Below are 55,981 nucleotides of genomic sequence, written 5' to 3' on the forward strand. Positions count from 1 at the left end.
CGCTGTTGTGGCTGACGCGGCTGCTGGAAGGCGTGTCGCAACTGGCGGTGGTGGTGGCCGCGCCCACGCTCATCATGCAGCACAGCGCGCCACAGCACCGCGCCATCGCCATGGGGCTGTGGAGCACCTTTGTGGGCGTGGCGTTTGCACTCACCGCGGCGGGCGGGGGCTGGGTGCTGGCGCATCTCCAACTGGGTGGTTTGATGGCCGTGCACGCCCTGGCCATGGCGCTGATGGGCTGCACGGTGCTGTGGCTGCTGCCCCGCGACAGCGCCTCCACCCAGCCTTGGCCCACGCTGGCCAGCCTGCCGCAGCTGCATGCGCGCATCTACAGCCAGTGGGCCACGGCGCTGCCGGGCTGCTGCTTCTTTTTCTACACCGCCACCGCCATTGCCCTGCTGACCTTTATTCCGCCCTACGCCGGGGCCGACCGCGCCTGGCTGCCGGTGCTGCTGCCGTTGCTCAGCATTGGTGGCAACTTTTTGGCGGGCTGGTTGGCCCAGTCGGTGCTGCGGCCCTCCACGCTGGTACCGCTGGCGTTTGCGGGTGTTGCCGCTGCCGGGCTGGCGCTGGGGCTGTGCCTGTGGCAGGGCTTGCCGATTGCGCCAGTGGCCTTGCTGTTGATGGCGCTGGTGGGCCTGGCGGGCGGTTCCGCGTTTGCACTGGTGCCATATTTGAGCGACGCGCAGCCGGTGCAGGCCCGCGCCACCGGGGCGGTCGCGCAAATGGGCAACCTGGGCTCCACCCTGGGCCCGCCGGTGTTTGCCTACGCCATCGCGGGGCTGGGTCCGCTGGGCCTGGTGCTGCCGCTGCTGGTGTGGGCGCTGGCTGGTTTAAGCTTGGCCACCTGGGGCCTGCGCCGCCACTTTGCACCTCAATAACCACCACCACACCATGCTGCAACTCCACTACGCCCCCAGCACCGCCGCCATGGCGCCGCACATCCTGCTGGAAGAAATCGGCCTGCCGTTTGAACTGCTGTTGGTCGACACCAGCGCAGGCGCACACAAGGCCCCGGCCTATCTGGCACTCAACCCCAACGGCCTGGTGCCGGTACTGACCGACGGCGACCTGGTGCTGTTCGAGTCCGCCGCCATCTGCCTGCACCTGTGCGACAGCCACCCCGCCGCGGGCCTGGCCCCGGCGGTGGGCACCGTGGAGCGCGCCCATTTCTACAAGTGGCTGGTGTGGATGACCAACACCTTGCAAAGCACGCTGATCGCCTACTTCTACCCGCACCGCTGGGTCAACCCCGGCAACACCGCCGCTGCCGCCGAAGTAAAGGCCCAGGCCGAGCACCGGGTCAGCGGCCTGCTGGCGCAACTCGATGCCGAGCTGGCCCGCCACGGCGGCCCCTGGCTGCTGGGCCCCACCTACTCCGCGCTGGACGCCTACGCGCTGATGCTCTGCCGCTGGACCCGCAACTTCGCCAGCGCCCCGGCGCGCACCTATCCGCACCTGGGGCCGTACCTGCAGACGGTGCTGGCGCGCCCGGCGGTGCAGCGGGTGTTTGCCACAGAGCAGTTGGCGCAGCCTTGGGTTTGATTTTGTAGATAAAAAGTGCCGCTGGCGCTTATGGAATGGGCGTGAGCCGCTACGAAAATGAGAGTATTGCGTGTGGCGCTCTTTTGAAGGAACCGTGCCGCCGTGTGGGTGGGGCGAAGCTTCACCGGGCTATAGTGGTTCGGCGTTTTGTCTGCGGGGTTTGTCGGGGTTTTAAACCCTGTATAAAAACCGGATCACCCTATGGGAAACACGTCGGCAAGCCACTTTCAGGAGATTTCGATGGATGATTCAAACCTCAGTCGCGGATGTAAACCTCAGGGTTTGCGGCGTACATCGCGTTAAAACCCTTCATGTCCTGCGCCTTCATCATCACAGTGGTTGCCGCGTCTGTCGGTCTGTTGTCTGGCTTGTGGCTTTGTTATCCAACGGCAGCACAGAACCCGCATAGCCTTGCGTGGGTTGCGAGTCCGCCGAACAAAGCTACTGAAGGGATGACCGCTCTAGCAATTGCTCAATCAGCACAGTACTCAGTTGGAGGGCTGCTTCTTGTCTTTGCGTTTTTTCTTCAAGTGCTGGCAGCTTTAGCGCCGCAAGCCACGATTCAAGCGTCGAATCCAATCCTTCAATCCAGTCTTTATGTTGTTGCCGCCATCGTTGCACTTGTGTCTCTTGTCGTCCTTGCGCCACTTTCTTTCGTCGCCTACCAATGGCGCGTAAAGGCAATGCACCGGAAAGTACGAGCAGCAGAAGAGCACTTAGCAAACTTTCCACGTCTTACCCCTCTTCCATGAGTGGAAGCCGTTTTAACTGGTCGCCTGAGTCGGATCGCTATGCGCCCGCTCGGCTTCAACGTTAGTCGCCTTGCCGCTTGCCACGCATCTGGTTCTTACGCGGCAGTGAGCGCAGCGTAGCAACCATCTTCAGATAAAAAGTACTGCTAGCGCTTATGGAATAAGCGCTAGCAGCTCCCAAAACAATAGCTACTGTGTTTTTACACAGCCTTCGGCTATAGTCGCTGCATGGCCAAAGACAAAACCATCTACACCTGCAATGAATGCGGCGGCACCTGCCCCAAGTGGCTGGGCAAGTGCCCGCACTGCCAGGCCTGGAACACGCTGATCGAATCCGTGGCCGAGCCGGTGGCGGCGAGCAAGAACAACCGCTTTGCGGCGCTGGCCAAAACCGCCGAGGTGATGGCCCTGGCCGATATCGAAGCTACCGACATGGACCGCACGCCCACCGGGCTGGACGAGCTGGACCGGGTGCTGGGCGGCGGCATTGTGGAGGGCGGCGTGGTGCTGATCGGCGGCGACCCCGGCATCGGCAAATCCACGCTGCTGCTGCAGGCGCTGGATGCGTTGCAACGCGCGGGCCAGAAGACGCTGTACGTGACCGGCGAGGAGAGCGGGGCGCAGGTGGCGTTGCGCTCGCGCCGCTTGGGCATTGTCAACAGCCAGGTGCAGGTGCTGGCCGAAATCCAGCTGGAAAAAATCCTCAGCACGCTGCAAACCCACCGCCCGCACATCGCGGTGATCGACTCGATCCAGACCGTCTATTCCGACCAGCTCACCTCGGCCCCCGGCTCGGTGGCGCAGGTGCGCGAATGTGCGGCGCACCTGACGCGCGCGGCCAAGGCCAGCGGCGTGGCCATTGTGCTGGTGGGCCACGTCACCAAAGAGGGCGCGCTGGCCGGCCCGCGCGTGCTGGAGCACATGGTGGACACGGTGCTGTACTTCGAGGGCGACACGCACAGCAGCTTTCGCCTGGTGCGCGCCATCAAGAACCGCTTTGGCGCGGTCAACGAAATCGGCGTGTTCGCCATGACCGAGCACGGCCTGAAGGGCGTGAGCAACCCCAGCGCCATCTTTTTGAGCCAGCACCCCGAGCCGGTGCCCGGCAGCTGCGTGATGGTGACGCTGGAAGGTACGCGCCCGCTGCTGGTGGAGATCCAGGCGCTGGTGGACAGCGGCGGGCCATCGCCCCGGCGGTTGAGCGTGGGCCTGGATAAAGACCGTCTGGCCATGCTGCTGGCCGTGCTGCACCGCCACGCGGGCATCGCCTGCATGGACCAGGACGTGTTTGTCAACGCCGTGGGCGGTGTACGCATCAGCGAGCCCGCCGCCGATTTGGCGGTGCTGCTGGCCATCACCTCCAGCCTGCGCGGCAAGCCGTTGCCCAAGGGCTTCATCGCTTTTGGCGAGGTGGGCCTGGCCGGTGAAGTGCGCCCCGCGCCGCGCGGCCAGGAGCGCCTGAAAGAAGCCGCCAAACTGGGCTTCAGCGTGGCCGTCGTGCCCAAGGCCAACGCCCCCAAAAAGCCCATCGAGGGCCTGACCATCCACGCCGTGGAGCGGGTCGAGCAGGCAATGGAAGTTGTGCGTTCTTTGACGTAGTATGGGGATATAGGTTTACCGCATCCTCCCATGGACTGGCTTCAAAAACTCCCCTCCACCTGCCGCTCTCCGGCGGGTTGGGAGTGGACTATCTGGCGCAAGCTGCCCATGGTGCTGCTGGTCGGTACCGTCGTTCCCCTCGCTGGCTGGTGCCTTTGGTATTGGCTCATGGCCTCCGATGCCGCTGCCGACCTGCGCGGGCTGCAGATTGTGGGCTACGCGGTGGTGGGGGTGGTGCTGTTCCACTGGTCGGCGGTGCTCACGGTGGCCATTGGCTGCGTGATCGTGATGCTGATGAAAGGCCCTGGCTACGTGGCCGACGGCTTTCCCGTGTCGCATAGCGACCAGCCCCGGGACCCGTCGCTCGATCGGCTCTAGACCTTAAGTTTTCGGTAATCTGTGTTTCCTACCATGGGCTGCATGGAGGAACCGATGCATAACCTGACTTCAATCGCCCGCGGGCTGCTCTGGGGCGCACTGGCCCTGGCCCCGTGGGCGCACGCCACCACCCCTGCCGAACAACTGGCGGGCTACACCGCCCAGGCAGGAGCGCCTGCCCAGGCCGCGCGTGGGCAGCAACTGTTCACTACCCGCCACGGCAAGGAATGGAGCTGCGCGTCGTGCCACACGGCATCGCCCACGGTGGAAGGCAAACATGCCAGTACCGGTAAAGCCATCCGTCCGCTGGCACCGGCGTTCAATCCCGAACGCTTCACCGATACCGCCAAAACCGAAAAATGGTTTCGCCGCAATTGCAACGACGTGTTCGCACGCGAATGCAGCGCCGCCGAAAAGGCTGACGTGCTGGCCTGGCTGGTGGCCCTCCAGCGCTGATGCGCATTTCTGGAAATTCCACCATGCACTTGCTTTTCGCCCGCCGCTGCGCCCTGGCGCTGGCCGCCACGCTGCTGTCCTGGGGTGCCGGGGCTGATTCCCGTGTACCCCTGCCCACGCCCTTGCCCAAGTTCCAGCAGGAGTGCGTGTCCTGCCACATCGCCTATCCGCCCGGCATGCTGCCTGCGGCTTCGTGGCGGCATTTGATGGGATCACTGAAGCAGCACTACGGCACCGACGCTTCGCTGGACGAAGCCAGCGTGCGCGAGATCAGCACCTGGCTGCAGGCCAATGCAGGCACCTACAAGCGGGTGAGCGCGCCGCCGCCGCAGGACCGCATCACCCAGTCGGAGTGGTTCATCCGCAAACACCGCGAGGTCGATCCGGCGGTCTGGAAGCAGTCGGCGGTAAAAAGCGCAGCCAACTGCGTCGCCTGCCACACCCGCGCCGACAGCGGCAGTTTCCGCGAATCGGAAATCACTTTCCCCCAAGGCCTGGATGCGCGCTTTCGCCGCCACTGGGATGACTGAAGGAGCCCCACATGAACGCAATGACCCCGTCGCCCGCCGCCGCATCCAGCGGCCCCGCCACCCGCCGCGTGGTGGATGCGCCCACCCGCGTTTTCCACTGGCTGTTTGCCTTGAGCTTTGTGGGCGCTTATTTAACGGCCGAGGGCGAGCGCTGGCGCATGCTGCACGTGACCCTGGGCTACACCCTGGCCGGTTTGCTGGTCTTTCGGGTGGTGTACGGGCTGGTGGGCCCCCGGCAGGCCCGGTTGTCCCTACTGTGGCGCAAGCTGGCGGGCCTGCCGCGGTGGCTGGCAGCAGCGGCGTCGCTGCAAGCGGTGGATGGGCGCCAGGCGCAGAACCTGGCCATGGCTTTGGCGGTAGTGGGCCTGCTGGTGCTGGCCTTGCCCTTGACCCTGTCGGGATACGCCAGCTATAGCGACTGGGGCGACGGGCTGGGCGAAGCGCATGAATTCCTGGGCAACGCCTTTCTGGCGCTGGTGCTCGGCCATTTGGCTTTGATGCTGATCCTGGGCCTGCTGCGCCGCAAGAATGTAGCCCGCAATATGTTGACGGGGCGGGTCGAAGGCCCTGGGCCCGACCTGGCCAAACGCAACCACGCTCTGTTGGCAGTATTGCTGCTGGTGGCGGTGCTGGCTTTTTGGGCCTGGCAATGGCAGCAGGCGCCGAACGGTCTGGTGGCGGGCCAGGATGGCAGCGTTATCCGCACAGAACATGATGCAGATTAAAGCGCCAACACCCGCAATGCCGGAAGATCAGCAGAAAAACAAAGGCAACTGACGATGCGCATTCTGTTGGCAGAAGATGACTCCCTGTTGGGCGACGGCCTGCGTGCCGGTTTGCGGCAATTGGGTTTTCAGGTGGATTGGGTGCGTGACGGCCTGGCGGCCGAGCGCGAACTGGCCACCGGCACCTACGCGGCAGCGGTGCTGGACCTGGGCCTGCCGCTGCAGGACGGCCTGGTGGCCCTGCAAAACCTGCGCCAAAGCGGTGTTTCCACCCCGGTGCTGGTCCTCACCGCCCGCGACACCGTGCCCGAGCGCATCCGCGGCCTGGACCTGGGGGCCGACGACTATGTGGTCAAACCGGTGGACCTGCACGAGCTGGGCGCGCGCCTGCGCAGCCTGGTGCGCCGCGCGCATGGCCAACTGCAAGAGTGGCTGTGCAGCGGGCCGGTGCAGCTGGACCCGGCCGCGCGGCAGGTACGGGTGCACGGCGAGAGCGTGGCCTTGTCCCTGCGGGAATTCGATGTGCTGCACACCCTGATGCGCAATGCGGGCCGCGTGCTGTCGCGCGACCAGTTGCAGCAGCAGATGTACAGCTGGGGGCAAGAGGTGGAGAGCAACGCCATCGAAGTGCACATCCACCACCTGCGCCGCAAGCTGGCGGTGGGCGTGGTGCAGACTGTGCGCGGCGTGGGCTACACCGTGCAGCGCGACCCGGCATGAAAGGCCGCTCCCTGCAAACCCGCCTGCTGGCCGGGGTGCTGGGGCTGGTGATGGTGGTGTGGCTGGGGGCGGCGGTGGCCACCTGGTTCGATGCCCGCCACGAACTCGACGAGCTACTCGACAGCCACCTGGCCCAGGCCGCGTCCCTGCTGGTGGCGCAGCAAATCGCGCCGGACGACGACGATGATGCCGCCATCGATACGCCAGCGGCCTACCGCTATGCCCCGCACGTGGCCTTCCAGGTGTTCCACGCGGGCGAGTTGGTGGTCCGCTCCGCCAACGCACCCGCTGCACCCATGGCCCCTTTGGTGGCCGGGTTCAGCACGGTGCGGATGCCGCAGGGCCGCGAGTGGCGGGTGTTTGCCAGCTTGCACAGCGCCCGCGATGTCTACGTGCTGGTGGGCGAAGAAACGGCGGCCCGCGGCGAGATCCTGCGGGCCATCTTGCGCAGCCTGCTGCTGCCGCTGGCCTTTGCCTTGCCGCTGCTGGCGCTGGGGGGCTGGTGGGCGGTGCGCCAGGGCCTGCAGCCGCTGCGCCAGCTCAGCCAGGTGCTGGGCCTGCGCCAGCCGCAAGCCCTGGAGCCGGTGCGGATTGCCGACCTGCCACCCGAAATGCGGCCCATGGTGCAGGCCTTGAACGGCTTGCTGGAGCGCATCGCCTACTTGCGCGAATCCGAGCGCCGCTTTACCGCCGATGCGGCCCACGAACTGCGCACCCCGATGGCCGCCATCCGCGCCCAGGCCCAGGTGGCGCTGGGTGCCGGGGCCGATGCCGACCAGCGCCAGCACGCGCTGCGGGCCACCCTGGAAGGCTGCGACCGCGCCACCCGGCTGGTCGAGCAGCTGCTGACGCTGGCGCGTCTGGAAGCCGATGGCACCGCGCACACCGACACGCTGGAGCTGTGCGCCGTGGCCCGCAGCACCGCCGCCGACCTGGCACCCGCCGCCCTGCAGCGCCAGCAAATCCTGGAGCTGGAAGCCGACACCCCCTGCACGGTGCCGGGCGACGCGGTGCTGGCCGGGGTGCTGGTGCGCAACCTGGTGGACAACGCCTTGCGCTACAGCCCGCCCGGGGCCCGTATCCAGATCCGCGTGGCGCAGGAGGGCGGGCAGACCGTACTGCACGTGGACGACAGCGGCCCGGGCATGGCCGAGGCCGATATGGCCCATCTGGGCGAGCGCTTTTACCGGCCGCTGGGCCAGGACCAGCCCGGCAGCGGTCTGGGCTGGTCCATCGTCCAGCGCGTGGCCGAAGTGCTGGGCGCGCAGGTACAGGTGGGCCGTTCACAGCGGCTGGGCGGGTTGGCGGTGGCGGTTCGCTGGTCCCCGGGTGGAGTCTGACAAAATCCCTGCATGCAATTTCAGAAAATCCTGGTTCCGGTGGGCGTTGTAGCGGTGGTGGTAGTGGCGTTTCGCGAATATTCCTGGGCCGGTGTGGCCCTGGCGCTGGGCCTGGTCGTGATGTGGGGGCTGCTGCATTTTTCCCGCATGATGCAGGTGATGACGCGCGCGGCCAACCGGCCCATCGGCACGGTGGCCAGTGCGGTGATGCTCAACGCCAAGCTGCGCCCCGGCGTGACCCTGCTGCACGTGGTGGCCATGACCAAGTCGCTGGGCGCGCTGCAAACCCCCAAAGACACCCAGCCTGAGCTGTACCGCTGGACCGATGCCAGCGCCTCGTTTGTGACCTGCACCTTCGCGGGTGGCAAGCTGGTGGAATGGCAACTGCTGCGCCCCCCGCAAGACGATGGCGAGCCGCCTGCTGCGGCCCCTGGCGCGGCCTGAGCAACCCGTAAAATTAGTTTCTTCACCCCTCTACAACCCCCCTAGGAACCGCCATGTCCCCGCTACCCCCTTCGATGTCTGACCGCGACGGCAAAATCTGGATGGACGGCCAGATGGTCGAATGGCGCGATGCCAAGATCCATGTGCTCACGCACACCCTGCACTACGGCTGCGGCGCGTTCGAAGGCGTGCGGGCCTACAACACCGTCAACGGCCCGGCCATCTTCCGCCTGCAGGAACACACCGAGCGCCTGTTCAACAGCGCCAAGATCCTGCGCATGCAGATCCCGTTCACCCAGCAAGAGGTCAACGATGCGCAATGCGCCGTGATCCGCGAAAACAAGCTCGAATCGGGCTACCTGCGCCCGCTGACCTGGATCGGTGACAAGAAGCTGGGCGTCTCGCCCAAGGGCAACACTATCCACCTGATGGTCGCCGCCTGGCCCTGGGGTGCCTACCTGGGCGAAGAGGGCATGCAGCGCGGCATCCGCGTGAAGATCTCCAGCTACACCCGCCACCACGTCAACATCACCATGACCCAGGCCAAGGCGGTGAGCAACTACACCAACTCCATCCTGGCCAACATGGAAGCCACCGACGACGGCTATGACGAAGCCATGCTGCTCGACGCCAACGGCTTTGTCAGCGAAGGCGCAGGCGAAAACCTGTTTGTGGTCAAGGGCGGCGTGGTCTACACCCCCGATCTGTCCGCCGGTGCCCTCAACGGCATCACCCGCAACACCGTGTTCCACATCTGCAAGGACCTGGGCCTGGAAGTGGTGCAAAAGCGCATTACCCGCGACGAGGTCTACATCGCCGACGAAGCCTTCTTCACCGGCACCGCCGCCGAAGTCACGCCCATCCGCGAACTCGACCGCATCGAACTCGGCCGCGACGACTACGTTGGCAGCCGCGGCCCGATCACCGCAAAAATCCAGGCGGCCTTCTTTGACATCGTCAACGGCCGCAATCCCAAATACGCCCACTGGCTCACGAAAGTCTGAACATGTCCATTGAACTGCTAGCCAAAGACCTGAACGCCCAAGGCGGCGTGTTCTGCCCCAGCCCCAAAGCCCACATGGCCCTGTGGAACAGCCACCCCAAGGTGTACCTTGACGTGGCCCATACCGGCCAGGCCAAGTGCCCTTACTGCGGCACGGTGTACGCGCTGAAGGCGGGTGAGCACTTCGGCGGTGGCCACTAACTCCCTGGTCATCGCCCCCCAGTGGATTGGGGACGCGGTGATGACCGAGCCGCTGATGCGCCGCCTGCAGGCGCGGGGCGAGCGGCTGACCGTGGGCGCGCTGCCCTGGGTGGCGCCGGTGTACCGGGCCATGCCGCAGGTGGCCGAGGTGGTCGAATTTCCGTTCCAGCACGGCGGCCTGCAGTGGCAGGCGCGGCGGGCCATGGCGGCACAGCTGCACGGTCGGTTTGACGCGGCCTACGTGCTGCCCAATTCACTCAAAAGCGCGCTGATTCCGTTTCTGGCGCGCATCCCCCGGCGGGTCGGCTACTTGGGCGAAGCCCGCATCGGCCTGCTGACCGAGCGGCTGAAAAATCCGCCCCGCGACGAGCGACCGCCCATGGTGGCCTTCTATTCCGCGCTGAGTGGCGAAACCGGCCTGGACCGCGACCGCCCCCGCTTGCAGATGCCGCCGCGCCTGGTGGCGCAGTCGCTGGCCGACCTGGGCCTGCAGCCCGGCGGCTATGCGGTGTTTGCGCCCGGGGCTGAGTTTGGCCCGGCCAAGCGCTGGCCGGCCGCCCACTTTGCCGCGCTGGCCCAGCAGCTGGACCTGCCGGTGGTGCTGTTGGGCTCGGGCAAGGAGCGGGCGCTGTGCGAGGAGATAGCTGCACCGGTCAACGCTGCGCGTCCCGGCTGGGCCCTGAACTTTGCAGGAAAAACCACGTTGGAGCAGGCGCTATCGGCGATAGCAGCTACCAAAACCATAGTAAGCAATGATTCCGGCCTGATGCACGTGGCCGCCGCTTTTGGCGTGCCGCAGGTGGCCATTTTTGGCTCCAGCAGCCCGCTGCACACCCCGCCGCTGAACGACCGTGCCCAGGTGCTGTGGCTCAAAAACGATGCCGCCTACCAGCCGCCGCTGGACTGCGCGCCCTGCTTCCAGCGTACTTGCCCGCTGGGCCACACCCGCTGCCTGGTGGATGTGACGCCGCAACGGGTGCTGGCGGCCCTGGCCTGAAGCTTGCGTGGCCGAATCGCAAGATCCTGCGGCCGAGTCGCAATTTGTGCTTGAATTCTGCAAAGAAATGTTACATTTCGCGGCTGCAGTGCTTTCGACATCGGCTGCAAGGATGCCTGGACAACCCGGGCGGAGGAAGCTGGGTCCCCATCCGGCCTGTTTGTCGGCCCGCTCAGGCTCTCGTAGAAACACACGGACCCCGCCCACACTCCGATGAACACCAAGAACCAAACCCCGATCCTGCAGCATCTGGTGGATATCACTGGCCACCGCGACCAATCTCGGCTGGAGCTGTCGGTGGTCTCGGCGCTGCGCCAGCTCATGGACATTCGCCGCATCCGCAAGCTCGAGTTCTCCACCCACCAAGGCGAAACCTCGGTACGCCCGGTGCTGCTGCTCGACGGCGGCCTGGTACTGGCCGAGAGCGAGCATCCGGGCCCAGAACACGGCGAGCCTCTCAGCGGCTACCCCGAGTTGCTGGAATGTATAGAACAAGAGACCAAAAGCACCCAGCGCATTGCCGCCGATGGTGGGGTCACGTTGTGGTTACCGGTGCGGCTGGACAAAAAGGTGGTGTCCTGCATCGAGATCACCAACGACAAGGCCTATAGCGCCCAGACGGTAGAGGTGATCCACGGCATCATCGAGGTCTACCGCAACTACCAGAGCCTGTTGGATTACAGCGAACGGGACGCGCTGACCGGCCTGTTCAACCGCAAGACCTTTGACGAGCAGTTCTCGCGCGCCGCCCGCAGCAGCGCACCGCCCGGTGAGCGGCGCGGCGTCGACACCCAGTGGCTGGCGGTCGTGGACATCGACCATTTCAAGCTGGTCAACGACCGCTTTGGCCATGTGTATGGCGACGAGGTGCTGATCCTGGTGGCCAATCTGCTGCGTTCTTCTTTCCGCGCCAACGACCGCATCTTCCGATTTGGCGGCGAGGAGTTCGTGGTGCTGCTGCGGTCGGCCGAGCTGGAGCGGGCCCGCAGCATCTTCAGCCGGTTCCGCAAAAACATTGAAGCGTACGAATTCCCCCAGGTCGGTCGCGTCACCGTCAGCGTGGGCTTTACCGGCACCAGCCAGGGTGCGCCGGTGGAGATCCTCGGCCATGCCGACCAGGCCCTGTACTACGCCAAGGAGCATGGCCGTAACCAGGTTTGCTTCTACGAAGAGTTGATGTCCAGCGGTGCCCTGCAAGTGGCCGACGCACACATGGACGTCGAGCTGTTCTAACTGCGCTACCGGGCGCAGCGACCAGGGCGGCCTACACCCAGCCCTCGGTGGCTATTTCCAGCCGTTCACCTGCGTGGCTGCACAGGAGCCGCTGCGCGCTGACCTTCAGCACCCAGGTTTGCTGCGCGTGCGGGTCCACCACATCCAGGGCCTGCGGGTCGAACACGGCGGCGCTGAAGGCCTCGGGGCTGCGCGCCGACGGGTAGCGGATCCATTGCACCGCCTGGGCCTGCGCCTGCTCGGCCAGCGCCAGGCAGGCCCGGTGGTCGCGCGGGTCGCTCCACACCGCGGCGTGGGCGTTCCAGGGCGGGCTTTCCAGGTTCAGGCAGGGGCCGGCCACCATGGCGTGAAACAGGGTCAGCGGGCCCACCAGATGGCCGCCGCGCAGGCCCTCGCTGTCCATCAGAAAACGCCAGCGCCAGTAGCCGACTTCGGCGCAGGCTGCCTCGGGCGAATCGGCCCCGTACCAGATACCGGTGGCCTGGGCCGGGCGAAAGCGCGAGGCGTGCAAGCCGGTGTGGCGAAACGGCGTGCCCAGCCGGGGGTCCAGCAGGACGGCCTCGGGCGGCAAGGGCGGCAGGCTGGCGGCCAGGATCTGCTCCAGCACCTGCAGCTCGGCCAGCGTGTCGACCAGACGCAGCGTGGCCATGCCCTCCAGGCCGTCCACGGCGCGCCAGACATCGCTTTCCAGGCCATGCTCGTACTCCGCCAGCGACTGGGTGATCCAGCCGGGGTCGATTTCCAGCGGGCTCACAGCTTGGCCCGCATGCTGTCCAGGTAGCTGGTCACCTGGACCAGGCCCTGCACGGTTTGCACCAGCTCCTTGGGTGTGCCGTTCAAGGCCTTGTTGTGGCTGGTCAGCCAGGCCAGGCGCCGCTGCGGGTCGCTGCCCACCATCGCATCCAGCGCGGCATAGGCCCGCACCAGCAGCGCGGCCAGCTCGCCCTCCTTGGTGCTGGGCTGCAGCGGCCGCTCGCCGGTGCCGATGCGCGAAATCGAGGCCTCGCTCAGGCCGATCACCTTGCCCAGCACCGTGCCGGTAAAGCCCAGCAGGGTGGCCGCCTGCAGCGTGGCTTTGGCCAGTACCATGCCGGGGTCGGGGGAGGGGGGCGGGACAGGTGCGGTGGCGGACATAGATATTCCATAAGTTTCAATTGAAAGAATATCAATATATTTTGCAATTTGCAAGCAATATTCTTTGAAACCCGCCACGCCGCCAATTGCTATATTTATAAGAGCTGCCCATGCTTATGAAATAAGCGCTGGCAGCCCATTTGGCCCTAGGTTGTGAGCGCCGTCAGTCGGCGCCCACGGGCCGCCTCAGCTGCGCGCTGCCGCCGGGTAGTCGGTATAGCCCTCGGGTCCCTGGCTGTACCAGGTGGCGGGCACATCTGGGTTCAGCGGCAGGCCGTGGGCGAAGCGGTAGGGCAGGTCCGGGTTGGCCAGGAAGGGGCGGCCAAAGGCAATGCCGTCGGCCTCGCCCGCGTCCAGTGCGGCCTGTGCGCGGGCCTGGCTGTAGTCGGAATTGAGGAACAGCGGGCCATGGAAGGCTTTGCGGATCACTGGGTGCACGGGGGCCCGGTCGGCCTTGCCGAAAGTACCGTTCAGCGGCGGCTCGCGCAGTTCCAGGTAGGCGATGCCGATGCCATCCAACGCCCGGGCGGCGGCGCTGAACAGGGCTTCGGGGTCGCTGTCGTTCACGCCCTGCGAGTCGCCGTTGGGCGACAGGCGCACCCCGGTGCGCCCGGCGCCCACGGTATCGGCCACGCGCTGGGCCACTTCGGCCAGCAGGCGGATGCGGTTTTCCACCGGGCCGCCGTAGGCGTCGTCGCGCAGGTTGCTGTTGTCGCGCAAAAACTGGTCGATCAGGTAGCCGTTGGCGGCGTGCACCTGCACCCCGTCAAAACCCGCCGCCATGGCGTTGCGGGCGGCGTGGGCGTAGTCGTCCAGCAGGCGTTTGATTTCGTCGAGGGCCAGGGGCCTCGCCTGGGCATAGCGCTGCTTGCCGCTGTAGGTGTGGGCGTCGCCCGGGGCGGTGGTGGCCGAGGCCGACACCGGCTGGGCGCCACCCAGAAAGCTGGGGTGCACGATGCGGCCCATGTGCCAGAGCTGCAGGTGGATGTGCCCGCCCGCCGCATGCACCGCGTCGGTCACCGGCTTCCAGGCCTCGACCTGTTGGCCAGTCCAGATGCCGGGGCCATAGGGCCAGCCCATGCCTTCGCGGCTGATGCCGGTGGCCTCGGAAATGACCAGCCCGGCCGACGCCCGCTGCGCGTAGTAGGTGGCCATCATGGGGGTGGGCACGTGCTCGCGCGTCGCCCGCCCGCGCGTCAGCGGGGCCAGCAGGATGCGGTTGGGGGCGGTGAAGTTGCCGATCTGGAGGGGGTCGAACAGGGAGGGCATAGGGGCAATGTCCAGAAAAAAGAAGGTGGGGCCGTGGGGCCAGATCTGGGCAGATGGGGCGTTGCGGCGAATTTGGAAGGGGCTGTGTACGAAACGCGGTGTTGCCGGACAGGCACCACCGCCCCATCCGCCAGGCGCGAAGCCGGTTTCACGTGAAACCTCGGCCGCTATCTATTCAGTAGCTGCTTGTGCTTATGCCATAAGCACAGGAGTCACTTTTTCCTTGAACTTTTCCGCAGCCGCTCAGGCCAGTGGCTGGTCGGTCGAGGGGCGCTTCCAGAGGTTGATGCCGCCGTCCACCGCGTGCTGGTCGATGCGGGCCAGTTCTTCGGCGCTGAAGTCGAGTTGCTTGAGCGCACCCACCAGTTCCACGATCTGCTCGGGGCGGCTGGCACCGATCAGGGCGCTGGTCATGCGCGGGTCGCGCAGCACCCAGGCGATGGCCATTTGCGCCAGGCTCTGGCCGCGCGCCAGGGCCATATCGTTCAGGGCGCTGACGTGGGCCAGGTTTTGCGGGCTCAGGTGTTCGCTCTTGAACGAGCCGCCGCCGGGCTGGTTGATGCGGGCGCTGGCCGGAATGCCGTTCAGGTACTTGTTGGTCAGCAGGCCCTGGGCCAGCGCGCTGAAGGCGATACAGCCCATGCCGTTGTCTTCCAAGGCGTTCAGCAGGTCTTCTTCGATCCAGCGGTTCATCATGCTGTACGACGGCTGGTGGATCAGGCAGGGCACGCCCATTTGCTTGAGCAGCGCAGCGGCCTCGCGGGTCTTGCCCGCCGAGTAGCTGGACACGCCCACGTACAGCGCCTTGCCCTGCTGCACCGCGCTGGCCAGCGCGCCCATGGTTTCTTCCAGCGGGGTGTCGGGGTCGAAACGGTGCGAGTAGAAGATGTCCACGTACTCCAGGCCCATGCGTTTGAGGCTCTGGTCCAGGCTGGACAGCACATATTTGCGTCCGCCGCCGCCCTGGCCATAGGGGCCGGGCCACATGTCGTACCCGGCCTTGCTGGAGATCACCAGCTCGTCGCGGTAGGGGCGGAAGTCGCGGCGCATGTGTTCGCCAAAGTTGCTCTCGGCGCTGCCGTAGGGCGGGCCGTAGTTGTTGGCCAGGTCGAAGTGGGTGATGCCCAGGTCAAAGGCGGTGGTCAGCATGGCGCGCTGGGTGGCCATGGACGTGGTGTCGCCAAAGTTGTGCCACAGGCCCAGGGTGATGGCGGGCAGTTTCAGGCCGCTGCGCCCGGTGCGGCGGTAATGCATTTTGTCGGCGTAGCGGTCGGCTGCGGCGTGGTAGCTCATGGGGTTTGTCTCCGGCATGTTGTGGGAATGGATGGAACATTCTAGGGAGTTGCGCAGGAGTTGGTGCGCTGCTCGTACTAAACCCTGTTGTCTAGTCGTTCCCGTAGCCATTGCCCCACCAGGGGCCAGATCTCCTTGCGGGCACTGCGCGAGAGGATGAGGCGGTTATGCGTGTAGTCTTCCAGAAAGCCCTGTGCTGTGCCACAGATCTCGAAGCTGCGGTCCACGCTGCCAAAGGCCTGCATCAGCTTGTGGCAGCCCAGTGGAGGGGCGATATGCCGGTCGCCTTTGCCCGCCAGGGCCAGCACCGGTAGCGTCAGGGTGGAGAGTCCGGCCAGGTAGTCAAAGCCATCGTCGCCATGGAACACCTGGCGCAAATTCCAGCGGCACCACTGGCGCATCATGGCGGCGTCTTCGTTTTCCGGGCCCATGCGCAAGCGGGGACCGTGGGCCGTGGGATGCCAGCGCAGGTAGCCGTCAAACAGCCGCAGTGCGGCACGGGCCCGCCAATGCCGTGCCGCCTCGGTGGCCTGGCTGGCCAGCATGGCCAGACCGGCAATTTTCTGCTGGCCTAGCTGCGGATGGCGTGCCAGCCACATCGCGGCCACCAGCCCACCGCCGGAATGGCCCACCCAGAACAGACGCTCGTGGCCGCTGTGGGCCAGCACCGCGTCCACCACACAGGGGACATCCCAGCGGGCCACCGCATCGAAGCAGGCGGCGGTCGCCGGTGTGCCGCTGTCGCCGCGCCCGCGCCAGTCGAACACCCAGGCCGTCCAGCCCATGGTCTCCAGGTAGCTGGCCAGCCCCAGGCAGGTGCCATGGTTGGAAAATGAGCCATGCGAGAGCAGCACCGGCGTGCCTTTGGGCGGACCGATGCGGCGCAACGCCAGGCGCACGCCGTCTGCGGTGGTGGCAAAAAAGGGCGTGCTGCCGCTCATGGCACCCGACCCTGGCACAGGCGGCGGGATTCGTCGGTAGCGGGGCGGCGGGGGCCGGAAATTCCCATGAGGATCTCTTTCTGCCGACACACGCCATGGGGGGCTTCAGATCCATATGGGCAGGCACCGGTGGGGCTCTGCATGGAATGCGCCGAGGCATCGAAACCCATGGGTCCTGCACCAGCGTTGGCTGTATTGAGCGGAACTGCAGGAGCATGGTAAAGCCCGCCCTGCCCGTAAAGGCTCACAAAAATGGCTCTAAATTGCTAAAAAACGTAACTGATGTGCGCGGGTTTTTTGCTCAGCAGGGCAGCTCGATCACAAAGCAGGCCCCGCCGCCTTCGCGGCCTTCGCAGCGCACCGTGCCGCCGTGGCGCTCGGCGATGGACTTGACCAGGGCCAGGCCCAGGCCGACGCCGCCGTTGGTTTCGCTGGCACCGGGCAGGCGGTAGAACGGCTCGAAGATGCGCTCGCGCAGCGCGGCGGGCACGCCGGGGCCGCGGTCGAACACGCGCAGCACGGCGTACTGGCCGTGTTGCTGCAGGCTGACGCTGACTTCGCCGGTGCTGTAGCGGCGGGCGTTTTCCAGCAGGTTGCGGATGGCGCGGCGCAGCAGTTTGGCCACGCCCTGGACCACGAAGGTTTGTTCGTGGTCGCCATCTGCGCTATCGGCACCTGCTTCGCCGACCTCGAACGCGGCATCCAGCCGGGCGCATTCTTCGGCCACCAGGCCGATCAGATCGACCTCTTCGACGGTGCCCATGTCGGCTTCCTTGGCGTCCAGGCGGCTGGCCAGCAGGATCTCTTCGACCAGCTGGTCGAGCTCGGCGATGTTACGGTTGATCTCGTTCTTGAAGGTGGGCGAGGGCGTGGAGCCCATCAGCTCCAGCCCCATGCGGATGCGGGTAAGCGGGCTGCGCAGCTCGTGCGAGGCATTGGCCAGCAGCGACTTTTGCGACTGCAGCAGGGTTTTGTGCGAGGCCACCAGGGTCTCGATGCGCTCGGCCGCGGTGTTGAAGCGCTGCGCCAGCAGACCGGCCTCGTCCTGCCCGTGGATGGGCACGCGCACCGAGAGGTCGCCCGCACCCCATTGCTCCACGCTGCGCTGCAGCGATTCCAGCCGCCGCGTCAGGCGCCGGATGATGGGGTACATGGCCAGCGCCATCGCCAGGCCCACCAGGCCCAGCGTCCAGAAGAAGCCGAAGGGCGGGCGCAGCCAGGCGGCGCGGGTAGGGCGGGGCAGGTGTACCAGCAGTTTCTGGCCGTCTTGCATCAGCACCACGAATTCGGGGCCCCGGCCCTGGGGCGCATCGGCTGGAGGCGGCGTGTCGCTGTTGGGTTCGTCGGCATCTTCGGGCTCCTCTGGCGCGCTGGCGGCGATGTGCGGGTAGCGTTCGCCGTCCGGCCCGCGGGTGGTGCTGCGCAGCCCGCGCGAGGTGCCCTTGCCGATGATCTCGCCGGACCGGTTGCGGATTTCCAGGTCGCGCAGCGGCGGGTCGGTGGCCATGCGCCAGGCCCAGCCCACCAGCAGCGTCAGCACCGCCACGGCCAGCAGCACGGCCAGCCAGATGCGGACGTACAGCCGCTGCAGCATATTGGGAAGAGTGGGTTGCATGGGGACGATGCTAAGGGATCAAAACGACATCCAATTCACAGGGCGAGCGCAGCAAGCCCCCTTCGCGAACAGCGCGGAACTGGCTTTGCCAGGCCGCCGCCGCAGCCCGGGGGGTGTTGCATCAATCCTGCTGCTTGGCGAACACGTAGCCTGCGCCGCGCACGGTGACGATGCGGCGCGGGTTCTTGGGGTCGGCCTCGATGGCGGCGCGGATGCGGCCCATGTGCACGTCGATGCTGCGGTCAAAGGCTTCCAGTTCGCGGCCCCGCACGGCTTCCATGATCTGGTCGCGGGTCAGCACCCGCCCGGCGCGCTCGGCCAGGGTCACCAGCAGGTCGAACTGGTAGGCGGTCAGGTCGCAGGCCTTGCCGGCCACCGACACCGAGCGCGCGTCGCGGTCGATCTCCAGCGTGCCGAACTGCAGCACCTTGTGCGGCGTGGCCGTGCCGTCGGTGCGGCGGCGCAGGATGGCGCGGATGCGGGCCAGCAGCTCGCGCGGCTCGAAGGGCTTGGGCAGGTAGTCGTCGGCACCCAGCTCCAGGCCGATGATGCGGTCCAGCGGGTCGCCCTTGGCGGTGAGCATCAGGATGGGGATTTGCGACACCTCGCCCGAGGTGGTGCGGATGCGGCGGCAGACTTCCAGGCCGTCCATGTCGGGCAGCATCAGGTCCAGGATCACCAGCTCGGGCCGGGTGGCGCTGGACGGGCCGTTGAGGATGCCCAGGCCGCCATTGGCGGTGGGCGAATGCGCCACCGTGAAGCCAGACTGGCCCAGGTACTCGCCCACCATACCGGCCAGGCGGGTGTCGTCTTCAATCATTAGCAGGTGTGCGCTCATGGGGTGTCCATCTTGAATCGGGGGGAAAGGAGAAATCGCTTTGTAAAGTGATGGTGCACCTTCGCTGCCAATCCCGGTTGTAGCCCCTGTAAAGTTGGGTAAAAACTTTACACAGGTTTTGCTCCTGAAATAAGAGCTGCTTACGCTTATTCCACAAGCGCAGAAGGCGTTTTTACCCTGGAAGCCAAGGCCACCAGCAGGAGCACCGGCACGCCCATCAGTGCCGTGGCGGTGAAGAACTGGCTGTAGCCGTAGGCATCCACAAACCGCCCCGAGAACCCGGCCAGCCATTTGGGTGCCAGCAGCATCATCGAGCTGAACAGCGCGTACTGGGTGGCCGAGTACTGCACGTTGGTCAGGCTGGAAAGATAGGCGATGAACGCCGCCGATGCAATGCCCCCGGCCAGGTTGTCGGCCGACACCACCCACACCAGGGCCTGCAGGTTGTGCCCCTGCCCGCCCAGCCAGGCAAACAGCAGGTTGGTGGCTGAGCTCAGCGCCGCGCCCAGCATCAGCACCCGCATCACGCCCAGGCGCATCGACAGCACGCCGCCGATGAAGGCCCCCGCCAGGGTCATGACCACCCCGAAAATCTTGGTCACCGCCGCCACCTCGTCCTTGGTGTAGCCCATGTCCACGTAAAACGGGTTTGCCATGATGCCCATCACCACGTCGCTGATGCGGTAGACGGCGATCAGCGCCAGGATTAGCAGGGCCTGGCCCTTGTAGCGGCGCAGAAAGTCGGCAAACGGCTCGATCAGTACGCTGCGCAGCCACTCGGCCGCGTTGCGGGTGGCGGGCATGGCGATGCGCACCGGTTCGCGGGACACCAGTACCGTGACCACGCCGACCAGCATGCTGGCGGCCATGACCAGGTAGGCGGTTTGCCAGGCGCCTGGCTGGTACAGCGGCGCCCCGGCCACCTCGGCCCGCGCGGCAATCCACAGCACCCCGGCCCCGGCCCAGATCATCGCCAGCCGGTAGCCGGTCTGGTAGGCCGCGGCCAGGGCGGCCTGGCGCTCGGTGTTGGCCGATTCGATGCGAAAGGCGTCCAGCGCAATGTCCTGCGTGGCCGAGCCAAAGGCCACCGCCAGCGCACACCAGACCACGCGGTTCAACGCCACCTGCGGGTCGGTGCTGGCCATGCCCACCAGGCCCAGCATGATGGCGGCCTGGGCCAGCAGCAACCAGCTGCGGCGACGTCCCAGCAGGCGCGTCAGCACGGGGATCGGCAGGTGGTCCACCAGCGGAGCCCAGACCCATTTGAAGCCGTAGGCCAGCCCCACCCAGCTCAGGTAGCCAATGGTGGTGCGGTCAATGCCGGCCTCGCGCAGCCAAAACCCCAGCGTGCCCAGCACCAGCAACAGCGGCAGCCCGGCCGAGAAGCCCAGCGACAGCATGCGCAGGGTGGCTGGCTCTTTGTAGACCTTGAGGGTGTCGATCCAGCGGACGGGGAGGGCTTGTTCGGTTGGCGAAGTGGGAATTGCGGGGCTGGCGGTGCGGGTTTGCGTCATCCGGGAATAATACGTTCTCAGGAGGATCTCGAATGGACGCAGAGCGTGGATGGGCACAGGTGCTGCTGGCGGCTGCGTTGCTGGCGGCCCCGCTGGCGTGGGCGCGTGACGGGGTGGAGGTGGGCGGCAACTCGGCGTTTTCCAAGCTGGTGCCGGCCGAGTCGGTGGAGCAAACCGCCCGCGCGCAGTACCAGCAAACCTTGCAGCAGGCGAACCAGCAGCAGGCGCTGGCCCCGGCCAACCACCCGCAACTGCTGCGCCTGCGCCGCATCGCCGCGCGCATCATCCCGTTTACCGCCGACTGGAACCCGCGCGCCAAAGACTGGCAGTGGCAGGTGAACCTGATCGGCAGCAACCAGATCAACGCCTGGTGCATGCCCGGCGGCAAGATCGCCTTCTACACCGGCATTCTGGACACGCTCAAGCTCACCGACGACGAAGTGGCTGCCGTGATGGGTCATGAGATCGCCCACGCCCTGCGCGAACACGCCCGCGAGCGCATGGGCAAGTCGGTGGCCACGAACCTGGGGGCTAATTTACTGAGCCAGTGGCTGGGTGCCGGGCAACTGGGCAACACGGTGATCGGCGGCGGGGCGCAGCTGCTGAGCCTGCAGTTCAGCCGCTCGGACGAAAGCGAGGCCGATCTGGTCGGTCTGGAGCTGGCCGCCCGCGCCGGTTTCGACCCGCGCGCAGGCATCACCCTGTGGCAAAAGATGGCCGCCCAGAACAAGGGTGCGCCGCCCCAGTGGCTCAGTACCCACCCGGCGGGCAGCACCCGCATTGCCGAAATGCAAAAGAACCTGCCCCGGGTTTTGCCGTTGTACGAGCAGGCTAAAAAGAGCTAAAAAAGTGCTTAAAAGTGCCTTTGGCGCTTATTCCATCAGCGCAAGCAGCTACTTTATCAATAGCAACCCGGCTTCAGGTCACCGGGGCCGGGTTGAACAGCACTAACGCGTTGTGCAGCTTCCAGTGCTCGGCCCAGGTTTTTTTGCGGCCACTGGCCACTTCCAGCATCAGGTGGAACAGCTCCCAGCCCACATCTTCGATGGTCGCCACCCCGTCGGCGATGGTGCCTGCGTTCACGTCCATCAGGTCGTGCCAGCGGCGGGCCAGGTCGCTGCGGGTGGCCACCTTGATGACAGGCACCGGGGCCAGGCCATAGGGCGTGCCGCGGCCGGTGGTGAAGACGTGCAGGTTCATGCCCGCGGCCAGTTGCAGGGTGCCGCAGATGAAGTCGCTGGCCGGGGTGGCCGCGTAGGTCAAACCCTTTTGCTTGAGCTTCTCGCCCGGCGACAGCACGCCGGTGATGGCCACCGAGCCGCTCTTGACGATGGAGCCCATGGCTTTTTCAACAATGTTGGACAGGCCGCCTTTTTTGTTGCCGGGCGTGGTGTTAGCGCTGCGGTCCACCTTGCCACGCTGCAGGTACGCGTCGTACCAGGCCATCTCTTTGACCATGGCCTCGGCCACTTCGGGGGTGCTGGCGCGCGAGGTGAGCTGGTCGATGCCGTCACGCACCTCGGTGGTTTCCGAGAACATCACGCTGGCCCCGGCGCGCACCAGCAGGTCGGTACAAAAACCCACGGCGGGGTTGGCGGTGACGCCCGAAAACGCGTCGCTGCCGCCGCACTGCACGCCCACCACCAGTTCTGCCGCAGGCACGGTGACGCGGCGGCGGGCGTTCAGGCGCTCCAGGTGCACTTCGGCCTGGCGCACGATGGATTCGACCATCGACATGAAGCCCACGTGCGCGTCGTCTTGCAGGCACACCACGTCGAGGGGGGTGTCGGCGCTGGTGCCCACATCGGCCACGTTGCGCTCGTCCACCAGCGGAATGGTGCCGGGCGGCATCAGGCGCTCGGGCTGCAGCTTTTCGCAGCCCAGGCTGACCACCATCACCTCGCCGCCAAAGTTGGGGTTCAGGCTGATGTTGCGCAGGGTGCGGATGGGAATCTCGGCGCCCGGCGCGTCGATGGCCACGCCGCAGCCGTAGCTGTGTTCCAGCGCCACCACGTCATCCACGTTGGGAAAGCGGTGCAGCAGCTCGGCCTTGATGCGCTGCACCGCGAAGTCGGTGACCCCGGCCACGCACTGCACCGTCTGGGTGATGGCCAAAATATTGCGCGTGCCCACCGAGCCGTCGGCGTTGCGGTAGCCCTCAAAGGTGTAACCCTCCAGCGGGGGCTGGGCTTCGGGCTTGACGGTGGCCATGGGCAAGTCGGTCAGCCCGCGTGCATCGGGCATGCGCAGCAGGCGCTCGTGCACCCAGCTCCCGGCGGGAATGTCTTGCAAAGCGTAGCCGATGGGGATGCCGTAGCGCAGTACCGGCCCATCGGCGGGCAGGTCGACCAGCGCCACTTTGTGGCCCTGGGGCACTTTGTCGACCAGCACCAGGCCGCCAGGCAGCACCGTGCCTGCGGCCAGGCCGCCGTCGTTGGCCACGATGGCGACGTTGTCGCGCAGGTGCATGCGGATGGTGTGGGGCGTAGCTGCTGGCATCAAAATCTCCAATGTGGGCACGATTATCTGACAACTTTATAAGTTGTCAAGCAAACTAAGCGGTCTTCAGGGCAGCGGCGTGCGCTCGAAAATCCGCCGTTTGGCGTTCAGTACGTGGATGCGGATGGCCTCGGCCGCCTCGGCGGAGGCGCGGCGCTCGATGGCATCGACGATGGCCTGGTGCTCGGCCTGGGTGGCGCGCACGCGGGTCGGGCTCTTCTTGTCGGTCACGTTGCGGGCCAGCTCGATGAACTGCCGGATCGGGGCCACGCTGGTGGCGATGGTGGCTACAAAAAACGGGTTGTGCGAGGCGTTGGCAATGGCCAGGTGGAAGCGCACGTCTTCTTCGGCCCCGGACTGGCCGCTCTCCATGGCGGTGTTCAGCGCGTCGAAGGCGGCGTGCAGGGCCACCAGGTCGTCGTCGTCGCGGAACTCGGCGGCCCCGGCGGCAGCGCCCATTTCAATGCAGCTGCGGAATGCGTAATAGCGCTCGATGTCGGCCAGGCTTTTGATCGGCGTGGCCACCACCACCGGTGCGCCTGGCGCGCGGATGACGGTGCTGCCCGCGCCGCGCTTGGAGTCGATGATGCCGTCCGAGCGCAGCCGCGCCAGCGCCTCGCGCACCGTGGGCCGCGACACGCCAAACTGGGCACTCAAGGCGCCTTCGGTGGGCAGCCTGTTGTGCGGCGTAAAGTCGCCACGCAGAATGGCCTCGACCACGCGGGCGTAGATGCGGTCGGGCAGGGAACCGACACCGTCGGTTTGCAGCAGGGTTTCGTTCATGGCGGCAGGGGCAGAGGAGTTGGCATTCTGACAGGCTCTGACAAGTTACCCGAAAATACGCAAAGTTGTTTGACACATTTACATAAATTCATAGAATGCCTGACAACACCCGGGCTGTGTCCAGGTGCCTACTTATTCGGAGACCCCCATGAAAAAGACCCTTGCCCTGGTATCGATGGCCCTTGCACTGTCTACCAGTGCCTACGCCTGGCCCGACAAAACCGTCACCCTGGTGGTGCCGTTCCCGCCCGGCGGCTCGTCGGATGCGCTGGCCCGCGCCATTACCCCCAAGCTGCAAGAGAAGTTCAAGCAAACCGTCATCGTGGAAAACAAGGCCGGGGCCACCGGCAGCATCGGCGCGGCCTATGTGAAACGGGCCGCACCCGATGGCTACACCCTGATGGTCACCTCGCTGGGGCCGCTGGTCATCACCCCGCACCTGCTGAAGGTGGCCTACGACCCGGCCAAAGACTTTGACTACCTGACGGTGGCCGTGCAAGCCCCCAACGTGCTGGTGGTGCCCGCGGCCTCGCCGTTCAAAACCGTGGCCGACCTGATTGCCGCCGAAAAAGCCAATCCCGGCGCGCTGACCTTTGCCTCGGCAGGCAATGGCTCGTCCGACCACCTGAGCGCCGAACTGTTCTGGCTGCAAACCGGCACCTCCGGCCTGCACGTGCCCTACAAGGGCGGCGCGCCCGCCATTACCGACCTGCTGGGCAGCCAGGTGGATGCGGCGTTCCAGAACATCAACTCGGTGATCCAGCACATCCACGCGGGCAAGCTGCGCACCCTGGCCATCGCCAGCGACAAGCGCTCGCCCCTGCTGCCCAATGTGCCCACCCTGGCCGAAGCCGGCGTGAAGGACGCGGTGGCCACTTCCTGGCAGGGCGTGGTGGCCCCCAAGGGCTTGCCGCCCGAAGTCAAGGCCCAGATCCACGCCGCACTGATGGAGGCCCTGGCCGACCCGGTGGTGAAGCAAAAGTTTATCGACGTCGGCTTTGAGCTGGTGGCCAACACCCCCGAGCAGTTCGCCGCCTACCAGGCCAGCGAGTCGGCCCGCTGGAAGAAGCTGATCGAAACCCGCAAAATCGCCGCCGACTGATTACCTCCGGCATTCGTTCCAACCCCAGCGTGCCCGCTTGGCACTGGGGGGTAAGGCCGCTGGTCGGCCGCACCCCACGCAGGTGCTTTGGCCGATCAAGGCCCTGGTTTTTTCGCCCACTGACCACCACCACTGAGACACCGTATGCCAAACATCCACCTCGCTTCTTCGATTAGTCTGTACCCGGCGCGCTGCCATGCGGTGTACGCGCTGTACGCCGAAGCCACTGGTGCGGTGTAAGACCATGGCGACCACCACACGCCTGGTCAAGGCCGCATCGATCGCTGCATCCATTGCCATCTTCACCGCCCTGTCTGCCAGCCTGGCGCTGGCGCAGGGCTCGTTCCCCAGCCGCCCGGTCACCCTGGTTGTGCCGTTTGCTCCTGGTGGAGGCACCGACACCGGCGCGCGCCTGGTGGCGCAGAAGCTGTCCCTGAAATGGGGCCAACCGGTGGTGGTGGACAACAAAGGCGGGGCTGCCGGGATGATCGGGGCCGAATTTGTGTCCAAGGCCAAGCCCGACGGCTACACCCTGCTGATGGGCAACATCGGCACCCAGGCCATCAACCCGGCGCTGTACAAAAAGATGCCCTACGACCCGGACCGCGCCTTCGAGCCCGTCTCGCTGGTGGCCGAGTTGCCGCTGGTCATGCTGCTCAACCCCCAGGTGCCCGCCAAGACCGCCAAGGAATTCATCACCTACGCCAAGGCCCAGCCGGGCAAGCTGAGCTACAGCAGCTCGGGCGCGGGCGGCTCCATGCACCTGGCCGCCGAGATGTTCAAAAGCGGCACTGGCACCTTTGTGCTGCACGTGCCCTACCGGGGCGGCGGCCCGGCCATTGCCGACCTGATCGCGGGCCACGTGCAACTTACCTTCGCCACCGTGCTGGAGAGCAGCGGCCACATCAAGTCGGGCAGCCTGCGGGCCCTGGCCGTGACCGGCGACAAGCGCGTACCGGCACTGCCCGACGTGCCCACGCTGGCCGAAGCCGCACTGCCGGGCTTCAACTCTATTTCCTGGATCGGCATCCTGGCCCCCGGCGGCACGCCCAAGGACGTGGTGGACAAAATCTCGGCCGATGTGCGCGAGGTGCTGGCCGCCGACGACACCCAGCGCAGGCTGACCGAACTGGGCGCGCTGCCCAAGGGCACCACCCCCGCCCAGTTCCAGCAGCTCATCGCCAATGACCGCAAGCGCTACACCCAAATCATCCAGGACCAGAAAATTGGCCTTGACTGAGCCAGAAAGCACACCATGACCAGCCGCCCCCCACTTTTGCAAAATGGCCCCTTGGCCCCCGCCCTGGAGGCCGCGTTGGCCGCCGAATTTGACGTGCAGCGCCTGGCCGACCAGGCCGATCCGCAGGGCTTTCTGGCCCAGCATGGCGCGCGCTTCACCGGCCTGGCCACCTCGGCCCCGGCGGGGGCCTCGGCCGCACTGCTGGCAGCGCTGCCGGGCTTGCGCGTCATCTCCAGCCACGGCGTAGGGCTGGACAAGATCGATCTGGCGGTGGCCGCCCAGCGCGGCATCCAGGTGGGCTACACACCCGAGGTGCTGAACGACTGCGTGGCCGACCTGGCCATGGCCTTGCTGCTGGACGTGGCCCGCGGCACCAGCGCCGCCGACCGCTTTGTACGCCGGGGTGCCTGGCCCACGGCCAAGTTTCCGCTGGCGCGCAAGGTCACCGGCCAGCGCCTGGGCATTCTGGGCCTGGGCCGTATTGGCCGCGCCATCGCCCAGCGCGCTACCGGCTTCGAGATGCAGATCCGCTACACCAACCGCAAGCCGGTGGCCGGTGTGCCTTGGAAGTTCGAGCCTGCGCTGGTGGAGCTGGCCCGCTGGGCCGACACCCTGGTGGTCATTGCCGCCGGGGGCGCGTCCACCCACCACCTGGTGAACGCCGAGGTGCTGGACGCGCTGGGCCCCAACGGCTTTCTGGTCAACGTGGCGCGCGGCTCGGTGGTAGACCAGGCGGCCCTGGTGCAGGCCCTGCAAACCGGCCGCATCGCCGGGGCCGGGCTGGACGTGTACGCCGATGAACCCCATGTGCCGCCCGAGCTGATGGCGCTGGACAACGTGGTGCTGCTGCCGCACATCGCCAGCGCCACCCGCGAAACCCGCCAGGCTATGGAAGCGCTGACGGTGGCCAACCTGCGGGCCTTTTATGCCACGGGGCAGGTACAGGCCTCGGCTTTGGCATGAAATAGGCCTCTAGCGCTTATTCCATCAGCGAGAGCAGCTATTGTTTTTGTAGTTTTTGCGGTGGCCCAGGCCGGTTTTTATCCGGCATGATGGAGCCCTGCAAAAACACCGGAGACGCGCCATGTACCCCCCCATCCTTCCCCGCCGCCAGGTATTGCGGGCGGCCACCGCCGTAGCGGCTGCCAGCCTGCTACCGTCTGCCCGCGCCCAGGCCGCCTGGCCCAGCAAACCGCTGCGCCTGGTGGTGCCCTTCGCCCCCGGCGGCAGCTCCGAGATCGTGGCCCGCGCCGTGGCGGGCGAGATGGCCAAAACCATCGGCCAGAACGTGTTTGTGGACAACAAGCCCGGTGCGGCAGGCAACATTGCCATGCAAGAGGTGGCCAACAGCACCGACGACCACACCCTGGTGCTCGGCCACATCGGCACACTGGCTGTCAACCCCTACATCTTTGCCAAGCTGCCCTACGACGCGGCCCGCGACTTTGCGCCCATCACCCTGGTCAGCAAAGTGCCCAGCCTGTACGTGGTGCACCCCGACCTGCCGGTGAAAAACCTCACCGAATTCATCGCCTACGCCAAGACCAAACCCGGCCAGCTGAACTACGGCTCGGCGGGCAACGGCAGCGCCGGGCACCTGGCGTTTGAGTATTTGAAGATGGTCAGCAACACCTTCATGCTGCACGTGCCCTACCGCGGCACCGGCCCCATGCTGACCGACCTGATGGCCGGGCGCCTGCAGGCCGCGTCGGTGGGCGCGCCCGCGCTGCTGGCCTTCATCAAGGCAGGCAAGCTGCGCTGCATCGCCACCGGCACGGCCCAGCGCCTGCCGCAGTTGCCCGACGTGCCCACCGTGGCCGAGCAGGGCTTCAAGGGCTTCGAGATGACCCAGTGGTACGGCCTGATGGTGCCCAGCAAATGGCCCAAGGCGAACCAGGCCAAGCTGGAGACCGAGGCCATCAAGGCCACCCGCAGCGCACTGGTGGTGGAAAAGCTGTCCCACGAAACCGCCCTGGCCGTGGGCAGCAGCAGCGCCGAGTTCGATGCCTTCATCAAGGCCGAGCAGGCCCGCTGGAAGCCGGTGATTGCCCGGGCGCAGATCAAGCCGGAGGGGACGGGTTGATGGGGCTTTAAGCCAAATCGGCCCTTTGCGCTTATGGAATGGGCGAGAGCAGCTATATATTGAATAGCAATTGAGAGGGCGGGCCACCGCTACCGCAGGGCCTGCTCTGGGCACTGGCTCCAGCGGTTCAGGCGCCCCCATCAGTCTCCGTCTTCGTCAAAGAAGCTGATGGTGAACTGCAGGGCCGGGCCCAGGTCTTTTTCGGTGAAGTGCTGCAGGGCCTTCAAGGCCGTGACCAGCTGGTGCAGCGGCACGCTGGCGGCGGTGGGGTCGCGGCTGGCCAGCAGGCGGTCCATGGCCTGGTCCACGTGGGCCACGGCCTGCTGCAGCAGCAGGGCCTGGGGCGCATGGTTTTGGGCCAGCAAATAGGCTTGCAGGCTGGGTGCGTCGGTGCCGGACGCGGGGCCGAGGGCCAGGCTGCGCAAGGCCTGCCAGTGGATGGCCCAGGCCTGTGCTGCATGGCCGCTGGCCTGGCGGTTGAAGGTGGCAAAGCGCCCGGCGTTGAGTTTTTGCAGGGTGCGGTCGATGTCTTCGCGCCACAGCTTTTGCAGGGCACCGTTCCACAGGTTCAGAAACTCGTACATCGCGTACTCGGCCTCCGGGTCGTCCCACCCCGCTTGCACGGCGGCGGCATAGGCGGTTTGCAGGGCCCGGGCTTCGGCCAGGATGTCGCTGGCCAGCTGTTCTGCGTAGCGGCAGGCGGGCGTGTGCGCGCGCAGCTTGCCGGGCCACAGCAGCCACTCCAGCGCGGGCAGGCCTTTGGCCGGGGCGCTGATGGATTCCAGTGTGGTTGCGTCAGCCGGTGCCGTGCGCTCCGCCTCGGCAATGGCTTCGGGCCGGGTGGGCATGAAGTCCAGACTGCGCGGCGAGCGGCGCGCCAGCAGCGCCCCGCCCCGCACGGCGGAGAAACGCTCCCAGGCCGACACGGTGCGCAGCCATTGCTGCCGGGCTTCGGCCCCTGCCGGTGCCTCCGCGGCTGCGTCGGCGGCGCACAGCTGTTGCAGGCTGCCGACCAGGGTTTGGCTTTGCATGGCAAAGTCGTCGGCCCCCGGCACATACCACTGGGTGTAGATGCCGCGCACAAAGCGGGTGTAGGCCTCAAACGGCTGGTCGGCAGGAGCCGCCCAGGCCGGGGCGGTGCAGCCCAGGGTGATCCACAGCAACAGGGTGCGCAGCATGGGGCTCCTACTCAGAACGTGCTGTCAGAACTTGTGGCGCAAGGCCACTTCGTAGCCGGTGCCATTGCGGGCGCTGGCTTCGGAGCCGTTTTTGGCGAAGGTTTTCATGCGCTCCTGCGCCAGGGATAAGGCCACCAGGGTGCGTTTGCTGAAGTCGTACTGGTAGCCCAGGCCCAGGCGCACGCTGTCCTTGTCGCTGGAATGGTCGCCGGTGGTCTTGATCTGGTCGCCATCGATCCAGCGCAGCGAAGCCAGCAGCCGGTGTTGGCCCAGCGGCACGATGGTGCCCAGGGTCAGCACCCGCTCGGCCCCGGTGTCGGCCAGGTTCAGCTTGGACGAGCGTGCGTACAGGCCGAGCAGCTTGAAGCGCGCGAAGTCGTACGAGCCCGCCAGGGTGACGGTGGTGCGGGCATCGTCACCGGCTTTGTCGGGCGAGCCTTCGATAAAGCTCTCGCGCTGGTACGAGCTGCTGAGCGACAGCGGACCCTGGTCGTACAGCGCCACCAGGCCGTAGGCCCGGGTGTGCACGCCTTCGCCGGGGGCGGCACCCACACCCAGCTTGACACCGCTCCAGCGCGGGGTGGCGTAGTAGATGGCGTTGTTCCATTTCTGGAACACCCGGGCGGTGCGGCTGCCGTTGGCGGCCAGGCTGTCGCCGTCAAAGGCTTCAAAGCGGCTGGCATTGGCCTCGTCGGCCGGGCTGGACTGTTTGCCCAGGGTGATGCTGCCCAGCTTCTGGCTTTGCAGGCCGACGTAGGCGTACTGCTTGAACAGCTGGCCGGTGGCGTTCTTGTCGGTTTGCACCGCGCCGGTGTCGGCATCGAAGCGCGACTCCAGGCGGAACACGGCGGCCAGGCCGTCGCCCAGGTCTTCCTTGCCGATGAAGCCAAAGCGTCCGGCCGAGCTGTTGCCCACGCTCCATTGGCGGTCGTCGTTTTTCGACAGGTCGGTGGGCGCGTTGCGCAGGCCCACATCGACCCGGCCATAGAGCGTGACACCGGTCTTTTCGCTGGATGTTTGGCTCTGGGCTGTGGTGCCCAGCAAGGCCAGGCCAATGGCGGCCAGGGCGCGTACCGGCAAGTGGTTGGGATGTTGCATGCTTGTCTCCTCGTTGTTGTTAAAAGTGCAGGGTCAGGGAAATCAGAACTTCAGGGCCCGGGCCAGGCTGGTGGCCTTGGCATCGCGGGTGCCCAGCGGGGCCAGGCCAAAACGGTCTTCGATCAGCTTCAGGATGGAGACGGTTTCGTACTGGGTGTGGTCGATGTGGCCGCCTTCGCTGAATGGCGACACCACGATGGCGGGAATGCGCGAGCCGGGGCCCCAGCGGTCGCCCTTGGGCGGTGCAACGTGGTCCCAGAAGCCGCCGTTTTCGTCGGTGGTGACGATGACCACGGTGTTCTTCCACTGCGGCCCGGCCATGATGGCGTTGACGATCTCGGTGGCTTCGGCATCGCCCGCGGCTACGCTGCCACGGCCCGGGTGCATGTTCATGCCGCCCGTGGGTTTGTAGAACGCCACCGGGGGCAGGGTGCCGCCGCGCACATCGGCCATGAAGTCTTCGCGGTCCTTCAGGTGGGCCTTGCGCTCGGCGGCGCTGTCGATGAAGCGCTTGAAGGCGATGAGCGGCTGGTGGTGGTACGAAAAGCTGGCCACGCCCTTGCCCGCCTGGGTAGCGGCCACGGCACGGTTGAAGTCCTGGCCGTAGTAGGCCCAGGGAATGCCCTTGTCGCTCAGGCGGTCGCCAATGGTGGGGGCGGTTTGCGGTGGCAGCAGCGCCTGTTTTTTGGTGGGATCAAAAAGCCAGGTGCTTTGCATGGTGTTGACCGCATAGCCGTCTTGCGTCACATAGGCTTCGGGCTCATCCGGCTCGATGGATCGGCCTTGGGCGTCCAGTGCCACGATGTGGTGGGGCGCGTTGGCGTACACCGGGGTGCAGGCGCAGACCAGCCAGAAGTGGTTCAGAAACGAACCGCCAAAGGCCGACTGGAAGAAGTTGTCCGCCAGGGTGAAGCGCTGCGCCAGCTTCCACAGGCCCAGCGAGCTGCCGTCGTAGGTGCCCATCAGCAGGCCGCCGCTGTTGCCGTCGGCCACGAAGCGGTCGTTGCGCCCGCCATTGATCTGGCGCTGGTTGGCCCAGAAGGCGTGGATGGGGCTGAACATCGTGTCATTCAGGCCGACTTTGGGGTCGAGACGGAACGGGCCGTTCGGGATGGGGGCGCTCAGGCGTGCATCGGGCTTGCCGGATTTGTCGGCAACGGGCGGCGGCAGGACGGCGTAGGGCCGGTTGTTGGCATCCACCTGCACGACGCCCTGGCCCAGCGCCCGCGCATTGGCCACGCCGTTGGCACCGGGGTACAGGCCGAACAGGTGGTCGAAGCTGCGGTTCTCCAGGTAGACCACCACGATCTGGCCGATTTTGGCCAGTTGGGGGTCGGGTGCAGACGCTTGTTGGGCGGGCTGGTAGGTGCTGCAAGCGGACAGCAGCAAGGCGGTCGCCAGGGCGACGGGTCGTAAAGGCAGGCGCATCAAAGTCTCCTGTGGTGTAAGGATAAAAACGTAACGCACACGTGTGCAACGCAGTGCAAAAAAAGGGGTGTAGTGGCCCCGTTGGGCTGGCTTACAGGCTGGTGTGCCCGTAGCAGGTCTTCAGCTTGGTGTAGTCGTAGTAGTGGCTACCCGTCGCAAAACGTGCGCTGTCGCACGCGGCCTTGAAGTCGGTTTCTTTCTCGTTGTAGAGCATCTTGACCAGCACCGTGCCGCTGCTGTTCTTCACCACGTCCCACTGCATATTGGCCGCCATGGGGGCCACATAGTCACCGCGCCAGGGGTTGTTGGCGTAGCTGTACAGGCTGGCCAGGGGCTGCTGTTGCAGCACATTCTTCAGGCCCATCTTGGAGGCGAAGGGGATGACGATTTCGGCATGTGCAAAGCGCAGCTTGGCCACGTGGCCGAGGTTGCCTTTGGCAATGGCATCGACTTCGGTGAAGAAGTCGTCTTCCAGGATTTGCGCCATCTTCCAGGTCACGCTACCTTTTTCCAGGATGCCGGGGCCCATCTTGTAGAAGTCGGCCGCATCCTGGGTAAAGGCAAAGTACTGTGCCTGCGCCAGTGGCATGTAGCCGGAGAAATCGACCTTGGCCTCGCTCTTCATGGCCGGGGCAATCACGTACAGCTCGTACAGCAGGGAGGCGGCTTCGCCCAGGTTGCTGATGCCGGTTTTGCCGTCGCCCGCCAGGGTGCTGGTGAACTTGCCGTCGTCGCTGCTGTAGGTGAAGGTGCCGGTGTTGGCAAAGCTGTAGGTGCCCGCTTCGATCTTGTCTACAAAGGCTTTGGTGAACAACCGCTCCAGCACCACGCGCCCGGCGGTTTTGGCTGCGGGGTCGGCCAGGATGGCGGCTTGTTTGGCGGCCAGGTCGCTATCTTTCAGCCAGTTTTGGAAGGCCTGGCTGTCCTGGTAGGTGGGGTACAGCGGGTCGGCGGGGTTGGTGACCAGGTCGGTGGCGGCCACCAGCTTATGGAAGTACAGCAGGAAGTGGTTGGTTCCGGCCGGTTGGGCCACGGGGGCTGCCGCCGGGTAGGGCGCGGGTGCGGCCGGGTAGTTCACCAGGCTGGTCAGGTTGGTTTGGGCGGCCAGCAGCGACTTGACGAAGAAGGCCCCGCTGTCTACTGCGCGGTCTACGCCCGAGGTGACCACCACGATCTGGCGGGGGCTGCTGGCGGCGGCGGCACCGGCCTGGGTGAACAGGGCCGCGTTGCGGCTCAGCATGCGTTGGGCGAGTTGTGTGTGTTCGGTGATGCCGACCTGGGTTTCATTGCCATAGCCGGGCTTGCTGATGCCCGCCACGTTGTAGCCGAGCAAAAAGTTGGCCTTCATGATCTTCAGCACATCGGGGCCCAGCTGGGCACCAAGGGCGGTCAGGGCACCGTCGTCCGAGGCTTTTTTCCACATGTTGTAGACGGCCAGGTCGTACTTCAGGCTGGACAAGCCGCGCGAGCCGTGGCGCGCCATGAGCTGGGTGTAGACCGTGCTGTAGCCGCTGGGGGGCGCTTCGTAGGTGGCGGCATTTTGCTGCGGGCTGTACGGTGTCTTGGTTTGGTAATAGAGGTTGGCGCTGGCGCTGGGTGCGTCATCGCCACCTCCGCAACCGGCCAGGCTAAGGGCGACGCTGCCCAGGACGTAGGCGAGCGGGCGGCGGAATACGGTGGTGTGGACCATGGGGTTTTGTTTCCTGGAAGGGTGGGTAAACAGGGCGGTGGGACGTTACAGCGCGGTGACGGGCTCAATCAGCGCCCGCAGCGGCGCATACAGGTGGGGACCGGCGGCGATGATGGGGTTGCCGTCGTGCAGGCCGTTGTGGGCCAGGAAGTCGTTGACCTGGCCCCCGGCCTCCACCACCAGCACGATGGCGGCCAGGCAGTCCCACGAATTGATGTGCGGTTCGTAGTAGCCGATGAGCCGGCCCGCGGCCACGTAGGACAGCATCAGCGCGCCGGAGCCGTTGCGGATGAACATGCCGCCACCCGACAGCACCCGGTCCAGAAAGGGCACAAAGGCACTCACCGGCACCCGGTGTGAAAAGCCCACGCCCAGCACCCCTTCGGTGATGCTGCGGGCGCTGTGGGCCTGCATGGGCAACTGGTTCACAAACGCGCCCTGGCCTGCGCAGGCGTGGAACATCTCGTCGCTGTTCGGATCGAACACCACGCCGATCACCGGCTTGCCCGCATGCATGACCGCGATGGACAGGCACCAGGCATGCATGCCGTTGACGAAGCAGGCCGTGCCGTCGATCGGGTCGATCACCCACAGGTAGTCGGCATCGGCGTGGTCGAGCCCGCCTTCTTCGCCCAGAAAGCCATCGTCGGCAAAGCGCGCCAGCACCTGGGCGCGGATGTAGAGCTCGGTGTCTTTGTCCGCCGCGCTGACCATGTCCTGCAAGCCCTTGGACTCGATCACCAATTGGTCGCGCTTGCGGAACCATTCCAGCGCCTGCAGCCCGGCCTGGCGGGCGATGCTTTGGGCCAGCGCGTAGCGCGCGTCGATCGCCGCGGTGCTCATGCGCGGCCTCCCACAATGCACACGCCGTGGTTGGCAAAGCCGATGCCGACCGAGGAGCCAACCGCCAGCGGCTGCTGCATATCGGTTTGGCGCACAAACAATTCACCCAGCGGCGACTCCACCGCGTACTGCATTTCGGTACCTAAAAAGGCGGCGTGGCGCACCTGGCCCACCAGGATGTGCTGGCTGGTGGCAGGGGCCAGATGCACCGCGTCGGGCCGCACCGCAATGCGAATCTCGCCACGGTAGGCGCGGGGGTTCGCCAGCTGCACCGCCAGGCCACCGACCAGGCAGTCGGCCTGGCCTGCGGACACGTGGCCGAGGATTTCGCCGGTGACGCGGTTGGCGTCGCAGATGAAGTCGGCCACGAACTCGTCGGCGGGCGTGTCGAACAGTTCGCGTGGCGTGCCCTGCTGGGCGATGCGCTGGTTGTTCATGACGATGATCTGGTCGGAGACGGCCAGGGCTTCTTCCTGGTCGTGCGTCACGTATACGGCGGTGAGTTGCAGGCGCTGCTGGATCTCGCGGATTTCTTCGCGCACGCGGCGGCGCAGCTTGGTGTCCAGGTTCGACAGCGGCTCGTCCAGCAGCAGCACCTGGGGCTTGAGCACCAGGGCCCGGGCCACGGCCACGCGCTGCTGCTGGCCGCCGGAGAGTTCGCTGGGCAGGCGCGGGCCGTAGTCGTTCAGGCCGACCAGGCGCAGGCCTTCCAGGGCCTGCTCGCGGGCATCGGCCTTGCGGGCACCGCCCACCTCGAGGCCGTAGGCCACGTTCTCCAGCACCGTCATGTGCGGGAACAGCGCATACGACTGGAACACCATGCTGACGTTGCGCTCGATGGCCGACTGCTGGGTCACGTCCTGGCCACCGATGAAGATGCGGCCCTGGCTCACATGCTCCAGCCCGGCAATCAGCCGCAGCGTGGACGTCTTGCCGCAGCCGCTGGGGCCGAGCAGGGTGACCAGCGTGCCCTGCGGAATGCTGAACGACACATCGTTGACGGCAACGACCTTGCCGTATTGTTTGGTGACGCGCTCGAAGACCAGCGCGCCCTGCGTGGGGGCAGTACTCATGATTCAACCTTTAAGGAATAGGACGTACGCAGCGCCCCTGTATCGCCCTTTGGGCTTACAGGGGGAACTTGCGTAAGTACTGGGGAAAAGACGGGGGCGGGAGTGGTCCCTTCGACGCGTTCGACCCGGCGCAACTGCCGTTTGCCGACCAGACTCTGTGCGGCCAGCACGATGACCAGCATGATGGCGATCAAGGCGCTGGAGTAGGCGATGGCGATGCCGTAGGAGCCGTTTTCCACCAGGCCGACGATGTAGGCCGTGGCCATGTTGTACTTGGCGCTGACCAAGAACACCACCGCGCTGATGGAGGTGATGGAGCGCACAAAGCTGTACACCAGGGCCGCGCTCAAGGCCGGGCGCATCAACGGCAAGATCACCCGCCGGGCAGTGGTGAAGCTGTTGGCACCCAGCATGGTGGAGGCCTCGTCCAGGCTGCGGTCGAGCTGGCTCATGGCCGCCATACCGCCGCGCAGGCCGACCGGCATGTTGCGGAACACAAAGCACAGCACCAGGATGGCGGCCGTGCCGGTCAGCTCGATCGGCGGCATGTTGAAGGCCAGGATGTAGCTGATGCCGATGACCGTACCGGGGATGGCAAAGCTCAGCATGGTGGCGAACTCGAACGCCGCCTTGCCCGCAAAGCGCTGGCGCACCAGCAGCCAGGCGGCTGTGAGACCCAGGGCGGCGGTCAGCGGGGCCGAGACACCGGCAATCATCAGGCTGGTAAACAGCGAATCCCAGGCGGTGCCCACCCAGCGCAGGCCGTGCTCGCCGGATTCGATGCCGAAGGCGCTGGCGTAGTGGCGCAGCGTGAAGCTGTTGTCGCGGCCCCACTGGTTGACAAAGCCACCACCCAGAATCATGCCGTACAGCACCAGGGTGAAGCCGGTCCACAGCGTGGCAACCACCGCCAGCACGGCGGACAGGCGGCGGTCCAGCCCGGCGTGCTGGCCGTTGTCGGCCTTGCCCGTCACCGTGGTGTACGACTTGTTGCCCAGCCAGTGGCGCTGGGCCAGGAAAGCGCTGACCGCGAACACCAGCAGGATCAGACCCAGCCCGGCGGCCCGACCACCATCGTTCTGCGCGCCGACGATAGCGAAGTAGATTTCGGTGGATAGCACGCCAAAATTGCCGCCCAGCACCATGGGGTTGCCGAAGTCGGCCATGCTCTCGATGAAGGCCACCAGGAAGGCATTCGCCAGGCCGGGACGCATCAAAGGCAGTGAGACGCGCCAGAAGGTGGTCCAGCGCGTGCCGCCCAGGGTTTGCGAGGCTTCTTCCACCGAAGGGCTCACGCCTTCGACCACGCCGATCAGCACCATGAAGGCAATCGGTGTGAACGACAGCAACTGCGCCAGCCAGACACCATAGAACCCGTACAGGCCCCGCCCGGCGGGCACGTCAAAGGCTTGCGACACCCAGGCCGACACCACGCCGCTGCGGCCAAACAGCAGGATCAGCGCCAGGCCGATCACGAAGGGCGGGGTGATGATGGGCAGCACCGTCAGTGCCCGCAGCAGGCGCTTGAAGCGAAAGCCGGTGCGTGTCACCACCAGCGCAAAGGTCAGGCCCAGCAGGGTCGAACCGGCGGCGGTGCAGACCGCCAGGAACAAGGTGTTCCAGGCCACGCCGCAACGCCGGGTACCGCTGACGCAGCCCAGGGACCAGATGCGGCTGTCGGCCACCCGTGCCCAGGCGGCTTGCAGGCTGAAGCCCGTGCCCTGCTCGAACGCGCTGGCCAGCACCCGCAGTACCGGGAACATCACAAACAGCCCCACCAAGGCGACCAGCATGCCGATCACGCCGCAGACGAAAACATCGCCCCGGCAGGCACCCATCCAGGCGGCTCCGGTGGTCAGCACAAACACCGCACTGGCGCTGAACAGCAGCGCGCCCCAGCCCAGGCCGGGCAGACCGGTGCCCGCAGGGCCCCAGCCCAGCCAGGCCAGCCAGCCCAGGGCCGCCAGGGCCAGCGCGCACAGGACGGCACCCTGGGTGCGGCGTGGCAGTGGTGCCATGCTGACCAGGCCGATGGCGACCGGCCAGAGCAGCAGCGGCAGCAGGCCGAAGCGCTGCAGGCCCAGTACCTGCCATAGCGCGGCGGCGGTGGTGTCGTTGCCGGGCCAGCCGGCATGCAGCCATTCGCCGCCCCAGAATCCCGCTTCCTGGGCGTGCCAGGGCAGCAGCACGCTGGCGGTCAGGGCCAGCATCAGCCAGCCTCGTAAAGACTTATTCACAGACCATATCTCTCGGTTGGGTGGTGGGGAGACTTAGCGGGGCAGCGAGAAGATCTCGTCGTCCCAGCGTTTGAGCAGGCGCTTGCGCACCTCGTCACTGCCGTACTTGGCAAAGTCGTAGCTGATGGTTTTCACGCTCTCCAGGCGCGGCGCCTTGGCCGGGATGGTGGCGGTCTTGTTCGACGGCACCTGGAAGGCGCTGGCCTTGGCGGCCAGGGACTGCACATCGGCGCGCAGCGCGAATTCGTAGAAGCGCTTGGCCACCGCCATGTTCTTCGCGCCCTTGACCAGGCTCATGGAGCCAATCTCGTAACCCGTGCCTTCACAGGGCGAGATCACCTCCACCGGAAAACCGGCCACGGTTTCCTTCAGCAGATCGTGCTGGAAGGTGATGCCCACCGCGGTTTCTCCGCGCGCCAGCGCCTTGGCCGGGGCCGAGCCGCTCTTGGTGTACTGGCTGACGTTGTCGTTCATCTTCTTCATGAAGGCGAAGGCCTCGTTCTCGCCCTGCAACTGCACCAGGGTGGCAATGGTGGCGTAGGCCGTGCCCGAGGAATTGGGGTTGGCGATCTGCACCTCGCCCTTCAGGGCCGGGTTCAACAGGTCCTTCCAGCACTGGGGCGGCGCAATCTTCTTTTGCTTCAGCACTTCGGGGTTGTAGCCAATGCCCAGCAGACCGGCGTAGATGCCGACGGTGCGGTAGCCGGAAATTTCGGCCTGCTTCTGCGCCCAGGGGTGCAGCTTGTCGAGCTGGGGCGATTTGTACACCTCGGTAAAGCCATCGGCGGCCGCCTGCAGGTGCGGGTCGCCGGTACCGGCCCACCAGATGTCGGTCTTGGGGTTGCTGGCTTCAGCGCGGATCTGGGCAAAGATTTCACCGGCGCTTTTGCGCACCATGGAAACCTCCACCTGGGTCTCTTTTTCAAACGCGTTGCGCATCAGTTCGCACCAGTCGTTGTCGGCGGCGCAGAGCACGTTGAGGCGGTCGGCCGCCTGGCTGGCCAGGGGCAGGATCAGCAGGGAAGATAAGACGAGTTGTCGGGCCAGTAGGCGTTGCATGGTTTGTCTCCAGAAGTAGTGGCGCATTTTTGGCAGCGCTTTGCACACGTGTGCAATGTACGGCGAATAGTGAAGGGCGCGATCTAGGGTCTTCCCTGAGACGGTGTGGGAGAGTTCTCAGGGGCGCAAGGTGGAGCGCTCGACCAGCGCCACGGGGAGCTGCAGCACGCGGCTGGGCATGTCGGGTTCCTGCATGCGCTCTGCCAGGCAGGTGACGGCCGCTTCGGCCAATGCGTTCACGTCCTGGCGCAGGGTGGACAGCGCGTAGGCGGACAAGCCCGCCATGGGAATGTCGTCGAAACCGACCACCTGGAAGTCCCCGGGCACGTGCAGGCCAAAATGCCGGCGCGCACCGTCCACCAGGCCGCAGGCCAGCACGTCGTTGACGCAAAACACACCGTCTGGCCGGGTCTGCGCATCGGCCAGCAGGGCCGGTGCGGCGTCGAATCCACCGGCATAGGTGGCCGCTGCGGCTTCCACGCGGCGCAACACCACCCCACCGTGCTGGACCGCGGCGGCCAGTGTCTGCACGAATCCTTCGCCGCGCACGCTGGCGCTGTAGGTCGTCGTGGCCGAGCTGAGGAACACCAGCTTGCGGGCGCCCTTTGCCAGCAGGGCCCGCGCCGCCATGGCACCGCCTTCAAAATGGTCGCTGTTGACTACGTCCACACCCACCAAATCGGGCGCACGGTTGATCATGGCCACCGGAACCCGCAGGCGCAAATACTCTTTGGCCAGCTGGATGGGCGGCGTGCCCGAGGTCAGGATCACCCCCGCGATCCGGTACTGCAACAGATGCCGCAAGGACTTGGCCAGCTGGGCCGGCTCGCTGGCATCCATCAGCAGGGGCGCCAGCGAACGCAGCGCCAGATGGTGGGTGATGGGCCCGAGCAGGCTTTGCAGGAACGGGTCGTCAAAGCCCTTGACCACCACCCCCACCAGATTGCTTTGGCGCTGGATCATGCTGCGCGCCAGCATGTTCACCTGGTAACCCAGCGCCTCTGCCGCCCGCTGCACTTTCTCGCGGGTTTCCGGCGACACGCTGGCACCTTCGGTAAAGGTGCGCGAGACCGCCGAACGGGAAACGCCCGCTTTGCGGGCGACATCGGCAGCGGTAATCCAACCGGAGGGGGACTCTGTGGTCATGGAGGATGGGCGCGCTTAAAGCGTCAGTTCGTAGTCCACCGTGATCGGGGCGTGGTCGCTGAACTTCACGTCCTTGTAGATATGCTCGCTGCGCGCCAGCGCCGCCAGGGCGGGCGTGGCCAGGTGGTAGTCCAGCCGCCAGCCCACGTTATTGGCATAGGCCTGGCCGCGGTTGCTCCACCAGGTGTAGGCGGTGTCGGTGGCAGTGGGTTGCAGCAGGCGGTACACATCGACCAAGCCCAAACCTGCGGCTTCGGCGGCCTCGGGGTGGGCCAGCGCGTACGTCATCCAGGCGCGTTCTTCCGGTAGGAAGCCGCTGTTCTTCTGGTTGCTGCGCCAGTTCTTCAGGTCGATCTGCTGGTGGGCGATGTTGACGTCGCCGCACAGGATGAACTCGCGGGTTTTCCGCAGGCTGGCCAGGTAGGGGCCCATTTCCGCCAGAAAGCGGAACTTGGCGAGTTGCCGGTCTTCGCCCGACGAGCCGCTGGGAAAGTAGCAGCTGATGATGGACAGCTTGCGCGTCGGGGTGTCAAAGCGCAGCTCGACGTAGCGGCCCTCGGCATCGAATTCGTGGGAGCCGTAGCCGGTGACCACCTCGCTGGGCGTGTGCCGGGTGTACACGCCGACACCCGAGTAGCCCTTTTTTTCCGCAAAGTGGAAATAGCCCTGCAGACCGGCCAACTGCTCGAACTTGCCCTGCACATCGGCGGCCTGGGCCTTGACTTCCTGGACACAAATACAATCCGGGGCGGTCGCGGCGATCCAGGCTTCCACCCCTTTGCTGGTGGCTGAGCGGATGCCGTTGAGATTCAGGCTGGTTAATTTGAACAAGGATTTTCCCCATGGTGGACATTAAAGCGCCCGCTAGCTTAGCGCAGGATTTCGTACAGTTTGCGGTGGAGTCTGGGGTGCTGCGCTTTGGCGAGTTCAAAACCAAGGCCGGGCGCATGAGCCCCTATTTCTTCAATGCCGGGCTGTTTGACGACGGCGCCCGCATGCAGCGCCTGGCCGAGTTCTACGCCCAGGCCCTGCTCCACAGCGGCATTGAGTTTGACATGATTTTCGGCCCCGCCTACAAGGGCATTCCGCTGGCCGCCACGGTGGCGGTGGAGCTGGCGCGGCGGGGGCGCAACCTGCCGTTTGCCTACAACCGCAAGGAGGCCAAGGACCACGGCGAGGGCGGCTCCTTGGTGGGTGCGCCGCTCAAAGGCCGGGTGTTGATTGTGGATGACGTGATGTCGGCCGGCACCGCCGCCCGCGAGTCGATTGCGCTGATCCAGGCCGCCGGGGCCACACCGCACGCGGTGGTGATTGCGCTTGACCGCCAGGAAATGGCCACCGAGGGCGGCCAGGATGTGCCGCACAGCGCGGTGCAATATGTACGCAACCAACTGGGCATGCAAGTTTGTGCTATCGCCAGGCTCGCAGATTTACTACAATACTTGCAACAAAATGATACGAGCGAGCTGCGTGCTCACTATCCACGGGTGCTAGCCTATCGGCAGCGTTACGGAGTCGACGAAGGAACTATGTGAGACGTTGGGCCGGAGTTTGGGGTATCGGTGTGCTGTGCAGTTGCTTGCTCGGCGCTGCGTCTGCGCAGGGCATATTTACCTGCACCGACAGCCGAGGCAAGAAGATCACCTCCGACCGTCCCATCCCTGAATGCCTGGACCGCGAACAAAAAGAGCTCAACGCCAGCGGTACCGTCAAACGCAGCCTGGGCCCCACCCTCACCGCCCAGGAAATCAGCGCCCGCGAAGCGCATGACAAAAGAGACGCCGAAGACCGCTCCCGGGTATTTGAAGAACGCCGCCGCAACCGCGCCTTGCTGACCCGCTACCAAAACCAGGCCGCCCACGATGCCGAGCGCGCCAGCGCCCTGACCCAGGTGGATGCCGTGATCCAGACCGCCAACAAGCGCATGGCCGAACTGGCCGAGCAACGCAAAGCGCTGGACAGCGAGCTGGAGTTCTACAAAAGCGATCCCAGCAAGGCCCCGATATTCCTCAAGCGCCGCGTCACCGAATTCCAGGAGAACCTGGTCGCCCAGCAGCGCTTCATCGCCAACCAGCAGCTGGAAAAAAAGCGCGTCAACGACCGGTTCGACGAAGAGCTGGCCCGGCTCAAGCCGCTGTGGGCCGGGGCTCTGAATTAGTTTTGCTATTTATTTAGAAGCTGCTCTCGCTTAATCCATAAGCGCTAGCAGCCTAAAAAGCATATAAAACCCGGCCTACCCCGCCAGTTTGGCCTTCAAGAGCGCGTTGACCTGGCCGGGATTGGCCTTGCCCGCGCTGGCTTTCATGATCTGGCCGACCAGGGCGTTCAGCGCCTTGTCGTTACCCGCCTTGAATTCGGCCACGTTCTTGGCGTTGGCGGCAATCACCGTGTCCACGATAGCCTCCAGCGCGCCGGTGTCGTTCATCTGCTTCAAGCCCTTGGCCTCGATCACCGCGTCCACCTGGGCATCCACATCGGTCCACAGCACATCAAACACCTGCTTGGCGGCGTTGTTGGAGATGGTGCCGTCGGCAATGCGGTCCAGCAGCTTGGCCAGCTTGTCTGCGCCTACCGGCACCTGGGCGATGTCCAGGTCTTGTGCGTTCAGGCGCCGGGCCACCTCGCCCATGACCCAGTTGGCCACCAGCTTGGGCTGCGCGGGCTGGCCTGCGGCAATCGCGGCCTCAAAGTAGCGGGCAATGCCTTTGCTCTGCGTCAGCGCGGTGGCGTCGTATTCGCTCAAGGCGTAGTCGGCACCAAAGCGCGCCGCCATCACGCGGGGCAGCTCGGCCATCTCGGCGCGCACGCGCTCCACCCATTCCGGGGCCACCACCAGCGGCGGCAGATCCGGGTCGGGGAAGTAGCGGTAGTCGGCGGCGTCTTCCTTGGTGCGCATGGCGCGGGTTTCGCCGGTGTCGGGGTTGAACAGCACGGTGGCCTGCTGGATCGCATGGCCATCTTCGAGCTGCTCGATCTGCCAGCGCACCTCGTAGTCGATGGCCTGCTGCATGAACTTGAAGCTGTTCAGGTTCTTGATTTCGCGGCGCGTGCCCAGTTCGGCACCGGGTTTGCGCACCGACACGTTGGCGTCGCAGCGGAAACTGCCTTCCTGCATGTTGCCGTCGCAGATGCCGATCCAGGTGACGATCTTGTGCAATTCCTTGGCGTAGGCCACAGCCTCGGCGCTGGAGCGCATGTCGGGCTCGGTCACGATTTCCAGCAGCGGCGTACCGGCGCGGTTCAGGTCGATGCCGGTCTGGCCAATGAAATCCTCGTGCAGCGACTTGCCCGCGTCTTCTTCCAGGTGCGCGCGCACCAGGCGCACGGTTTTCTTCTCGTCGCCCAGGAAGAACTCCACCGAGCCGCCTTGCACCACGGGAATCTCAAACTGGCTGATCTGGTAGCCCTTGGGCAGGTCGGGATAGAAGTAGTTCTTGCGGGCAAACACGCTGCGTGGTGCGATGGTGGAGCCCAGCGCCAGCCCGAGCTGGATGGCGCGCTCGACCGCGCCCTTGTTCATCACCGGCAGCGTGCCGGGCAAGGCCAGGTCCACGGCGCAGGCCTGGGTGTTGGGCTCGGCCCCGAAGGCGGTGGAGGCGCGGCTGAAAATCTTGCTGGCGGTGGATAGCTGGGTGTGGGTCTCGAAGCCGATGACGACTTCATAGCCCTGGACCAGCAGGGAAGGGGGTGCTTTGCTCATATTCAGAAACCGGCGGGTTGTTGGCGGTGGAAATCGGTGGCCTGCTGGAACCGGTGGGCCATGTTCAGCAGCCGGGCTTCTTGCAGGTAGTTGCCTATCAGCTGCAGGCCCACGGGCATGCCGGCTTCGCCCACACCGGCGGGAATGCTCATGCCGGGCAAACCGGCCAGGGACGAGGGCAGGGTGAAGATGTCGGCCAGGTAGGCGGCCACCGGGTCGGCGGATTTGTTGCCCAGTTTCCAGGCCACGGTGGGCGCGACCGGTCCGGCAATCACGTCGCACTGTTTAAAGGCCTGCTGGAAGTCGTCGGCGATCATGCGGCGGATCTTTTGCGCCTGCAGGTAGTAGGCGTCGTAGTAGCCGTGGCTGAGTACGTAGGTGCCGATCATGATGCGGCGCTTGACCTCGTCGCCAAAACCTTCGGCGCGGGTTTTCTTGTACATGTCGATCAGGTCGGTGTACTTGTCGGCGCGGTGGCCAAACTTCACGCCGTCGAAGCGGCTCAGGTTGCTGGAGGCCTCGGCCGGGGCGATCACGTAGTACACGGGAATGGCCATCTCGGTGCGCGGCAGGGCGATGGGCACCAGCTTGGCACCCAGCTTCACATACTGCTGCAAGGCGGCATCGACCGCGGCGCGCACGTCGGGCGCCAGGCCGTCGCCAAAGAATTCGGCAGGGACGCCGATGCGCAGGCCTTCGATCGAATCGTTCAATTTCAGGCTGTAGTCTTCAGCCGGGAGGTCCAGCGAGGTGGAGTCGCGGTCCAGGTCCGGGCCGCACATCGCCGACAGCAGCAGGGCGCAGTCTTCGGCACTGCGGGCCATGGGGCCGGCCTGGTCCAGGCTGGAGGCAAACGCCACCATGCCATAGCGCGAGGCGCGGCCATAGGTGGGCTTGATGCCCGTGATGCCGCAAAACGAGGCCGGTTGGCGGATCGAGCCGCCAGTGTCGGTGCCGGTAGCGGCGGGCACCAGGCGCGCGGCCACGGCGGCGGCACTACCGCCCGACGAGCCCCCCGGAGTGCGGCTGGTGTCCCAGGGGTTCAGCACCGGTTTGAAGGCCGAGTTCTCGTTGGCCGAGCCCATGGCGAACTCGTCGCAGTTCAGCTTGCCCAGTGTGACCACGCCTTGTTGCCCGAGCTGCTTCACTACTGTGCTATCAAAAGAAGAGCGATAGCCCTCCAGCATTTTGGAGCCCGCGGTGGTGGGGAAGTCTTGGGTGACAAAGATGTCCTTGTGCGCCATGGGCACGCCTTCCAGCGGACCGGCCGTGCCGTTGTCCAGGCGGGCATCGGCAGCGACGGCCTGGCGCAGGCTGACGGCTTGGTCCATCGCCAGGTAGGCACCCAGCGGTGCATGGGCTTCGGCGCGGGCCAGAAAGTGCCGGGTGGTCTCGACGGCGGAGACCTTGCGGGCGCGCAGCAGCGCTGCCAGTTCGACCACGCTCAGGTCGTGTAGCTGTGTAGGGAGGCTCATGGCGATGCGGGCGCTTTATTCAATGACTTTGGGGACGAGGAACAGGCCGCGCTCGACGGCGGGCGCGGTTTGCTGGTTGGCTTCGCGCCGGTTGGGTTCACTGACCACGTCGTCGCGCAGGCGCAGCACGATGTCGTTGATTGCCGCCACCGGGTGGGCCAGCGGCTCGATGCCGGTGGTGTCCACGGCGCGCATGGTTTCGACGATGCCGAAAAAGCCGTTGAGCTGGTTCAGCAGGCGTTCGCGTTCATCGGGTTGGAGTTCCAGGCGCGCCAGGTTGGCGATGCGGTCGAGTTCAGGGAGGGTCAGGGCCATGTCTTAAACAGGGTTGCAAACGAAAGTAAAGCGGGGTTTCCGCGCAGTTGGCGCGGGTTAGCCACAGGAGATGCGGTATTATCCCGCCTTTGGTCGCGCGGCCCCTTGGTGGCTCGTAATCGCACCAAAAACCAATCTAAGACCTTTGCAGAACCCGGGCGGCGGGCCTATTGAACACAATATTGCCCACAACCTGGGCACTGCAGGGGTCGTGTCTATCTAGAACCGTATTACACGGCGATGGCGTGCCGATGCGCAGGCCATGCCCGAGAGGATTTTGCATGTTTGGGACTTTCCGTCGGTACTTTTCTACCGACCTGGCCATCGATCTTGGCACCGCCAATACCCTGATTTACGTACGCGGCAAGGGCATTGTGCTGGACGAGCCGTCCGTGGTCGCCATCCGCCACGAGGGCGGGCCGCAAGGCAAAAAAACCATCCAGGCTGTGGGCAAGGAAGCCAAGGCCATGCTGGGCAAAGTGCCCGGCAACATCGAGGCCATCCGCCCGATGAAAGACGGCGTGATTGCCGACTTCACCGTCACCGAGCAGATGCTCAAGCAGTTCATCAAGATGGTGCACCCCCGTGGTGTGTTCCGTCCCAGCCCCCGCATCATCATCTGCGTGCCCTGCGGCTCCACCCAGGTTGAGCGCCGCGCCATCCGTGAGTCGGCCCTGGGCGCGGGTGCTTCCGAGGTGTATTTGATCGAAGAACCCATGGCCGCGGCCATCGGTGCCGGTTTGCCGGTGTCGGAAGCCAGCGGCTCCATGGTGGTGGACATCGGCGGCGGCACCACCGAGGTGGGCGTAATCTCGCTGGGCGGCATGGTCTACAAGGGCAGTGTGCGCGTGGGCGGCGACCGTTTCGACGATGCCATCATCAACTACATCCGCCGCAACTACGGCATGCTGATCGGCGAGCCCACCGCCGAAGCCATCAAGAAGAACATCGGCTCGGCCTTCCCCGGCTCCGAAGTCAAGGAGATGGAAGTCAAGGGCCGCAACCTGTCCGAAGGCGTGCCGCGCAGCTTCACCATCTCCAGCAACGAAATCCTCGAAGCTCTGACCGACCCGCTGAACAATATCGTCGCCTCGGTCAAGAACGCGCTGGAACAAACCCCGCCCGAACTCGGTGCCGACATTGCCGACCGGGGCATGATGCTGACCGGTGGCGGAGCCTTGCTGCGCGACCTGGACCGCCTGCTGGCCGAAGAAACCGGCCTGCCGGTGCTGGTGGCCGAAGAGCCGCTGACCTGCGTGGTGCGCGGCTGCGGCATTGCACTCGAACGCATGGAACGTCTCGGCTCGATCTTCACCAGCGAATAATTTTCGCGGAACACGCCAACCAGAGGTACGGCGATGCCACTTGGTACGCTGGACAGGACCCCGCCCCCGTTCTTCAACCAGGGCCCCTCGGCCCTGACCAAACTCATCTTTTGTAGCGCGCTGGCCCTGTTTTTGATGGTCGCCGATGCGCGTTTTGCGCTGATGCGTCCGCTGCGCGCTGGCCTGGCCACGGCCTTGTACCCGGTGCAGTGGGCGGTGATCGAGCCGATCCGCCTGGTGCTGGGCGGCAGCGCCTACTTCTCCAGCCAGGCCAGTTTGCAAGCCAAGGCGGATGCCGCCCAGCGCCTGCTGGTCACCCAGTCGGTCCGCGCCGGGCAGGTGGAGCAGCTCACCCTGGAAAACACCCGCCTGCGCCAGCTGCTGGAGCTGCGCGCCCAAACCACCACCCCGGCCCAAAGTGCCGAAGTGCTGTACGACGCGGCCGACCCCTACACCCACAAAGTCGTCATCGACAAAGGCACGAGCCAAGGCGTGGTGGCGGGCTCGCCGGTGCTCGACGGCCTGGGCGTGCTGGGCCAGGTCACCCGCGCCTACCCCATGGTCAGCGAGGTCACGCTGCTGATCGACCGCGACCAGGCCATCCCCGTGCTCAACACCCGCACCGGCGCGCGCAGCGTGGCCTATGGCGATCCGGCCTCGTACGGCGGCCAGCTGGAGCTGCGCTTCATGGCGGGCAACTCCGACGTGCAGATCGGCGACGTGCTGACCACCAGCGGCGTAGACGGCGTGTACCCGCTGGGCCTGCAGGTGGCGACTATCGCCAAGATCGAGCGCCGTGCCGACTCGGCCTTTGCCCGCATCTACTGCACGCCGGTGGCCCAGGTGGCCGGTCCGCGGCACGTGCTGGTGCTGCAGCCGGTGGCGGCGCAGATCCCTGAAATGCCCCCGGCTCCCGCTCCGGTGGTTGCTCCTAAAAAAGGAGCTAAGAAATGATGCTGAATAAGCGCGGGAGCCTCCCATGATCATGCGTCCTGGGCAGCAGTTGCTGTTGCCTGCCAACCCGGTATTCATCGGTGTCAGCCTGGTGCTGGCCCTGCTGTTCAACATGGCCGAAAACATCGGCCTGTGGGGCCGCGCGCCCTGGGTGCCCGACCTGCTGGCGGTGCTGCTGGTGTTCTGGAGCGTGCACCAGCCGCAGCGCGTGGCCATTGGCACCGCCTTCGTGTTTGGCCTGTTCATGGACGTGCACCAGGTCAGCCTGCTGGGCCTGCATGCGCTGGCCTACAGCGTGATGAGCTTTCTGGCCATCGCCATGCACCGCCGCCTGCTGTGGTTTACCGTGCCCTCGCAGGCCATGCAGGTGCTGCCGCTGTTCGTGGTGGCGCACCTGGTGGCCTTTGTGCTGCGCATGCTGGGCGGGGGCGTGTTTCCCGGCTGGTCGATCTTGCTGGCACCGGTGATCGAAGCCCTGCTGTGGCCGCTGGTCAGCATCCTGCTGCTGGCACCGCAACGCATGGCCCCGGACCCGGATAAAACCCGGCCTTTATGACCGAACTCAAGGACGTAGGCGCCGAGATCTACCGCTTTCGTCTGCGGCTGGTGGCCGCCGGGGTGGTGGTGGTGCTGGCGTTTGGCGGGGTGGTGGCGCGGCTGTCGTACCTGCAGATCACGCGGCATGACGACCTGTTGGAGCAGGCCGAAAACAACCGCACCGCCATCGTGCCGGTGGTGCCCAACCGGGGCCTGATCCTGGACCGCAACGGTGTGGTGCTGGCCAGCAACTACTCGGCCTACACGCTGGAGATCACCCCCAGCAAAGTCGGCGACCTGGAACAAACCATCGACGACCTGGCCCAGGTGGTGGACATCCAGCTGCGCGACCGCAAACGGTTCAAGAAGCTGGCCGAAGAGTCGCGCAACTTCGAGTCGCTGCCCATCCGCACCCGGCTGACCGACGTGGAAGTGGCCCGTTTTGCCGCCCAGCGCTACCGGTTCCCCGGCGTGGACATCAAGGCCCGGCTGTTCCGCAGCTACCCGTTTGGCGAGCTGGCCAGCCACGTGATCGGCTACATCGGCCGCATCAACCAGGCCGAAAAAACCCGCATCGACGATTCGGACGACGAAGACAACTACAAAGGCACCGAATACATCGGCAAGCTGGGCATCGAGCAAAGCTACGAGACGCAACTGCACGGCCTGACCGGGGTGGAAGAGATCGAAACCTCGGCCGGGGGCCGTGCCGTGCGCCGCCTGGCCAGCAACCCGGCCACGCCCGGCAACACGGTGGTCATGTCGCTCGACATCAAGCTGCAAAAGCTGGTCGAAGACCTGTACGGCGACCGCCGCGGTGCGCTGGTGGCGCTGGACCCGAAAACCGGCGAGGTGCTGGCCTTTGTGAGTAAGCCCACCTTCGACCCGAACCTGTTTGTCGAAGGCATCGATTCGGAGAGCTGGGCCGCGCTGAACGGCTCGCCCGACAAGCCGCTGCTCAACCGCGCGCTGCGCGGCACCTACCCGCCGGGTTCCACCTACAAGCCCTTCATGGCCCTGGCCGCGCTGGAAACCGGCAAGCGCACACCGCAGCAATCCATCATGGACCCCGGCTACTTCATGTTTGCCGGCCACCGTTTCCGCGACGACAAGGAAGGCGGCCACGGCACGGTGGACATGTACCGGTCCATCGTCCAATCGTGTGACACCTACTACTACATGCTGGCCAACGACATGGGCGTGGACCTGATCCACGACGAAGTGGGCAAGTTCGGTTTTGGCGGCCTCACCGGTATCGACATCCAGGGCGAAGTGCGCGGCATTCTGCCGTCCACCGCCTGGAAGCGCCGCGCCTACAAGCGGCCCGAGCAGCAACGGTGGTACGCCGGGGAAACCATTTCGCTGGGCATCGGCCAGGGGTACAACAACTTCACCATGCTGCAACTGGCCACGGCCACCGGCGTTCTGGCCAACGACGGCATCAAGATGAAGCCGCACCTGGTCAAGGAAGTGGTGGACGTGGTGACCCGCAATGCCCAGCAAACGCTGCGCGAGATCAAGGCCGAAATCAGCGCCAAACCCGCCAACATCGAGGTCATCAAACGCGCCCTGGTGGGCGTGAACATCGAAGGCACCGGGGCCACCGCATTCCGCGGCGCGGGCTACGTGGCGGCGGGCAAGACCGGCACCGCCCAGGTGGTGTCGATCGGCAAAAACGAGAAATACAACGCCGCCAATACGGCAGAGCGCTTCCGCGACCACGCGCTCTACATGGCCTTCGCCCCGGCAGAGAATCCGCAAATCGCCCTGGCCATGGTGGTGGAAAACGCCGGTTTTGGCGGCGTGGCCGCAGCACCGATTGCGCGCCGGGTGTTCGACTACTGGCTGCTGCAAAAGTACCCCAGCGTGCAAGACCTGGCTGCCGTGCGCATGGGCCAGGCCCCGGTACCCATCGGCACGCCGCGCGCCATTGCCGAAGTGGCCGAGCTGCCGGGCTATGTGGCCCCGGCCGCTGCGGCGGCCTCTGCGGCATCCGCTCCAGCCTTGGCCGCCAGCGCCGTGGCTCCGGTAAAGATTGCGACTAAAAAGTGATCCCCGCGCTTATTCCATAAGCGTGAGAAGCTACTAAAAACAGAGCGCTTTTGCGTGCCGCGTTCAGGCTGACGCGCGCGCGATGATCGAAAAGCCGATATCCACAATCGGCTCGGCAATCGGGCGGCCATCGGCGCGGTCCACGATGTACTGCGCGGCGGTCTGGCCGATGCGGGTGCCGTCGATGCGCACCGTGGTCAGCGCCGGGTGCAGGTGGGCGGCCAGGCCCAGGTCGCCCAGGCCGACGATGGCCACCTGCCCCGGTACCGCCAACCCGCGCGCCTGGGCCTCGATCAGCACGCCCAGCGCCAGCATGTCCGAGCTGCAAAACACGGCGTCAACACCTTCGGGGCGCGCCAGCAACTCGGCCAGCCCGCTGCGGCCCGCGCCCAGCGTGGTGGGGGGCGGGCTGAGAACCACCGGCACGTCCTGCGCGGCACCCAGGCTGCGCGCCATGCGCTGGAAGCCGCCGTTGCGACGGCGGGCACGCTCGTCGCTGCCGCAGATCAACGCCGGGCGGCGGTAGCCGCGCTGGTGCAGGTAGGCGCACACCGCCGCACCGATGTCTTCGTTGGAAAAGCCCACCAGCATGTCGATGGGCGTGGGCGTCAGGTCCCAGGTTTCCACCACCGGGATGCCCGAGGCCAGCAATTGCTTGCGCCCGGCCTGCGAATGCATGATGCCGGTGAGCACAATGCCGTCGGGGCGGCGGCGGATGATGGCGTCCAGCAGCGCGTCTTCGCGGGCGCTGTCGTAGCCGCTTTGGCCCACCATCAGCTGGTAGCCCTGGGCATCCAGCGCCTGGTTCAGTGCCTGGATGGTTTCCTGGAACACCGGCCCGGTCAGCGTGGGCAGCACTGCCGCCACCAGCCGGGCCCTGGACGAGCGCAGCCCGCCGGCCATGCCGTTGGGCACAAAGCCGGTGCTGCGCACCACCACCATCACTTTTTCCAGCGTGGCGGGCGACACCTGCGCCGGGTGGTTCAGCGCCCGGGAGACGGTCATGGCGGAGACACCCGCCATCCTGGCGATGTCATGGACAGTGAAATGGTGGGACATGGTGGTGGGCATACAGACTGAAAAGCTGCCGGGATGATACCCATAACATCGGCGATGTGGATTCGTTTGTGCGCGGTTAATTGCGGACGCACCGCCTAAAGACTAGGGTAATTCCTAGTTTTTCGTCTAAACATTAGCGATACGATTCGTTTTAAGTTGTTATCGATAACAAAACACTCCGTAACGAAATAATCCGAAGCACACCATGACCCTCCAGTCCCCCTCCGCCACCCCCCGGATCACCGCGCTGCAGGTCATTCCGGTGGCCGGGCATGACGACATGCTGATGAACCTGAGTGGCGCGCACGGTCCGTTCTTCACCCGCAACCTGCTCATCCTGACCGACAACGCGGGCCACACTGGCGTGGGCGAGGTGCCCGGTGGCGAGAAGATCCGCCAGACGCTGGAGGATGCCCGGGCGCTGATCGTCGGCCAGTCGATTGGCAACTACCAGGCCGTGCTGAACGCCATGCGCCGCCAGTTCGCCGAGCGCGACAGCGGTGGGCGCGGGCAGCAGACCTTCGACCTGCGGGTGGCCATCCACGCCGTGACCGCTGCCGAGTCGGCCCTGTTGGACCTGCTGGGCCAGCACCTGGACCTGCCGGTCGCCGCGCTCCTGGGTGAAGGCCAGCAGCGCGATGCCGTGCAGATGCTGGGCTACCTGTTCTACGTGGGCGACAGTGCCCAAACCCACCTGGCCTACCGCACCGAGCCCGGTGCCGACAACGACTGGTTCCGCCTGCGCCACCAAAAAGCCATGACCCCCGAAGCCATCGTGCGCCTGGCCGAAGCGGCCCAGCAGCGCTATGGCTTCCAGGACTTCAAGCTCAAAGGCGGCGTGCTGCGCGGCGACGAGGAAGTGGATGCCGTGGTGGCGCTGCACGAGCGCTTCCCCGAGGCGCGCGTGACGCTGGACCCCAATGGCGGCTGGCTGCTCAACGATGCCATCCGCCTGGGCCAGCGCATGCGCGGCGTGGTGGCCTATGCCGAAGACCCCTGCGGTGCCGAAGGCGTGTTCTCTGGCCGCGAGGTGATGGCCGAGTTCCGCCGCGCCACGGGTCTGCCCACGGCCACCAACATGGTCGCCACCGACTGGCGCGAAATGGCCCACAGCCTGGCGCTGCAGTCGGTCGATATTCCCCTGGCCGACCCGCACTTCTGGACCATGGCCGGTTCGGTGCGGGTGGCCCAGATGTGCCAGGCCTTCGGGCTGACCTGGGGCTCGCATTCCAACAACCATTTTGATGTGTCCTTGGCCATGTTCACCCACGTGGGTGCGGCCGCACCCGGCAGGGTCACGGCCATCGACACGCACTGGATCTGGCAGGACGGCCAGCGCCTGACCAAGGAGCCTTTGCGCATCGAAGGCGGTTATGTCAAGGTACCGCAGAAACCGGGCCTGGGCGTGGAGCTGGACATGGCCGAGGTCGAGAAGGCCCACCAGCTGTACCTGCAGCACGGCCTGGGCGCGCGTGACGATGCCACGGCCATGCAGTTCCTCATCCCCGGCTGGAAGTTCGACAACAAGCGCCCGTGCATGGTGCGTTGATTTCTGCGTTCATCACTACTACCAACAAAGAGGCAAGCGCCATGAAATTCCCTTCCCCCCTTTTGAAGACCGTTGCAGCCCTGGGCCTGCTGGGCCTGGCCACCGTGGCCGTGGCCGACATCCGCGTCATGTGCTACCAGGACGGCATCGAATGCGACGTGACCGCCGACCTGATCAAGCGCTACGAGAAGCAAAACCCCGGTGCCAAGGTGAACCTGGACATCGTGCCCTACAAAACCGTGGTCGAGCAGCTGCCCATCCAGCTGGCCGCGGGCCAAGGCCCGGACATCGCCCGCGTGGCCGAAATCGGTGGCTTGTCGAAGAACTACATCGACATCGGCCCCTACCTGAAAGACCGCAAATACTGGGAAGCCAACTTCGGCAGCACCCTGCCCTGGATGCGCAACAAGGCGGGCGACAAGGGCATCTACGGCATGCTGTCGCAGCTCACCATGACCGGCCCGTTTGTCAACAAAACCCTGTTTGAACAGGCCAAGATCCCCATGCCTGGCCCCAAGGCCACCTGGGACGAGTGGGCCGACGCAACCCGCAAGGTGGCCAAGGCCACCCAGACCCCCGCCGCCATGGCCTGGGACCGCTCGGGCCACCGCTTTGCCGGACCGGCCGTGAGCTTCGGTGCCAAGATTTTTGATGCCAAGGGTAACCTGGCGCTGGACGAGGGCTACAAGACCACCGTGGCCAAGCTGGTCGGCTGGCACAAGGACGGCACCATGCTGAAAGACGTGTGGGGCGGCTCCGGCGGCTCCAGCTATGCCGATACCGTGGGCGAGTTCAAGAACGGGCGGGTGGTGATGGTGCTGTCGGGCTCCTGGCAGATCAACCGCATGCAAAAAGAAATCGGCAACGCGTTTGACTGGGTGGCCGTGCCCAACCCCTGCGGCCCCGCCGCCTGCTCCGGCATGCCCGGCGGCTCGGCCTGGGTGGCTTTGAAGACCACCAAGTCGCCCAAGGAAGTGGCCCAGTTCCTGGACTTCATGGCGCAAGAGGCCAACGTGGCCGAATTCGCCTCGCGCACCAACACCATCCCGGCCCACGCCGGGGTGGCCCAGCGCGGCCTGGCCTACACCAGCGCCGGCCCTGCGGCCAAGGCCGCGCTGACGGTGTTCACCAACGGCACGCCCACCGTGGCCCCCGCCGCCTATGCGCTGCAGGGCTACAAATACAACCGCGCCCTGATGCTGCCCACCGTGACCCGCGTCACCCAGGCCATCGTCGGCGAGATCAGCGTGGACGAGGCGGTCAACAAGATCAGCACCGACATGGCCGAGGCGGTGAAGCAGGCCGAAAAGTAGACGCCTGGTTCTGCGTTAGATGCTTTTTAGGCCTCCAGCGCTTATGGATAGAGCGTGAGAAGCTATTAATTTTGTAGTGTAGCGAGAAGCAAGCCCCCTGCCGTTGCGGCGGCGGGGGCCATGCCTGCGCCCGCGCGGGCCGCTGGAGAGGAAATCTATGTCTGTGTTTCTGCGCCTTCTGGGCTTGTTCTTCAACCTGTTCGAGCCGGTGTTCCGGCTCGGGCAGAAGTGGCTGGGGGCCTCCAGGATCGGCTGGCTGTTTGTGGGGCCGAACCTGCTGGTCATCAGCATCTTCACCTTCCTGCCCATCGTCATCAACCTGGTCTACGCGGTGACCGGCGGGGTCAACCTGCTGCCCACGCAGCGGCCCTTCACGGGGGTGGAGAACTTCGCCATCCTGCTGGAATGCCGCGACTACAGCGACCTGCAGAGCTGCCGCACCGACATCTTCTGGCGCTCGATCTTCAACACCATCCAATTCAGCGCCATCCAGGTGGTGCTGATGCTGTTTTTCTCGCTGGTCACGGCCCTGGTGCTGAACCGCAAGATCATCGGCCGGGGCTTCTGGCGCGGCGTGTTCTTCTATCCGGTGCTGCTGTCGCCGGTGGTGGTGGCGCTGATCTGGAAGTGGTTGTTGCAAAGCCAGGGCGTGTTCAATGCCGGGCTGGTGGCCCTGGGCAGCACGCCGATGGACTGGCTGCTGGACCGGCACTGGGCCTTCTTCTGGGTGGTGGTGGTGTCCATCTGGGCGCACATGGGTTTTTACACGCTGATTTTGCTGGCCGGTTTGCAGGCCATTCCCAAAGACGTGTACGAGGCCGCCGAGATGGATGCCGCACCGCCGTTTCGCGTGCTGCGGCGCATCACCCTGCCGCTTTTGATGCCCAACCTGATCGTGGTGCTGGTGCTGGTGATGATCCGCGCGGTGCAGAGCTTTGACGAGGTCTTTGTGCTCACCGGCGGCGGGCCGGGCTCGGCCACCACCTTCATCGTGCAGTACATCTACCAGACCGGTTTTGCCGAGCAAATCCACCTGTACGGCCTGGCAGCAGCGGCTTCGCTGATCCTGGCTGTGGGCCTGATGGCCCTGACCCTGGCGCAGCTGCGCCTGTCCAAGGCCAGCGACGCTGGCAAAACCAAGAAGTAAGGACGGCACACCATGGCCAATTTTGTAACCCGCACCCGAGGCCGCAACCGTCTCCACTGGACCGACTGGGTGTCGTATGCCTACCTGGTGGTGGGCCTGTTCGTGATGTTCGGCCCGGTGCTGTGGCTGGTGATGTCGTCGTTCAAGACCGAGAGCGCGCTCAGCCAGTTTCCGCCCAGCTTTTTGCCCTACAGCCAGAAAGAGGTGGTGGTGGCCGGGTTTGACAAACCGCTGCCGTTGTTCCTGGCCAAGGATGAGAGCGGCCAGACCCGCACGCTGGCCCAGGTGCGCCGCATCGGCATCATGGCCACCATGGTGGACCCGGCTGCGCCAGAGACTGAGATCCGCGTCAACATCAACGACCGCAAGCCGCTCAACGAGCTGAAGTTTGCCAGCGGCAACTACACCGAGCTGTTCGGCAAGTTCGCCTTTGGCAGCTACCTGTGGAACAGCGTGTTCATCACCGTGGTGGCCACCATCCTCACGCTGCTGTTCAACTCGATGGCGGCGTTTGCCCTGTCCAAGTACCAGTTCACCGGGCAGAAAACCGTGTTCGTGCTGATCATCGC

54 protein-coding genes (2 of these 54 cut by a window edge) are annotated in these 55,981 nt (G+C 65.6%); 30 read left to right on the forward strand and 24 right to left on the reverse strand.

Going from position 1 to position 55,981, the window contains the following annotated elements:
* The 15 genes from AB3G31_RS00770 to AB3G31_RS00840 all read left to right on the forward strand — a co-directional run.
* Positions 1-881, forward strand: the 3' portion of a protein-coding gene (locus AB3G31_RS00770; protein WP_367848344.1) for an MFS transporter. The gene continues 295 nt to the left of window position 1, outside the view; only the last 881 of its 1,176 coding nucleotides appear in the window; its start codon lies beyond the left edge, outside the window; its stop codon occupies positions 879-881.
* Positions 882-894: 13 nt separating this feature from the next.
* Positions 895-1,545, forward strand: coding sequence for a glutathione S-transferase family protein (locus AB3G31_RS00775; protein ID WP_367848345.1), 651 nt, complete (start codon positions 895-897; stop codon positions 1,543-1,545).
* 311 nt (positions 1,546-1,856) lie between these two features.
* Positions 1,857-2,297 (forward strand): hypothetical protein, encoded by a 441-nt coding sequence (locus AB3G31_RS00780; protein WP_367848346.1) that lies wholly within the window; start codon positions 1,857-1,859, stop codon positions 2,295-2,297.
* Between the two features lie 228 nt (positions 2,298-2,525).
* Complete coding sequence (gene radA / locus AB3G31_RS00785) at positions 2,526-3,896, forward strand: DNA repair protein RadA (protein ID WP_367848347.1); 1,371 nt, start codon at positions 2,526-2,528, stop codon at positions 3,894-3,896.
* Positions 3,897-3,926: 30 nt separating this feature from the next.
* Positions 3,927-4,274 (forward strand): hypothetical protein, encoded by a 348-nt coding sequence (locus AB3G31_RS00790; RefSeq protein WP_367848348.1) that lies wholly within the window; start codon positions 3,927-3,929, stop codon positions 4,272-4,274.
* 54 nt (positions 4,275-4,328) lie between these two features.
* A complete protein-coding gene (locus AB3G31_RS00795) occupies positions 4,329-4,730 on the forward strand; it encodes a DUF1924 domain-containing protein (protein WP_367848349.1) in 402 nt (133 codons plus the stop codon).
* A gap of 23 nt (positions 4,731-4,753) precedes the next feature.
* The gene (locus AB3G31_RS00800; RefSeq protein WP_367848350.1) at positions 4,754-5,260 is read left to right on the forward strand and encodes a diheme cytochrome c; all 507 of its coding nucleotides are present in this window, start codon (positions 4,754-4,756) and stop codon (positions 5,258-5,260) included.
* Between the two features lie 11 nt (positions 5,261-5,271).
* Positions 5,272-5,985 carry a cytochrome b/b6 domain-containing protein gene (locus AB3G31_RS00805; RefSeq protein ID WP_367848351.1) on the forward strand — a complete coding sequence of 238 codons (714 nt, stop codon included), beginning with the start codon at positions 5,272-5,274 and terminating at the stop codon, positions 5,983-5,985.
* 54 nt (positions 5,986-6,039) lie between these two features.
* Complete coding sequence (locus AB3G31_RS00810) at positions 6,040-6,705, forward strand: response regulator (protein ID WP_367848352.1); 666 nt, start codon at positions 6,040-6,042, stop codon at positions 6,703-6,705.
* The gene (locus AB3G31_RS00815) at positions 6,702-8,045 is read left to right on the forward strand and encodes an ATP-binding protein (RefSeq protein WP_367848353.1); all 1,344 of its coding nucleotides are present in this window, start codon (positions 6,702-6,704) and stop codon (positions 8,043-8,045) included. Before AB3G31_RS00810 ends, AB3G31_RS00815 begins: the two co-directional genes overlap by 4 nt.
* Positions 8,046-8,057: 12 nt before the next feature.
* Positions 8,058-8,489 (forward strand): glycerate kinase, encoded by a 432-nt coding sequence (locus AB3G31_RS00820; protein WP_367848354.1) that lies wholly within the window; start codon positions 8,058-8,060, stop codon positions 8,487-8,489.
* Between the two features lie 53 nt (positions 8,490-8,542).
* Positions 8,543-9,493, forward strand: a complete 951-nt coding sequence (locus tag AB3G31_RS00825; RefSeq protein ID WP_367848355.1) for a branched-chain amino acid transaminase — start codon at positions 8,543-8,545, stop codon at positions 9,491-9,493.
* A gap of 2 nt (positions 9,494-9,495) precedes the next feature.
* Positions 9,496-9,693: a zinc-finger domain-containing protein gene (locus AB3G31_RS00830; protein WP_367848356.1), complete on the forward strand. Its 198-nt coding sequence runs from the start codon at positions 9,496-9,498 to the stop codon at positions 9,691-9,693.
* Between the two features lie 40 nt (positions 9,694-9,733).
* Positions 9,734-10,690, forward strand: coding sequence for a lipopolysaccharide heptosyltransferase II (gene waaF, locus AB3G31_RS00835; RefSeq protein ID WP_367850271.1), 957 nt, complete (start codon positions 9,734-9,736; stop codon positions 10,688-10,690).
* Positions 10,691-10,903: 213 nt separating this feature from the next.
* The gene (locus AB3G31_RS00840) at positions 10,904-11,923 is read left to right on the forward strand and encodes a GGDEF domain-containing protein (RefSeq protein ID WP_367848357.1); all 1,020 of its coding nucleotides are present in this window, start codon (positions 10,904-10,906) and stop codon (positions 11,921-11,923) included.
* A 31-nt stretch (positions 11,924-11,954) separates the two neighbouring features.
* Here AB3G31_RS00840 and AB3G31_RS00845 read toward each other — a convergent pair whose 3' ends face one another.
* The 8 genes from AB3G31_RS00845 to AB3G31_RS00880 form a co-directional block, all read right to left on the reverse strand.
* Positions 11,955-12,677: an RES family NAD+ phosphorylase gene (locus tag AB3G31_RS00845; protein ID WP_367848358.1), complete on the reverse strand. Its 723-nt coding sequence runs from the start codon at positions 12,675-12,677 to the stop codon at positions 11,955-11,957.
* Entirely contained in the window at positions 12,674-13,057 is a 384-nt protein-coding gene (locus tag AB3G31_RS00850) for an antitoxin Xre/MbcA/ParS toxin-binding domain-containing protein (RefSeq protein WP_367848359.1), read from the reverse strand. Before AB3G31_RS00850 ends, AB3G31_RS00845 begins: the two co-directional genes overlap by 4 nt.
* A gap of 186 nt (positions 13,058-13,243) precedes the next feature.
* Positions 13,244-14,326, reverse strand: a complete 1,083-nt coding sequence (locus tag AB3G31_RS00855; protein ID WP_367848360.1) for an alkene reductase — start codon at positions 14,324-14,326, stop codon at positions 13,244-13,246.
* 243 nt (positions 14,327-14,569) lie between these two features.
* Entirely contained in the window at positions 14,570-15,619 is a 1,050-nt protein-coding gene (mgrA, locus tag AB3G31_RS00860) for an L-glyceraldehyde 3-phosphate reductase (RefSeq protein WP_367848361.1), read from the reverse strand.
* Between the two features lie 77 nt (positions 15,620-15,696).
* Positions 15,697-16,560: an alpha/beta fold hydrolase gene (locus AB3G31_RS00865; protein ID WP_367848362.1), complete on the reverse strand. Its 864-nt coding sequence runs from the start codon at positions 16,558-16,560 to the stop codon at positions 15,697-15,699.
* A gap of 301 nt (positions 16,561-16,861) precedes the next feature.
* Positions 16,862-18,175 (reverse strand): sensor histidine kinase, encoded by a 1,314-nt coding sequence (locus tag AB3G31_RS00870; RefSeq protein ID WP_367848363.1) that lies wholly within the window; start codon positions 18,173-18,175, stop codon positions 16,862-16,864.
* A 121-nt stretch (positions 18,176-18,296) separates the two neighbouring features.
* Positions 18,297-19,013, reverse strand: a complete 717-nt coding sequence (locus AB3G31_RS00875; RefSeq protein WP_367848364.1) for a winged helix-turn-helix domain-containing protein — start codon at positions 19,011-19,013, stop codon at positions 18,297-18,299.
* 146 nt (positions 19,014-19,159) lie between these two features.
* Positions 19,160-20,527, reverse strand: a complete 1,368-nt coding sequence (locus tag AB3G31_RS00880; RefSeq protein WP_367848365.1) for an AmpG family muropeptide MFS transporter — start codon at positions 20,525-20,527, stop codon at positions 19,160-19,162.
* Positions 20,528-20,559: 32 nt separating this feature from the next.
* Here AB3G31_RS00880 and AB3G31_RS00885 point away from each other — a divergent pair, with 32 nt between their 5' ends.
* Positions 20,560-21,372 (forward strand): M48 family metallopeptidase, encoded by an 813-nt coding sequence (locus AB3G31_RS00885; protein ID WP_367848366.1) that lies wholly within the window; start codon positions 20,560-20,562, stop codon positions 21,370-21,372.
* A gap of 73 nt (positions 21,373-21,445) precedes the next feature.
* Here AB3G31_RS00885 and garD read toward each other — a convergent pair whose 3' ends face one another.
* Positions 21,446-23,026: a galactarate dehydratase gene (gene garD, locus AB3G31_RS00890; RefSeq protein ID WP_367848367.1), complete on the reverse strand. Its 1,581-nt coding sequence runs from the start codon at positions 23,024-23,026 to the stop codon at positions 21,446-21,448.
* 66 nt (positions 23,027-23,092) lie between these two features.
* Complete coding sequence (locus AB3G31_RS00895) at positions 23,093-23,809, reverse strand: FadR/GntR family transcriptional regulator (protein WP_367848368.1); 717 nt, start codon at positions 23,807-23,809, stop codon at positions 23,093-23,095.
* A 148-nt stretch (positions 23,810-23,957) separates the two neighbouring features.
* On the opposite strand from AB3G31_RS00895, the gene AB3G31_RS00900 reads away from it, so the two are divergent.
* From AB3G31_RS00900 to AB3G31_RS00915, 4 genes are all read left to right on the forward strand, one after another.
* Positions 23,958-24,911 carry a Bug family tripartite tricarboxylate transporter substrate binding protein gene (locus AB3G31_RS00900; RefSeq protein ID WP_367848369.1) on the forward strand — a complete coding sequence of 318 codons (954 nt, stop codon included), beginning with the start codon at positions 23,958-23,960 and terminating at the stop codon, positions 24,909-24,911.
* 244 nt (positions 24,912-25,155) lie between these two features.
* A complete protein-coding gene (locus tag AB3G31_RS00905; protein ID WP_367848370.1) occupies positions 25,156-26,151 on the forward strand; it encodes a Bug family tripartite tricarboxylate transporter substrate binding protein in 996 nt (331 codons plus the stop codon).
* Positions 26,152-26,166: 15 nt separating this feature from the next.
* Complete coding sequence (locus AB3G31_RS00910) at positions 26,167-27,114, forward strand: 2-hydroxyacid dehydrogenase (RefSeq protein WP_367848371.1); 948 nt, start codon at positions 26,167-26,169, stop codon at positions 27,112-27,114.
* 121 nt (positions 27,115-27,235) lie between these two features.
* Positions 27,236-28,234 carry a Bug family tripartite tricarboxylate transporter substrate binding protein gene (locus tag AB3G31_RS00915; protein ID WP_367848372.1) on the forward strand — a complete coding sequence of 333 codons (999 nt, stop codon included), beginning with the start codon at positions 27,236-27,238 and terminating at the stop codon, positions 28,232-28,234.
* A gap of 140 nt (positions 28,235-28,374) precedes the next feature.
* Here the strand turns inward: AB3G31_RS00915 and AB3G31_RS00920 are convergent, their stop codons facing one another.
* The 10 genes from AB3G31_RS00920 to AB3G31_RS00965 all read right to left on the reverse strand — a co-directional run bounded on the left by AB3G31_RS00920 (position 28,375) and on the right by AB3G31_RS00965 (position 40,817).
* Positions 28,375-29,412 carry an imelysin family protein gene (locus AB3G31_RS00920; RefSeq protein ID WP_367848373.1) on the reverse strand — a complete coding sequence of 346 codons (1,038 nt, stop codon included), beginning with the start codon at positions 29,410-29,412 and terminating at the stop codon, positions 28,375-28,377.
* 24 nt (positions 29,413-29,436) lie between these two features.
* Complete coding sequence (locus AB3G31_RS00925; RefSeq protein WP_367848374.1) at positions 29,437-30,510, reverse strand: porin; 1,074 nt, start codon at positions 30,508-30,510, stop codon at positions 29,437-29,439.
* A 42-nt stretch (positions 30,511-30,552) separates the two neighbouring features.
* Positions 30,553-31,938, reverse strand: a complete 1,386-nt coding sequence (gene acpA, locus AB3G31_RS00930; protein WP_367848375.1) for an acid phosphatase — start codon at positions 31,936-31,938, stop codon at positions 30,553-30,555.
* Between the two features lie 91 nt (positions 31,939-32,029).
* On the reverse strand, positions 32,030-33,628 hold the full coding sequence (locus tag AB3G31_RS00935) for a histidine-type phosphatase (protein ID WP_367848376.1): 1,599 nt from the start codon (positions 33,626-33,628) through the stop codon (positions 32,030-32,032).
* A 45-nt stretch (positions 33,629-33,673) separates the two neighbouring features.
* Positions 33,674-34,471 carry an inositol monophosphatase gene (locus AB3G31_RS00940; protein WP_367848377.1) on the reverse strand — a complete coding sequence of 266 codons (798 nt, stop codon included), beginning with the start codon at positions 34,469-34,471 and terminating at the stop codon, positions 33,674-33,676.
* Entirely contained in the window at positions 34,468-35,544 is a 1,077-nt protein-coding gene (locus tag AB3G31_RS00945) for an ABC transporter ATP-binding protein (protein ID WP_367848378.1), read from the reverse strand. The genes AB3G31_RS00940 and AB3G31_RS00945 overlap by 4 nt, the downstream gene beginning before the upstream one ends.
* Positions 35,541-37,754 carry an ABC transporter permease gene (locus AB3G31_RS00950; RefSeq protein WP_367848379.1) on the reverse strand — a complete coding sequence of 738 codons (2,214 nt, stop codon included), beginning with the start codon at positions 37,752-37,754 and terminating at the stop codon, positions 35,541-35,543. The genes AB3G31_RS00945 and AB3G31_RS00950 overlap by 4 nt, the downstream gene beginning before the upstream one ends.
* 60 nt (positions 37,755-37,814) lie before the next feature.
* Positions 37,815-38,840, reverse strand: coding sequence for an ABC transporter substrate-binding protein (locus AB3G31_RS00955; protein WP_367848380.1), 1,026 nt, complete (start codon positions 38,838-38,840; stop codon positions 37,815-37,817).
* A gap of 117 nt (positions 38,841-38,957) precedes the next feature.
* Positions 38,958-39,986, reverse strand: a complete 1,029-nt coding sequence (locus tag AB3G31_RS00960; RefSeq protein WP_367848381.1) for a LacI family DNA-binding transcriptional regulator — start codon at positions 39,984-39,986, stop codon at positions 38,958-38,960.
* Between the two features lie 15 nt (positions 39,987-40,001).
* Positions 40,002-40,817 (reverse strand): exodeoxyribonuclease III, encoded by an 816-nt coding sequence (locus tag AB3G31_RS00965; RefSeq protein WP_367848382.1) that lies wholly within the window; start codon positions 40,815-40,817, stop codon positions 40,002-40,004.
* Between the two features lie 11 nt (positions 40,818-40,828).
* Here AB3G31_RS00965 and pyrE point away from each other — a divergent pair, with 11 nt between their 5' ends.
* Both pyrE and AB3G31_RS00975 read left to right on the forward strand, forming a co-directional pair.
* A complete protein-coding gene (pyrE, locus tag AB3G31_RS00970) occupies positions 40,829-41,521 on the forward strand; it encodes an orotate phosphoribosyltransferase (RefSeq protein ID WP_367848383.1) in 693 nt (230 codons plus the stop codon).
* A complete protein-coding gene (locus AB3G31_RS00975; RefSeq protein WP_367848384.1) occupies positions 41,518-42,144 on the forward strand; it encodes a DUF4124 domain-containing protein in 627 nt (208 codons plus the stop codon). Before pyrE ends, AB3G31_RS00975 begins: the two co-directional genes overlap by 4 nt.
* A 75-nt stretch (positions 42,145-42,219) precedes the next feature.
* On the opposite strand, the gene gatB is transcribed toward AB3G31_RS00975, so the two are convergent.
* From gatB to gatC, 3 genes are read right to left on the reverse strand one after another with little or no spacing between them, the layout of a single operon-like run.
* Complete coding sequence (gatB, locus tag AB3G31_RS00980) at positions 42,220-43,686, reverse strand: Asp-tRNA(Asn)/Glu-tRNA(Gln) amidotransferase subunit GatB (RefSeq protein ID WP_367848385.1); 1,467 nt, start codon at positions 43,684-43,686, stop codon at positions 42,220-42,222.
* 2 nt (positions 43,687-43,688) lie between these two features.
* Entirely contained in the window at positions 43,689-45,161 is a 1,473-nt protein-coding gene (gene gatA / locus AB3G31_RS00985; protein WP_367848386.1) for an Asp-tRNA(Asn)/Glu-tRNA(Gln) amidotransferase subunit GatA, read from the reverse strand.
* 15 nt (positions 45,162-45,176) lie between these two features.
* Positions 45,177-45,476 carry an Asp-tRNA(Asn)/Glu-tRNA(Gln) amidotransferase subunit GatC gene (gene gatC / locus AB3G31_RS00990; RefSeq protein WP_367848387.1) on the reverse strand — a complete coding sequence of 100 codons (300 nt, stop codon included), beginning with the start codon at positions 45,474-45,476 and terminating at the stop codon, positions 45,177-45,179.
* 281 nt (positions 45,477-45,757) lie between these two features.
* Here gatC and AB3G31_RS00995 point away from each other — a divergent pair, with 281 nt between their 5' ends.
* The 4 genes from AB3G31_RS00995 to mrdA are packed head-to-tail and all read left to right on the forward strand — an operon-like array spanning position 45,758 to position 50,344.
* Positions 45,758-46,801, forward strand: coding sequence for a rod shape-determining protein (locus tag AB3G31_RS00995; RefSeq protein WP_295952839.1), 1,044 nt, complete (start codon positions 45,758-45,760; stop codon positions 46,799-46,801).
* Between the two features lie 33 nt (positions 46,802-46,834).
* Positions 46,835-47,755 (forward strand): rod shape-determining protein MreC, encoded by a 921-nt coding sequence (gene mreC / locus AB3G31_RS01000; RefSeq protein WP_367848388.1) that lies wholly within the window; start codon positions 46,835-46,837, stop codon positions 47,753-47,755.
* A gap of 25 nt (positions 47,756-47,780) precedes the next feature.
* Positions 47,781-48,311: a rod shape-determining protein MreD gene (gene mreD / locus AB3G31_RS01005; protein WP_367848389.1), complete on the forward strand. Its 531-nt coding sequence runs from the start codon at positions 47,781-47,783 to the stop codon at positions 48,309-48,311.
* Positions 48,308-50,344: a penicillin-binding protein 2 gene (gene mrdA / locus AB3G31_RS01010; protein ID WP_367848390.1), complete on the forward strand. Its 2,037-nt coding sequence runs from the start codon at positions 48,308-48,310 to the stop codon at positions 50,342-50,344. Before mreD ends, mrdA begins: the two co-directional genes overlap by 4 nt.
* Before the next feature lie 63 nt (positions 50,345-50,407).
* On the opposite strand, the gene AB3G31_RS01015 is transcribed toward mrdA, so the two are convergent.
* Positions 50,408-51,403 (reverse strand): LacI family DNA-binding transcriptional regulator, encoded by a 996-nt coding sequence (locus AB3G31_RS01015; RefSeq protein WP_367848391.1) that lies wholly within the window; start codon positions 51,401-51,403, stop codon positions 50,408-50,410.
* A 205-nt stretch (positions 51,404-51,608) separates the two neighbouring features.
* Between AB3G31_RS01015 and gudD the strand changes: the two genes are divergently transcribed.
* From gudD to AB3G31_RS01035, 4 genes are all read left to right on the forward strand, one after another.
* Entirely contained in the window at positions 51,609-52,952 is a 1,344-nt protein-coding gene (gene gudD, locus AB3G31_RS01020) for a glucarate dehydratase (protein ID WP_367848392.1), read from the forward strand.
* Between the two features lie 41 nt (positions 52,953-52,993).
* A complete protein-coding gene (locus AB3G31_RS01025; RefSeq protein WP_367848393.1) occupies positions 52,994-54,265 on the forward strand; it encodes an ABC transporter substrate-binding protein in 1,272 nt (423 codons plus the stop codon).
* A 157-nt stretch (positions 54,266-54,422) separates the two neighbouring features.
* Entirely contained in the window at positions 54,423-55,412 is a 990-nt protein-coding gene (locus AB3G31_RS01030; RefSeq protein ID WP_367848394.1) for a carbohydrate ABC transporter permease, read from the forward strand.
* Between the two features lie 12 nt (positions 55,413-55,424).
* Positions 55,425-55,981, forward strand: the 5' portion of a protein-coding gene (locus AB3G31_RS01035; protein WP_367848395.1) for a carbohydrate ABC transporter permease. 487 nt of this gene lie beyond the right edge of the window; only the first 557 of its 1,044 coding nucleotides appear in the window; it begins with the start codon at positions 55,425-55,427; its stop codon lies beyond the right edge, outside the window.

It is taken from the genome of Rhodoferax sp. WC2427 (genome assembly GCF_040822085.1).
GTDB lineage: Bacteria > Pseudomonadota > Gammaproteobacteria > Burkholderiales > Burkholderiaceae_C > Rhodoferax_B.

Bases quoted from the DNA above. Each gene is read 5' to 3' on its own strand.
- AB3G31_RS00775 (WP_367848345.1), top strand. From the start codon at position 895: ATGCTGCAACTCCACTACGCCCCCAGCACCGCCGCCATGGCGCCGCAC.
- AB3G31_RS00780 (WP_367848346.1), top strand. From the start codon at position 1,857: ATGTCCTGCGCCTTCATCATCACAGTGGTTGCCGCGTCTGTCGGTCTG.
- radA (WP_367848347.1), top strand. From the start codon at position 2,526: ATGGCCAAAGACAAAACCATCTACACCTGCAATGAATGCGGCGGCACC.
- AB3G31_RS00790 (WP_367848348.1), top strand. From the start codon at position 3,927: ATGGACTGGCTTCAAAAACTCCCCTCCACCTGCCGCTCTCCGGCGGGT.
- AB3G31_RS00795 (WP_367848349.1), top strand. From the start codon at position 4,329: ATGCATAACCTGACTTCAATCGCCCGCGGGCTGCTCTGGGGCGCACTG.
- AB3G31_RS00800 (WP_367848350.1), top strand. From the start codon at position 4,754: ATGCACTTGCTTTTCGCCCGCCGCTGCGCCCTGGCGCTGGCCGCCACG.
- AB3G31_RS00805 (WP_367848351.1), top strand. From the start codon at position 5,272: ATGAACGCAATGACCCCGTCGCCCGCCGCCGCATCCAGCGGCCCCGCC.
- AB3G31_RS00810 (WP_367848352.1), top strand. From the start codon at position 6,040: ATGCGCATTCTGTTGGCAGAAGATGACTCCCTGTTGGGCGACGGCCTG.
- AB3G31_RS00815 (WP_367848353.1), top strand. From the start codon at position 6,702: ATGAAAGGCCGCTCCCTGCAAACCCGCCTGCTGGCCGGGGTGCTGGGG.
- AB3G31_RS00820 (WP_367848354.1), top strand. From the start codon at position 8,058: ATGCAATTTCAGAAAATCCTGGTTCCGGTGGGCGTTGTAGCGGTGGTG.
- AB3G31_RS00825 (WP_367848355.1), top strand. From the start codon at position 8,543: ATGTCCCCGCTACCCCCTTCGATGTCTGACCGCGACGGCAAAATCTGG.
- AB3G31_RS00830 (WP_367848356.1), top strand. From the start codon at position 9,496: ATGTCCATTGAACTGCTAGCCAAAGACCTGAACGCCCAAGGCGGCGTG.
- waaF (WP_367850271.1), top strand. From the start codon at position 9,734: ATGACCGAGCCGCTGATGCGCCGCCTGCAGGCGCGGGGCGAGCGGCTG.
- AB3G31_RS00840 (WP_367848357.1), top strand. From the start codon at position 10,904: ATGAACACCAAGAACCAAACCCCGATCCTGCAGCATCTGGTGGATATC.
- AB3G31_RS00850 (WP_367848359.1), bottom strand. From the start codon at position 13,057: ATGTCCGCCACCGCACCTGTCCCGCCCCCCTCCCCCGACCCCGGCATG.
- AB3G31_RS00855 (WP_367848360.1), bottom strand. From the start codon at position 14,326: ATGCCCTCCCTGTTCGACCCCCTCCAGATCGGCAACTTCACCGCCCCC.
- mgrA (WP_367848361.1), bottom strand. From the start codon at position 15,619: ATGAGCTACCACGCCGCAGCCGACCGCTACGCCGACAAAATGCATTAC.
- AB3G31_RS00865 (WP_367848362.1), bottom strand. From the start codon at position 16,560: ATGAGCGGCAGCACGCCCTTTTTTGCCACCACCGCAGACGGCGTGCGC.
- AB3G31_RS00870 (WP_367848363.1), bottom strand. From the start codon at position 18,175: ATGCAACCCACTCTTCCCAATATGCTGCAGCGGCTGTACGTCCGCATC.
- AB3G31_RS00875 (WP_367848364.1), bottom strand. From the start codon at position 19,013: ATGAGCGCACACCTGCTAATGATTGAAGACGACACCCGCCTGGCCGGT.
- AB3G31_RS00880 (WP_367848365.1), bottom strand. From the start codon at position 20,527: ATGACGCAAACCCGCACCGCCAGCCCCGCAATTCCCACTTCGCCAACC.
- AB3G31_RS00885 (WP_367848366.1), top strand. From the start codon at position 20,560: ATGGACGCAGAGCGTGGATGGGCACAGGTGCTGCTGGCGGCTGCGTTG.
- garD (WP_367848367.1), bottom strand. From the start codon at position 23,026: ATGCCAGCAGCTACGCCCCACACCATCCGCATGCACCTGCGCGACAAC.
- AB3G31_RS00895 (WP_367848368.1), bottom strand. From the start codon at position 23,809: ATGAACGAAACCCTGCTGCAAACCGACGGTGTCGGTTCCCTGCCCGAC.
- AB3G31_RS00900 (WP_367848369.1), top strand. From the start codon at position 23,958: ATGAAAAAGACCCTTGCCCTGGTATCGATGGCCCTTGCACTGTCTACC.
- AB3G31_RS00905 (WP_367848370.1), top strand. From the start codon at position 25,156: ATGGCGACCACCACACGCCTGGTCAAGGCCGCATCGATCGCTGCATCC.
- AB3G31_RS00910 (WP_367848371.1), top strand. From the start codon at position 26,167: ATGACCAGCCGCCCCCCACTTTTGCAAAATGGCCCCTTGGCCCCCGCC.
- AB3G31_RS00915 (WP_367848372.1), top strand. From the start codon at position 27,236: ATGTACCCCCCCATCCTTCCCCGCCGCCAGGTATTGCGGGCGGCCACC.
- AB3G31_RS00920 (WP_367848373.1), bottom strand. From the start codon at position 29,412: ATGCTGCGCACCCTGTTGCTGTGGATCACCCTGGGCTGCACCGCCCCG.
- AB3G31_RS00925 (WP_367848374.1), bottom strand. From the start codon at position 30,510: ATGCAACATCCCAACCACTTGCCGGTACGCGCCCTGGCCGCCATTGGC.
- acpA (WP_367848375.1), bottom strand. From the start codon at position 31,938: ATGCGCCTGCCTTTACGACCCGTCGCCCTGGCGACCGCCTTGCTGCTG.
- AB3G31_RS00935 (WP_367848376.1), bottom strand. From the start codon at position 33,628: ATGGTCCACACCACCGTATTCCGCCGCCCGCTCGCCTACGTCCTGGGC.
- AB3G31_RS00940 (WP_367848377.1), bottom strand. From the start codon at position 34,471: ATGAGCACCGCGGCGATCGACGCGCGCTACGCGCTGGCCCAAAGCATC.
- AB3G31_RS00945 (WP_367848378.1), bottom strand. From the start codon at position 35,544: ATGAGTACTGCCCCCACGCAGGGCGCGCTGGTCTTCGAGCGCGTCACC.
- AB3G31_RS00950 (WP_367848379.1), bottom strand. From the start codon at position 37,754: ATGCTGGCCCTGACCGCCAGCGTGCTGCTGCCCTGGCACGCCCAGGAA.
- AB3G31_RS00955 (WP_367848380.1), bottom strand. From the start codon at position 38,840: ATGCAACGCCTACTGGCCCGACAACTCGTCTTATCTTCCCTGCTGATC.
- AB3G31_RS00960 (WP_367848381.1), bottom strand. From the start codon at position 39,986: ATGACCACAGAGTCCCCCTCCGGTTGGATTACCGCTGCCGATGTCGCC.
- pyrE (WP_367848383.1), top strand. From the start codon at position 40,829: ATGGTGGACATTAAAGCGCCCGCTAGCTTAGCGCAGGATTTCGTACAG.
- gatB (WP_367848385.1), bottom strand. From the start codon at position 43,686: ATGAGCAAAGCACCCCCTTCCCTGCTGGTCCAGGGCTATGAAGTCGTC.
- gatA (WP_367848386.1), bottom strand. From the start codon at position 45,161: ATGAGCCTCCCTACACAGCTACACGACCTGAGCGTGGTCGAACTGGCA.
- gatC (WP_367848387.1), bottom strand. From the start codon at position 45,476: ATGGCCCTGACCCTCCCTGAACTCGACCGCATCGCCAACCTGGCGCGC.
- AB3G31_RS00995 (WP_295952839.1), top strand. From the start codon at position 45,758: ATGTTTGGGACTTTCCGTCGGTACTTTTCTACCGACCTGGCCATCGAT.
- mreC (WP_367848388.1), top strand. From the start codon at position 46,835: ATGCCACTTGGTACGCTGGACAGGACCCCGCCCCCGTTCTTCAACCAG.
- mreD (WP_367848389.1), top strand. From the start codon at position 47,781: ATGATCATGCGTCCTGGGCAGCAGTTGCTGTTGCCTGCCAACCCGGTA.
- mrdA (WP_367848390.1), top strand. From the start codon at position 48,308: ATGACCGAACTCAAGGACGTAGGCGCCGAGATCTACCGCTTTCGTCTG.
- AB3G31_RS01015 (WP_367848391.1), bottom strand. From the start codon at position 51,403: ATGTCCCACCATTTCACTGTCCATGACATCGCCAGGATGGCGGGTGTC.
- gudD (WP_367848392.1), top strand. From the start codon at position 51,609: ATGACCCTCCAGTCCCCCTCCGCCACCCCCCGGATCACCGCGCTGCAG.
- AB3G31_RS01025 (WP_367848393.1), top strand. From the start codon at position 52,994: ATGAAATTCCCTTCCCCCCTTTTGAAGACCGTTGCAGCCCTGGGCCTG.
- AB3G31_RS01030 (WP_367848394.1), top strand. From the start codon at position 54,423: ATGTCTGTGTTTCTGCGCCTTCTGGGCTTGTTCTTCAACCTGTTCGAG.